The organism is Streptomyces sp. NPDC000410 (genome assembly GCF_040300305.1).
GTDB lineage: Bacteria > Actinomycetota > Actinomycetes > Streptomycetales > Streptomycetaceae > Streptomyces.
In genome coordinates, this window is record NZ_JBEPDM010000009.1 from 57,672 (window position 1) to 113,706 (window position 56,035).

Annotated in this window: 51 protein-coding genes and 1 pseudogene (2 of these 52 only partly in view); 28 read left to right on the forward strand and 24 right to left on the reverse strand. The window is 72.6% G+C overall.

Features of this window, described 5'->3' with window-relative positions:
• From ABT342_RS13585 to ABT342_RS13605, 5 genes are all read left to right on the forward strand, one after another.
• Window positions 1–209: the 3' portion of an energy-coupling factor ABC transporter substrate-binding protein gene (locus tag ABT342_RS13585; protein WP_351571739.1), read on the forward strand. 157 nt of this gene lie to the left of the window's left edge; the window shows 209 of its 366 coding nt (coding positions 158–366); its start codon lies off the left edge, out of view; the stop codon is at window positions 207–209.
• Window positions 210–214: 5 nt separating this feature from the next.
• Window positions 215–964: a cobalt ECF transporter T component CbiQ gene (cbiQ, locus tag ABT342_RS13590; RefSeq protein ID WP_351571742.1), complete on the forward strand. Its 750-nt coding sequence runs from the start codon at window positions 215–217 to the stop codon at window positions 962–964.
• Window positions 961–1,800, forward strand: coding sequence for an energy-coupling factor ABC transporter ATP-binding protein (locus tag ABT342_RS13595; RefSeq protein ID WP_351571744.1), 840 nt, complete (start codon window positions 961–963; stop codon window positions 1,798–1,800). The genes cbiQ and ABT342_RS13595 overlap by 4 nt, the downstream gene beginning before the upstream one ends.
• A 108-nt stretch (window positions 1,801–1,908) precedes the next feature.
• Window positions 1,909–3,927, forward strand: a complete 2,019-nt coding sequence (locus tag ABT342_RS13600) for an oxidoreductase (RefSeq protein ID WP_351571747.1) — start codon at window positions 1,909–1,911, stop codon at window positions 3,925–3,927.
• A 33-nt stretch (window positions 3,928–3,960) separates the two neighbouring features.
• Window positions 3,961–4,506, forward strand: coding sequence for a PadR family transcriptional regulator (locus ABT342_RS13605; RefSeq protein ID WP_351571750.1), 546 nt, complete (start codon window positions 3,961–3,963; stop codon window positions 4,504–4,506).
• A gap of 25 nt (window positions 4,507–4,531) precedes the next feature.
• Here the strand turns inward: ABT342_RS13605 and ABT342_RS13610 are convergent, their stop codons facing one another.
• Window positions 4,532–5,221 (reverse strand): FadR/GntR family transcriptional regulator, encoded by a 690-nt coding sequence (locus ABT342_RS13610; protein WP_351571753.1) that lies wholly within the window; start codon window positions 5,219–5,221, stop codon window positions 4,532–4,534.
• 198 nt (window positions 5,222–5,419) lie between these two features.
• On the opposite strand from ABT342_RS13610, the gene ABT342_RS13615 reads away from it, so the two are divergent.
• Window positions 5,420–7,159 carry a 2-isopropylmalate synthase gene (locus ABT342_RS13615; RefSeq protein WP_351571756.1) on the forward strand — a complete coding sequence of 580 codons (1,740 nt, stop codon included), beginning with the start codon at window positions 5,420–5,422 and terminating at the stop codon, window positions 7,157–7,159.
• 374 nt (window positions 7,160–7,533) lie between these two features.
• Here the strand turns inward: ABT342_RS13615 and ABT342_RS13620 are convergent, their stop codons facing one another.
• Window positions 7,534–9,552 carry a heavy metal translocating P-type ATPase gene (locus ABT342_RS13620; RefSeq protein WP_351571759.1) on the reverse strand — a complete coding sequence of 673 codons (2,019 nt, stop codon included), beginning with the start codon at window positions 9,550–9,552 and terminating at the stop codon, window positions 7,534–7,536.
• Window positions 9,553–9,669: 117 nt separating this feature from the next.
• Here ABT342_RS13620 and ABT342_RS13625 point away from each other — a divergent pair, with 117 nt between their 5' ends.
• From ABT342_RS13625 to ABT342_RS13635, 3 genes are read left to right on the forward strand one after another with little or no spacing between them, the layout of a single operon-like run.
• The gene (locus ABT342_RS13625; RefSeq protein ID WP_351571762.1) at window positions 9,670–10,047 is read left to right on the forward strand and encodes an ArsR/SmtB family transcription factor; all 378 of its coding nucleotides are present in this window, start codon (window positions 9,670–9,672) and stop codon (window positions 10,045–10,047) included.
• Between the two features lie 31 nt (window positions 10,048–10,078).
• Window positions 10,079–11,509 carry an FAD-dependent oxidoreductase gene (locus tag ABT342_RS13630; protein ID WP_351571765.1) on the forward strand — a complete coding sequence of 477 codons (1,431 nt, stop codon included), beginning with the start codon at window positions 10,079–10,081 and terminating at the stop codon, window positions 11,507–11,509.
• A gap of 26 nt (window positions 11,510–11,535) precedes the next feature.
• The gene (locus ABT342_RS13635) at window positions 11,536–11,853 is read left to right on the forward strand and encodes a hypothetical protein (protein WP_351571768.1); all 318 of its coding nucleotides are present in this window, start codon (window positions 11,536–11,538) and stop codon (window positions 11,851–11,853) included.
• A gap of 102 nt (window positions 11,854–11,955) precedes the next feature.
• Here ABT342_RS13635 and ABT342_RS13640 read toward each other — a convergent pair whose 3' ends face one another.
• From ABT342_RS13640 to ABT342_RS13655, 4 genes are all read right to left on the reverse strand, one after another.
• On the reverse strand, window positions 11,956–12,222 hold the full coding sequence (locus ABT342_RS13640; protein WP_351571771.1) for a hypothetical protein: 267 nt from the start codon (window positions 12,220–12,222) through the stop codon (window positions 11,956–11,958).
• Window positions 12,223–12,418: 196 nt separating this feature from the next.
• Window positions 12,419–13,306: a substrate-binding domain-containing protein gene (locus ABT342_RS13645; protein WP_351571774.1), complete on the reverse strand. Its 888-nt coding sequence runs from the start codon at window positions 13,304–13,306 to the stop codon at window positions 12,419–12,421.
• Window positions 13,307–13,435: 129 nt separating this feature from the next.
• Window positions 13,436–14,959, reverse strand: coding sequence for an amino acid permease (locus tag ABT342_RS13650; protein WP_351571777.1), 1,524 nt, complete (start codon window positions 14,957–14,959; stop codon window positions 13,436–13,438).
• 91 nt (window positions 14,960–15,050) lie between these two features.
• Window positions 15,051–16,046: a hypothetical protein gene (locus tag ABT342_RS13655; protein WP_351571780.1), complete on the reverse strand. Its 996-nt coding sequence runs from the start codon at window positions 16,044–16,046 to the stop codon at window positions 15,051–15,053.
• Between the two features lie 348 nt (window positions 16,047–16,394).
• Between ABT342_RS13655 and ABT342_RS13660 the strand changes: the two genes are divergently transcribed.
• From ABT342_RS13660 to ABT342_RS13675, 4 genes are read left to right on the forward strand one after another with little or no spacing between them, the layout of a single operon-like run.
• Window positions 16,395–17,864, forward strand: coding sequence for an FGGY family carbohydrate kinase (locus tag ABT342_RS13660; RefSeq protein WP_351571783.1), 1,470 nt, complete (start codon window positions 16,395–16,397; stop codon window positions 17,862–17,864).
• Entirely contained in the window at window positions 17,861–19,258 is a 1,398-nt protein-coding gene (locus tag ABT342_RS13665) for an FAD-dependent oxidoreductase (protein WP_351571786.1), read from the forward strand. Before ABT342_RS13660 ends, ABT342_RS13665 begins: the two co-directional genes overlap by 4 nt.
• Window positions 19,255–20,526, forward strand: coding sequence for an NAD(P)/FAD-dependent oxidoreductase (locus ABT342_RS13670; protein WP_351571789.1), 1,272 nt, complete (start codon window positions 19,255–19,257; stop codon window positions 20,524–20,526). The genes ABT342_RS13665 and ABT342_RS13670 overlap by 4 nt, the downstream gene beginning before the upstream one ends.
• A gap of 9 nt (window positions 20,527–20,535) precedes the next feature.
• On the forward strand, window positions 20,536–21,138 hold the full coding sequence (locus ABT342_RS13675) for a DUF7691 family protein (protein ID WP_351571792.1): 603 nt from the start codon (window positions 20,536–20,538) through the stop codon (window positions 21,136–21,138).
• Between the two features lie 54 nt (window positions 21,139–21,192).
• On the opposite strand, the gene ABT342_RS13680 is transcribed toward ABT342_RS13675, so the two are convergent.
• The 3 genes from ABT342_RS13680 to ABT342_RS13690 are packed head-to-tail and all read right to left on the reverse strand — an operon-like array spanning window position 21,193 to window position 24,436.
• Window positions 21,193–22,815 (reverse strand): DUF4189 domain-containing protein, encoded by a 1,623-nt coding sequence (locus ABT342_RS13680; RefSeq protein ID WP_351571793.1) that lies wholly within the window; start codon window positions 22,813–22,815, stop codon window positions 21,193–21,195.
• Window positions 22,812–23,756, reverse strand: a complete 945-nt coding sequence (locus tag ABT342_RS13685; RefSeq protein ID WP_351571796.1) for a protein phosphatase 2C domain-containing protein — start codon at window positions 23,754–23,756, stop codon at window positions 22,812–22,814. The genes ABT342_RS13680 and ABT342_RS13685 overlap by 4 nt, the downstream gene beginning before the upstream one ends.
• Window positions 23,753–24,436, reverse strand: a complete 684-nt coding sequence (locus ABT342_RS13690) for a vWA domain-containing protein (RefSeq protein WP_351571799.1) — start codon at window positions 24,434–24,436, stop codon at window positions 23,753–23,755. Before ABT342_RS13690 ends, ABT342_RS13685 begins: the two co-directional genes overlap by 4 nt.
• A gap of 492 nt (window positions 24,437–24,928) precedes the next feature.
• Between ABT342_RS13690 and ABT342_RS13695 the strand changes: the two genes are divergently transcribed.
• The gene (locus tag ABT342_RS13695; protein ID WP_351571802.1) at window positions 24,929–26,245 is read left to right on the forward strand and encodes a hypothetical protein; all 1,317 of its coding nucleotides are present in this window, start codon (window positions 24,929–24,931) and stop codon (window positions 26,243–26,245) included.
• Here the strand turns inward: ABT342_RS13695 and ABT342_RS13700 are convergent.
• The gene (locus tag ABT342_RS13700) at window positions 26,173–27,564 is read right to left on the reverse strand and encodes an NADP-dependent succinic semialdehyde dehydrogenase (RefSeq protein ID WP_351571805.1); all 1,392 of its coding nucleotides are present in this window, start codon (window positions 27,562–27,564) and stop codon (window positions 26,173–26,175) included. The two genes, ABT342_RS13695 and ABT342_RS13700, sit on opposite strands and share 73 nt — an antisense overlap.
• Before the next feature lie 205 nt (window positions 27,565–27,769).
• Between ABT342_RS13700 and ABT342_RS13705 the strand changes: the two are divergent.
• The 7 genes and pseudogenes from ABT342_RS13705 to ABT342_RS13735 form a co-directional block, all read left to right on the forward strand.
• Window positions 27,770–28,048, forward strand: a pseudogene (locus ABT342_RS13705) (chaplin); the annotation flags it as partial.
• A gap of 271 nt (window positions 28,049–28,319) precedes the next feature.
• Entirely contained in the window at window positions 28,320–29,078 is a 759-nt protein-coding gene (locus tag ABT342_RS13710) for a hypothetical protein (RefSeq protein WP_351571807.1), read from the forward strand.
• Window positions 29,079–29,127: 49 nt separating this feature from the next.
• Window positions 29,128–29,601: an NUDIX hydrolase gene (locus tag ABT342_RS13715; RefSeq protein WP_351571810.1), complete on the forward strand. Its 474-nt coding sequence runs from the start codon at window positions 29,128–29,130 to the stop codon at window positions 29,599–29,601.
• Window positions 29,602–29,635: 34 nt separating this feature from the next.
• Complete coding sequence (locus tag ABT342_RS13720; RefSeq protein WP_351571813.1) at window positions 29,636–30,343, forward strand: glycoside hydrolase family 75 protein; 708 nt, start codon at window positions 29,636–29,638, stop codon at window positions 30,341–30,343.
• 59 nt (window positions 30,344–30,402) lie between these two features.
• Complete coding sequence (locus tag ABT342_RS13725) at window positions 30,403–30,774, forward strand: VOC family protein (RefSeq protein WP_351571815.1); 372 nt, start codon at window positions 30,403–30,405, stop codon at window positions 30,772–30,774.
• Between the two features lie 45 nt (window positions 30,775–30,819).
• Window positions 30,820–31,878 carry a PHP domain-containing protein gene (locus ABT342_RS13730; RefSeq protein WP_351571817.1) on the forward strand — a complete coding sequence of 353 codons (1,059 nt, stop codon included), beginning with the start codon at window positions 30,820–30,822 and terminating at the stop codon, window positions 31,876–31,878.
• Window positions 31,879–31,939: 61 nt separating this feature from the next.
• Window positions 31,940–32,320 carry a hypothetical protein gene (locus tag ABT342_RS13735; RefSeq protein ID WP_351571820.1) on the forward strand — a complete coding sequence of 127 codons (381 nt, stop codon included), beginning with the start codon at window positions 31,940–31,942 and terminating at the stop codon, window positions 32,318–32,320.
• A gap of 306 nt (window positions 32,321–32,626) precedes the next feature.
• On the opposite strand, the gene ABT342_RS13740 is transcribed toward ABT342_RS13735, so the two are convergent.
• The 3 genes from ABT342_RS13740 to ABT342_RS13750 all read right to left on the reverse strand — a co-directional run bounded on the left by ABT342_RS13740 (window position 32,627) and on the right by ABT342_RS13750 (window position 35,984).
• Complete coding sequence (locus tag ABT342_RS13740; protein ID WP_351571823.1) at window positions 32,627–33,859, reverse strand: cytochrome P450 family protein; 1,233 nt, start codon at window positions 33,857–33,859, stop codon at window positions 32,627–32,629.
• Between the two features lie 166 nt (window positions 33,860–34,025).
• Entirely contained in the window at window positions 34,026–34,901 is an 876-nt protein-coding gene (locus ABT342_RS13745) for a class II fructose-bisphosphate aldolase (RefSeq protein ID WP_351571825.1), read from the reverse strand.
• 198 nt (window positions 34,902–35,099) lie between these two features.
• The gene (locus ABT342_RS13750; RefSeq protein WP_351571828.1) at window positions 35,100–35,984 is read right to left on the reverse strand and encodes an SIS domain-containing protein; all 885 of its coding nucleotides are present in this window, start codon (window positions 35,982–35,984) and stop codon (window positions 35,100–35,102) included.
• Between the two features lie 157 nt (window positions 35,985–36,141).
• On the opposite strand from ABT342_RS13750, the gene ABT342_RS13755 reads away from it, so the two are divergent.
• Together ABT342_RS13755 and ABT342_RS13760 are read left to right on the forward strand one after the other, a co-directional pair.
• The gene (locus ABT342_RS13755; RefSeq protein WP_351571831.1) at window positions 36,142–36,921 is read left to right on the forward strand and encodes a DeoR/GlpR family DNA-binding transcription regulator; all 780 of its coding nucleotides are present in this window, start codon (window positions 36,142–36,144) and stop codon (window positions 36,919–36,921) included.
• 28 nt (window positions 36,922–36,949) lie between these two features.
• Window positions 36,950–37,312, forward strand: a complete 363-nt coding sequence (locus tag ABT342_RS13760) for a DUF952 domain-containing protein (RefSeq protein WP_351571834.1) — start codon at window positions 36,950–36,952, stop codon at window positions 37,310–37,312.
• Window positions 37,313–37,349: 37 nt separating this feature from the next.
• Here the strand turns inward: ABT342_RS13760 and ABT342_RS13765 are convergent, their stop codons facing one another.
• The 3 genes from ABT342_RS13765 to ABT342_RS13775 form a co-directional block, all read right to left on the reverse strand.
• Window positions 37,350–38,351, reverse strand: coding sequence for an MASE1 domain-containing protein (locus ABT342_RS13765; protein WP_351571837.1), 1,002 nt, complete (start codon window positions 38,349–38,351; stop codon window positions 37,350–37,352).
• 62 nt (window positions 38,352–38,413) lie between these two features.
• The gene (locus ABT342_RS13770) at window positions 38,414–39,256 is read right to left on the reverse strand and encodes a PP2C family protein-serine/threonine phosphatase (RefSeq protein ID WP_351571840.1); all 843 of its coding nucleotides are present in this window, start codon (window positions 39,254–39,256) and stop codon (window positions 38,414–38,416) included.
• Window positions 39,257–39,429: 173 nt separating this feature from the next.
• The gene (locus ABT342_RS13775; RefSeq protein ID WP_351571843.1) at window positions 39,430–40,308 is read right to left on the reverse strand and encodes a YhjD/YihY/BrkB family envelope integrity protein; all 879 of its coding nucleotides are present in this window, start codon (window positions 40,306–40,308) and stop codon (window positions 39,430–39,432) included.
• 92 nt (window positions 40,309–40,400) lie between these two features.
• Between ABT342_RS13775 and ABT342_RS13780 the strand changes: the two genes are divergently transcribed.
• On the forward strand, window positions 40,401–41,444 hold the full coding sequence (locus ABT342_RS13780; protein ID WP_351571846.1) for a LacI family DNA-binding transcriptional regulator: 1,044 nt from the start codon (window positions 40,401–40,403) through the stop codon (window positions 41,442–41,444).
• Between the two features lie 211 nt (window positions 41,445–41,655).
• Here the strand turns inward: ABT342_RS13780 and ABT342_RS13785 are convergent, their stop codons facing one another.
• From ABT342_RS13785 to ABT342_RS13795, 3 genes are read right to left on the reverse strand one after another with little or no spacing between them, the layout of a single operon-like run.
• Window positions 41,656–42,366, reverse strand: a complete 711-nt coding sequence (locus ABT342_RS13785; RefSeq protein WP_351571849.1) for a sulfite exporter TauE/SafE family protein — start codon at window positions 42,364–42,366, stop codon at window positions 41,656–41,658.
• Window positions 42,363–43,763 (reverse strand): amidohydrolase family protein, encoded by a 1,401-nt coding sequence (locus tag ABT342_RS13790; RefSeq protein ID WP_351572030.1) that lies wholly within the window; start codon window positions 43,761–43,763, stop codon window positions 42,363–42,365. Before ABT342_RS13790 ends, ABT342_RS13785 begins: the two co-directional genes overlap by 4 nt.
• A 5-nt stretch (window positions 43,764–43,768) precedes the next feature.
• Window positions 43,769–45,157: a uracil-xanthine permease family protein gene (locus ABT342_RS13795; RefSeq protein ID WP_351571852.1), complete on the reverse strand. Its 1,389-nt coding sequence runs from the start codon at window positions 45,155–45,157 to the stop codon at window positions 43,769–43,771.
• A 296-nt stretch (window positions 45,158–45,453) separates the two neighbouring features.
• Between ABT342_RS13795 and ABT342_RS13800 the strand changes: the two genes are divergently transcribed.
• Window positions 45,454–48,237: a SpoIIE family protein phosphatase gene (locus ABT342_RS13800; RefSeq protein WP_351571855.1), complete on the forward strand. Its 2,784-nt coding sequence runs from the start codon at window positions 45,454–45,456 to the stop codon at window positions 48,235–48,237.
• Window positions 48,238–48,285: 48 nt separating this feature from the next.
• On the opposite strand, the gene ABT342_RS13805 is transcribed toward ABT342_RS13800, so the two are convergent.
• The 4 genes from ABT342_RS13805 to ABT342_RS13820 form a co-directional block, all read right to left on the reverse strand.
• On the reverse strand, window positions 48,286–49,383 hold the full coding sequence (locus ABT342_RS13805) for a baeRF3 domain-containing protein (protein WP_351571858.1): 1,098 nt from the start codon (window positions 49,381–49,383) through the stop codon (window positions 48,286–48,288).
• Between the two features lie 74 nt (window positions 49,384–49,457).
• On the reverse strand, window positions 49,458–49,949 hold the full coding sequence (locus tag ABT342_RS13810; protein WP_351571860.1) for a DUF1269 domain-containing protein: 492 nt from the start codon (window positions 49,947–49,949) through the stop codon (window positions 49,458–49,460).
• Between the two features lie 80 nt (window positions 49,950–50,029).
• Window positions 50,030–50,272 carry a DUF6296 family protein gene (locus ABT342_RS13815; protein ID WP_351571862.1) on the reverse strand — a complete coding sequence of 81 codons (243 nt, stop codon included), beginning with the start codon at window positions 50,270–50,272 and terminating at the stop codon, window positions 50,030–50,032.
• 80 nt (window positions 50,273–50,352) lie between these two features.
• Window positions 50,353–51,642 carry an ATP-binding protein gene (locus tag ABT342_RS13820; protein ID WP_351571865.1) on the reverse strand — a complete coding sequence of 430 codons (1,290 nt, stop codon included), beginning with the start codon at window positions 51,640–51,642 and terminating at the stop codon, window positions 50,353–50,355.
• 452 nt (window positions 51,643–52,094) lie between these two features.
• Here ABT342_RS13820 and ABT342_RS13825 point away from each other — a divergent pair, with 452 nt between their 5' ends.
• Window positions 52,095–53,534, forward strand: coding sequence for a nucleobase:cation symporter-2 family protein (locus tag ABT342_RS13825; protein ID WP_351571868.1), 1,440 nt, complete (start codon window positions 52,095–52,097; stop codon window positions 53,532–53,534).
• Between the two features lie 72 nt (window positions 53,535–53,606).
• Here ABT342_RS13825 and ABT342_RS13830 read toward each other — a convergent pair whose 3' ends face one another.
• The gene (locus tag ABT342_RS13830; RefSeq protein ID WP_351571871.1) at window positions 53,607–54,278 is read right to left on the reverse strand and encodes a transcriptional regulator; all 672 of its coding nucleotides are present in this window, start codon (window positions 54,276–54,278) and stop codon (window positions 53,607–53,609) included.
• A gap of 380 nt (window positions 54,279–54,658) precedes the next feature.
• On the opposite strand from ABT342_RS13830, the gene ABT342_RS13835 reads away from it, so the two are divergent.
• Together ABT342_RS13835 and ABT342_RS13840 are read left to right on the forward strand one after the other, a co-directional pair.
• A complete protein-coding gene (locus tag ABT342_RS13835; RefSeq protein ID WP_351571874.1) occupies window positions 54,659–55,144 on the forward strand; it encodes a CBS domain-containing protein in 486 nt (161 codons plus the stop codon).
• A 110-nt stretch (window positions 55,145–55,254) separates the two neighbouring features.
• Window positions 55,255–56,035 carry the 5' end (the start) of a potassium channel family protein gene (locus ABT342_RS13840; RefSeq protein WP_351572033.1) on the forward strand. It continues 1,127 nt past the right edge of the window, so the window shows 781 of its 1,908 coding nt (coding positions 1–781); the start codon lies at window positions 55,255–55,257; its stop codon lies off the right edge, out of view.

Sequence of the window (56,035 nt, forward strand, 5' to 3'; positions counted from 1 at the left end):
ACGAGCCCTGGTTCGCGCCGCTGTACGAGCCCCCGTCCGGGGAGATCGAGTCGGCGCTGTTCGCCCTGCAGGCGGCCATCGGCGCCGGGGTCCTGGCGTACTACTTCGGTCTGCGCAAGGGCCGCAGGCAGGGCGAGGCCCGTGCCGCCCAGGCCGCCGGCGCCCAGGAGGCGGACGCCGGATCCGCCTCGGACCGTACGACGGCCTAGCCGCCGTGCTGCCGATCGACGCGGCGGCGCACAGCAGTCGCTGGCGCCGCCGCCATCCATGTGAGAAGGCGGTTCTGGGGCTCGGACTCACGGTCTGCGCCATCTCGCTGCCGCCGTGGCCGGGCGCCGTGCTGGTCGCGGCGGCGACGCTCGCGGTGCTGCTCGGCCCGGCCGGGGTGGCTCCCCGTCAGCTGTGGCGGGCGTGGCGGATTCCGCTCGGGTTCTGTGTGACGGGGGCGGTGCCGCTGCTGTTCGCGGTGGGCGGTCCGGACGGCTTCGTCGCGCTCGCGCCCGACGGTCCGCTGCACGCGCTGCGGCTGCTGCTGCGGACGTCGGCGGCCTCACTCGGGGTGCTGCTGTTCGCGTTCACCACCCCGGTGTCCGACGTGCTGCCCCGGCTGGTGCGCGCGGGCGTGCCGGCGCCGGTGGTCGATGTCGCCCTCGTCATGTACCGGATCAGTTTTCTGCTGCTGGATTCGGTGAACCAGATCCGTCAGGCGCAGGCCGCGCGCCTCGGGCACACCACCCGGGCCGCGACCTGGCGTTCGCTGGCGGGTCTCGGGGCGACCGCGTTCGTGCGCGCCTTCGACCGGGCCCAGCGGCTCCAGACGGGGCTCGCGGGGCGCGGTTACGACGGGACGCTGCGGGTGCTGGTGCCCCAGGCATCGGTTTCCCGGCCGTTCCTCGCGGCGACCGCCGGGCTGCTGGCGGGCCTGGTCGCCCTCACTCTCGTACTCGAAAGGTCCGTGCTATGACCGACTCTCCGGGCGTCGTGGAACTCGTCGGAGCGGGATTCGCGTACGAGGACGGCCCCCCGGTCCTCGACGGCGTGGACTTCGCCGTGCCGCAGGGCCGCTCGCTCGCGCTGCTCGGCCGCAACGGCAGCGGCAAGACGACGCTGCTGCGGCTGCTGAGCGGGGGGCTGCGCTGCGGCAAGGGGCAGCTGCTGCTGGCCGGCGAGCCCGTGTCGTACGACCGCGCGGGGCTGACCCGGCTGCGGACGACCGTCCAGCTGGTGGTGCAGGACCCGGACGACCAGCTGTTCGCCGCCTCGGTCGGCCAGGACGTGTCGTTCGGGCCGATGAATCTGGGGCTGCCGGAGGAGGAGGTCCGTGCGCGGGTGGCCGAGGCCCTGGAGGCGCTGGACATCACGGCCCTCGCGGACCGGCCGACGCATCTGCTCTCCTACGGCCAGCGCAAGCGGTCCGCGATCGCGGGCGCGGTGGCGATGCGGCCGCGTGTGCTGATCCTGGACGAGCCGACGGCGGGGCTCGATCCGCACGGCCAGGAGCGGTTGCTGGCGGCGCTGGACCGGCTGCGGGACGGCGGCACGACCGTGGTGATGGCCACGCACGACGTCGATCTCGCGCTGCGCTGGGCGGACGACGCGGCCGTGCTGTCCCCTGCGGGGCTGCGGACGGGGCCGATCGCCGAGCTGCTCGCCGACCAGGAGCTGCTGGACGCGGCACGGCTGCGCAGGCCGTGGGCGATGGCGGCGGCGGAGGTACTGCGCGCGCACGGGCTGCTGGGCGCGGACGCGCCGGGGCCGAGGACACCGGAGGATCTGGACCGCTGGGCGGCCATGGCGTAGCCGGGGAGGTAGCGCATCTCACGCGAGGGTCGTTGTGCAACTTGTTGCACAACGACCCTCGCGGCGTCTACAAAGGGGTCGACGCACCGTGCCCGAGGAGGACCTCCCATGACCACCCCGTACCCGCATCTGCTGAGCCCGCTCGACCTCGGGTTCACGACGCTGCCCAACCGGGTGCTGATGGGCTCGATGCACATCGGCCTGGAGGAGGCCGAGAACGGCTTCGAGCGGATGGCCGCGTTCTACGCGGCCCGCGCGCGGGGCGGCGTCGGCCTGATCGTGACCGGCGGTATCGCCCCCAACGACCAGGGACGCCCCTACGACGGCGGAGCCAAGCTCACCACCGAGGCGGAGGCCGCGCAGCACCGCACCGTGACCGACGCGGTGCACGCGGCGGGCGGCCGGATCGCGATGCAGATCCTCCACTTCGGCCGGTACGCCTACCATCCGCAGCTCGTCGCGCCGAGCGCGCTCCAGGCCCCGATCAGCCCGTTCGTTCCGCACGCCCTCACGGACGAGGAGGTCGAGCAGACGATCGAGGATTACGTACGGGCGGCGGAGCTCGCCAAGTCCGCCGGGTACGACGGTGTCGAGATCATGGGCTCCGAGGGGTACCTGATCAACGAGTTCATCGCGGGCGCGACGAACCGGCGCGAGGACCGGTGGGGCGGCAGCTACGAGAACCGCGTGCGCTTCCCGCTGGAGATCGTGCGCCGTACGCGTGAGCGCGTCGGCCCGGACTTCATCCTGATCTACCGGCTCTCCATGCTCGACCTGGTGCCCGGCGGCTCCTCGCTGGAGGAGGTCGTCACGCTCGCCAAGGAGATCGAGGCGGCCGGCGCGACGATCATCAACACCGGGATCGGCTGGCACGAGGCCCGTATCCCGACGATCGCGACCTCGGTGCCGCGCGGCGCGTACACGTGGGTCACGCAGCGGCTCATGGGTTCGGTCTCGGTGCCGCTCGTGACCAGCAACCGCATCAACACGCCCGAGGTGGCGGAGCGGCTGCTCGCCGAGGGGCGCGCCGACATGGTCTCGATGGCGCGGCCGTTCCTCGCCGACCCGGACTTCGTGACGAAGGCGCGCGAGGACCGCGCCGAGACGATCAACACCTGCATCGGCTGCAACCAGGCCTGCCTGGACCACACCTTCAGCGGGAAGATCACCTCCTGCCTGGTCAATCCGCGCGCCTGCCACGAGACCGAGCTTGTCCTCTCCCCCACCCGGCTGCGCAAGCGGCTCGCCGTCGTCGGGGCCGGCCCGGCGGGACTGGCCTTCTCCGTCTCGGCGGCCGAACGCGGCCACGAGGTGACCCTCTTCGACGCGGCCGACGAGATCGGCGGCCAGCTCAACATCGCCAAGCGGGTGCCGGGCAAGGAGGAGTTCGAGGAGACCCTCCGGTACTTCCGTACGCAGCTCGAACTGCGGGGCGTGCAGGTCCGCCTCGGCACCTTCGTCACCGCCGGTCTGCTCGACGATTACGACGAGGTCGTCGTCGCGACCGGGGTCACTCCGCGCACCCCCGAGATCGAGGGCGTCGACCACCCGAGCGTGGTCAGCTATCTCGACGTGCTGCGCGACGGCGCGGAGGTCGGCGAGCGCGTGGCGATCATCGGCGCGGGCGGTATCGGCTTCGACGTCGCGGAGTTCCTCACGGACGGCGGCGAGGGGGCGAGCCTGGACCCGGAGACGTACTTCCGCCAGTGGGGCGTGGACACCGGCTACGGGGAGCGGGGCGGGCTGCGGGCCCCCGAGCGGCCGAAGCCGCCGCGCACGGTGCACCTGCTCCAGCGCAAGGCGAGCAAGGTCGGCGCGGGCCTCGGCAAGACGACCGGGTGGATCCACCGCACCGAGCTGAAGCACCGGGGCGTCACGATGGTCGCGGGAGCGTCGTACGACCGGATCGACGACGCGGGGCTGCACATCACGGTGGGCGACGCGTCCACGGTCGTCCCGGTCGACACGGTGGTGCTGTGCGCGGGCCAGGAGCCGCGCCGCGACCTGTACGAGGAGCTGCGCGCGACGGGCCGGGCGGTGCACCTCATCGGCGGCGCCGACGTGGCGGCCGAGCTGGACGCCAAGCGGGCGATCGACCAGGGCACACGGCTCGCGGCGGCGATCTGACCCCGCCGTGGCGGGGTCTTTAGGATGCGGGTCATGTCACTCCCGCACGCGATCCTCACCGCCCTGCTCGAAAAGCCGTCGTCGGGGCTGGAGCTGACCCGCCGCTTCGACCGGTCGATCGGCTACTTCTGGTCGGCCACGCATCAGCAGATCTACCGGGAGCTGGGCAAGCTGGAGGAGGCGGGGCACATCCGTGCCCTGCCCTCCGCCGGCCCGACGCGCGGCCAGAAGAAGGAGTACGAGGTACTCCCCGCCGGCCGCGAGGAACTGGCCGTCTGGGTGGCCAGAACCGAGGACCCGAAGCCGATCCGGGACGCCCTGCTCCTGCGCCTGCGGGCGGCGGCGGTGGTCGGCACCGACGGCCTGGAGGCGGAGCTGCGGCGCCACCTCGGCCTGCACGAGCGGCAGTTGGCCGAGTACCTCGACATCGAGAAGCGCCACTTCCCGCCGGGCCCGGACCGGGACGCGGTGGAGGACCGGTTGCGGCACGTCGTCCTGCGGGGCGGGATCGACCTGGAACGGTTCTGGATCGAGTGGCTGACCCATGCGCTGACGGAGCTGTCCGGGCCCGAGCGGTGACGCGGGGCCACTCGCGCACGGCGACTCACGCGCGGCGCAGCAGCGCCAGCGTCATCGCCAGCTCCTCCCGGGAGGCGCGCGCCGCGGCCGCCGCGTCGCCGCGCCGTACGGCGTCGACCAGTTCGGCGTGGCTCTCGTCACCGGGTCCGGGGTCCTCGGTGCGCAGGCCGAGGAGATCGAGGAGGTCGATCAGGCCCTCGCGCAGCGCCGGGGTGAACTCGCCGAAGAGGTCGGTGAGTACGGGATTGTGCGCTGCGGCGACGACGGCGGTGTGCAGGGCGATGTCGGCGTCGACGAAGGCCGCGTCGCCGCCCGAGGAGGCGGCCCGGCGGCCTTCCAGTGCTGCGTCGAGGGCGGCGATGTCGGCCTCGGTGCGGCGTTCGGCGGCCAGCTGCGCGGCCTGTACCTCGATCAGCATGCGGACTTCGTAGATGTCCGACACGGCGGCCCGGCGCAGCCGGGTGGGCCAGTTCTCCTTCGCCTCGGTCGCGATGACGAAGACGCCCGCGCCCTGCCGGGGCTGGACGAGACCGGCGCCGGCGAGGGCGCGCAGGGCCTCGCGGACGGTGGAGCGCCCCACGTTCAGCGTCTTGGCGAGCGTGGTCTCGCCCGGCAGCTTCGTGCCGACCGGCCAGTGCCCTTCGGTGATGTGCGCGCGCAGTTGCTCGGCGGCCTGTTCGACCAAGGGGCTGGGGCGAAGAGCGCCAAGTGGCATGGTGCGATGGACCTTTCACGTCGCCTCCAGTCATCCTCAGGTTGTCTGAGGAGCTGAGTTGTCGTTAGTCTACTGGACATGCTCTTCGGCGACCTCCTTCTTCTCGGCTGCCGCGGCGGGGCCTGAACGGCCGGCACCCCGCCGCGGGGTGCCGTGCTGCCGGTCGACCTCCCGACCGAGCGAAGGAATGTCTGCCCGATGGCCACCACAGCCGGATCCCCTGCCTGGAACCCGCAGCGCCCCAGCGGAATGCCGTCCCACCGGTACCGCTCCGCGTACGACCGCGTCGAACTGCCGCTGACCGGCCGCCGTTGGCCCGACGCCCGGATCGAGCGGGCCCCGCTCTGGGTCCCGGTCGACCTGCGCGACGGCAACCAGGCCCTGGCCGAACCGATGGGCACCCCGCGCAAGCGGCGCATGTTCGACCTGCTGGCCGGCATCGGCTTCAAGGAGATCGAGGTCGCCTATCCGGCCGCGAGCCGGACGGACTTCGACTTCGTACGCCACCTGGCCACGTCCGGCGCCGTGCCGCAGGACGTGACCGTCGTCGTCTTCACCCCGGCCCGTCGCGACCTGATCGACCGCACCTTCGAGGCCATCGAGGGCCTGCCCCGTACGGTGGTGCATCTCTACACACCGACCGCGCCGGTCTGGCGCGACGTCGTGCTCGGGCGCGATCGCGACGCGGTGAACGGCCTGGTGCGGGAGGCCGCCGCGCACATGGCGCGGCTGGCCGACGCACGGCCGGGCCAGGACATCCGTTTCGAGTTCTCGCCCGAGGTCTTCGTGCTCACCGAGCCCGACTTCGTGCTGGAGGTCTGCAACGGCCTGACCGACCTGTGGGACGCGTCGCCCGACCGGCCGGTGATCCACAACCTGCCCGCCACCGTCGAGATCGCCACCCCCAACGTCTACGCCGACCAGATCGAGTACGCCCACCGCCATCTGGCACGGCGCGACTCCGTCATCCTCTCCGTGCACCCGCACAACGACCGGGGCACCGCCGTCGCCTGCGCCGAACTCGCCGTCCTGGCGGGGGCCCAGCGGGTGGAGGGCTGCCTCTTCGGCAACGGTGAGCGGACCGGGAACGTCGACCTCGTCACCCTGGCGCTCAATCTGCACGCCCAGGGAGTGGACCCGATGATCGACTTCTCGGACCTCGACGCCGTGCGCGCCACCGTGGAGGACTGCAACCGGCTGCCCGTCCACCCCCGCCACCCCTACGCCGGCGACCTCGTCCACACCGCCTTCTCCGGCACCCACCAGGACGCCATCAGCAAGGGCCTCGCCCACCACGCCCGACGCGCCGGAGAACTGGGGGTGCCCGAGGCGCAGGCTCCGTGGGAAGTGCCGTATCTGCCCATCGACCCGGCCGACGTGGGACGTTCGTACGAAGCGATCATCCGCGTCAACAGCCAGTCCGGCAAGGGCGGCATCGCCCATCTGCTCCAGGCCCACTACGGCCTGGACCTGCCGCGGGAGCTGCGCGCCGACTTCTCCCGCACCGTGCAGTCCGCCACGGACGACAGCGAGCGGGAAGCCACCCCGAAGGAGCTGTGGGAGCTCTTCCGCGCGACCTATCTGGAGCCGGGACGGGACGGCACCCTCACGGTGACCTCCTGGAGCACGGAGCCGACCGCTGTCGGCGAGCACCGCTTCACCTGCTGGCTGGAGGGCGGTGACGTGCGCCCCGGATGGTACGAGGGCACGGGCAACGGACCGCTGTCGGCCTTCGCGAGGGCCCTGGAGGGGGCCGGGCTGCCCGTCGACATCCTCGACTTCACCCGGCACACCGCCACGGCCGGACCCGACGGCCCTGCCGTGGCGTACGCGCGGTGCCGTACGGGCTCCACCGTCAGCTGGGGCGCGGGCCGCGACACGTCCGTGCTGGCCGCCTCGGTGCACGCGGTTCTGGCCGCCGTCAACCGGGGGCTGTGATGCGCACTCGCCCAGGGGCCGTCGCGTCCGTCCTCACCAGTGACCTGTTGAGCACGTGCTTCGACCACCCGGTACGACTCAGCAGGACCGAGGGGCGCCGGACCATACGGACCAGACGCTGAAGCGTGGCGCGGGGGCTGTCGGTGGGCGGCAGGCTCCGAGCCCTAGGGCGTGTCTGACAAATACCGCCGTCCGCACGCAGGGCGGGGCGCGCGGCGACCGGTGCGCGCAATCGCAAGGCGGAGGATCATCCTCGTACTGGACGTACTTGGATGACTCCGACAACGCAGCGTGGGGGCACCTCCCGTGCCCGAAGGGCTACGGGGGAGCACGTGCCGGTCGCCGCGCGCCAGGCGGGATTTGTCAGACACGGCCTAGGGGGTGTCCGAGGCCCGCCGCCACGCGGACTCGCGCAGCAGCCGGAGCCCGTTGAGGCCCACGAGCACCGTCGAGCCCTCGTGGCCCGCGACCCCGAGGGGCAGCGGCAGGTGACCGGCGAGGTCCCAGATCACCAGGGAGCCGATGCAGACGCCCGCGATCGTGAGGTTCTGCACGACCAGTCGGCGGGCGCGGCGGGAGAGGGCCACCACGGCGGGCACGGTGGTCAGTTCGTCGCGTACGACGACGGCGTCGGCGGTCTCCAGGGCGAGGTCGGAGCCCGCCCGGCCCATCGCGACCGAGACGTGCGCGGCGGCGAGGGCGGGCGCGTCGTTGACGCCGTCGCCGACGACCAGGACGCGGTCCCCCGACGCCTCCCAGGCGCGTACGGCCGCCGCCTTGCCCTCGGGGAGCAGCCCGGCCCGGACGTCGTCGATCCCGGTCTCGGCCGCGACGCTCCGGGCGGCGCGCTCGTTGTCGCCGGTCAGCAGGACGGGCGCCGTGCCGGCGAGGCGGCCGAGCGCGCGGACGGCGGCGGGCGCTCCGGCGCGCACCCGGTCGGCGACGGCGATGACCCCGGCCGGGACCCTGTCGACCGCGACGACCACGGCGGTGCGCCCGGCCTCCTCCGCATCGACCACGGCGGTGAACCCCGCCGCCTCCGCCTCGCGCACCGCGCTGAGCCCCGCCGCCTCCGCCTCGCGCACGTCGGTGCGCCCGGCCTCGCCGAGCAGCGCCGTCGGGCTGCCGACGCGGATCTCACGGCCCTCGACCAGCGCGCGCACCCCGCGCCCCGGTTCCGACGCGAACTCCTCGGCGGAGGAGGGCTCCAGGCCCCGCTCGCGCGCCGCGGCGAGCACGGCCCTGGCCAGCGGATGTTCGCTGGGGCGCTCCGCCGCGGCCGCCAGTGCCAGCACCCCGTCGGCGTCGAGGCCTCCACCCAGCGCCCGTACGGACGTGACGCGCGGCGTGCCCTCCGTCAGCGTGCCGGTCTTGTCGAGCGCCACCCGGTTCACCTCGCCGAGGCGCTCCATGACCACGGCCGACTTGACCAGGACCCCGTGCCGTCCGGCGTTGGCGATCGCGGAGAGCAGCGGCGGCATGGTGGCGAGAACGACGGCGCACGGGGAGGCCACGATCATGAAGGTCATGGCGCGCAGCAGGGTCTCGGTGAAGTCGGCGCCGACGGCGAGCGGCACGGCGAACAGCGCGAGCGTGGCGACCACGACGCCGACCGAGTAGCGCTGTTCGATCTTCTCGATGAAGAGCTGGGTGGGGGCCTTGGTGGCATGGGCCTCCTCGACCATGGCGACGATCCGGGCGATGACGGACCCGGTGGCGTCCGCGTCCACCCGGACGCGCAGCGCGCCCGTGCCGTTCAGCGTGCCCGCGAAGACCCTGTCGCCGGGCGACTTGGCGACGGGGAGCGGCTCGCCGGTGATGGTGGCCTGGTCGACGTCGCTCGCGCCGTGCAGGACGGTGCCGTCGGCGGGCAGCCGTTCCCCCGGGCGTACGAGAACGGTGTCGCCGACCTCCAGCGCGGTGACGTCCACCGGTTCCTCGCCGTCGCCGGCCAGCCGGACCGCGCGGGCCGGGGCGAGGTCGAGCAGGCCGCGTACGGAGTCGGCGGTGCGGCGGGTGGCCAGCGCCTCCAGCGCCCCGGACACGGCGAAGATCACGATGAGCAGTCCGCCGTCGAGGAACTGACCGATGGCCGCCGCGCCGATCGCGGCCACGACCATCAGGAGGTCGACGTCGAGGGACTTCTCCTTGAGGGCCTGGAGCCCCGCCCAGCAGGGCTCCCAGCCTCCGGCGGCGTAACAGAGGGCGTAGAGCGGACCCCACGCCCAGGCGGGCGCGCCGCCGAGGTCGAGCGGGAGCGCGCACAGGAAGGCGGCCGCCGAGAGCGCGGCCCAGCGCACCTCGGGCAGCGCGAACAGCCTGGTGCGGCGCGGTGGCGGCGGGGCGGCCGCGGCGGGGGCCGCTGCCTCGGCGTCGATCACCGGTGAAGCCATCGGGCACACCTTTTCCTCGGGGGGACGTCGGAAGGGACGGGCACACCCCACACCATAGCCGAACACATGAAGAGCTCTTCATCTATGCACATCGATCGCGCGACTACGATGAACGCCATGGGACATGGAGTCGACGGCACGACCACCCCCGCGGCGAACCTGGACGCGGACTCCGCCGCCACCATCGCCGCCACGCTCCAGGCGCTCGCCACGCCCTCCCGGCTGATGATCCTCACCCGGCTGCGCCAGGGCCCCTGCGGAGTGACCGAGCTGGCCGAGGCGGTCGCGATGGAACAGTCCGCCGTCTCCCACCAGCTGCGCCTGCTGCGCGCACTCGGGCTCGTCACCGGCACGCGCCACGGCAGACGGATCGAGTACAGCCTCTACGACAACCACGTCGCCCAGCTCCTCGACGAAGCCGTCTACCACATCGAGCACCTCCGGCTCGGCGCCCGTGATCTCCCGGCCCGCACGGTGGATACTGGCCTCACCTAGATCGACCACGACTGACCACGTAGGGGCGGACATGGTGAACCACGCACAAAGGGCGGGCAGTTGGGGGCCGCGCGCGGGCGGCAGGCAGCGGCACGCCGTCGTGATCGGAGGCAGCCTCGCGGGGCTGCTCACCGCTCACGTACTGGCCGAGCACGCCGACAAGGTGACCGTCATCGAGCGCGACCGCTTCCCCGACGGCCCGGAGCCCCGTGCCGGGGTTCCGCAGGGGCGGCACGCCCATGTGCTGCTGGAGGGCGGGCAGGTGGCCCTGGACTCGCTCCTGCCTGGTTTCATGGCCGAGTTGCGGGCGGCGGGCGCGCCCCAGGTGGGGATGCCCGCGGACATGGTCGCCTGGAGCGGCGGCACCTGGTTCCGTCGCACCGAGCCGACGACGTACATCTACACCGGCAGCCGTGCCCAGCTCGAGCACCTGGTGCGCGAGCGGGTGCTGGCCAATCCCGTGATCACGGCGGTGCAGTCGACGGAGGCCGTCGGACTGGTCGGGGACGCCTCGCGGGTGCGGGGCGTGCTGCTGCGGGACCGCGGGGCGGCCGGCGACAGGGAGACCCGGTCTCTCGAAGCCGACCTCGTGGTGGACGCGGCGGGGCGCGGTTCGCGCACCTCACAGTGGCTGAGCGCGCTCGGTGCCGAGCCCCCGGCGGAGGAGACCATCGACACCGGTCTCGCGTACACCTCGCGCATCTACCGCAACACGAGCGATCACCTGGGCAGCGAAGCCCTCGCGTACTGGTTCTACCCGAACCCGTCCCAGGTGTACGGCGGCGGTGTGCTGCCCCTCGAGGACGGCAGCCATCTGGTCATCTTCTCGGGTCTGCGGGGCCAGGAACCGCCCACGGACGAGGACGGGTTCACGGCGTACGCGGAACGCTTTCCGCATCCCCTCGTCCATGAGTGGCTGCACGGGGCGAAGCCGCAGACGCCGCCGTACGGCTTCCGGTCGACGGCGAACATCCGGCGCCGCTACGACCGTCCGGGCCGCCGCCCGGCCGGGCTCCTCGTCACCGGCGACGCGCTGTGCACGTTCAACCCGATCTACGGGCAGGGCATGACCGTCGCCGCGCTGGCCGCGCTGGCGCTGCGTGACACGCTGGCCGACCCCCGCCGTACGCCGACGACCGCGCGGGCACAGCGGGCGATCTTCCAGGCCTCGCGCCAGGCGTGGGACATCTCGGCGGGCGCCGACCGGAACATGCCGGGCGCCACGGGGAGCGCGGTCGCCACGCGGGCCGTGGACCGGCCTGTGAGCTGGTATTTGGGCCGCCTCCAGGAGCGCTACCCGGCCGACCCCGCCGTCGTGGGCCCCGCCTTCCGCTCCGTACTGACGCTGAGCGCGCCGTTCTCCTCGCTGTTCGCGCCGGAGGTGGTCCGGGCCGTGCTCCTCGGCCCCGTGGGCGAGACGCCCGTCTCGCCCCCGATGCGCCGGGAGCGGACGGGCTCGTAAGGCGGCGGCGCGCGGGAGCCCACCAGGTGCGTGCGGCGGTTGGGGAGGATCTCGCCGAACTCGCGGTCACAGAACGGCTGTCGGGGTGCGCCATTGTGCGGGAGGGGGCGCGTGGGGCACCGCGACCGGGTGTCCACCACAGCTGCCCGCACCGACTCGACCGGTACGTACGGCCCGACGCCCGCGCCTGGCGCCGCGCCCCCGCCCCCTCCGCGATCGCCGCCTCCCCCGCAGGCCTGCCCGGCTGCGAGGACCGCCGTACCGCACTCGCCACCGGCCCGGACACGACACTCGTCCCGCTGTGCACGGAGGGCAGCGCCGCACACCCGGCCCTGGCAGGGTGACAGGGCCGGGGGCACCCGCCCGGCCGGGCGGAAGGCAGCACCACCGACCCGGCCCCGGCCAGGTGGACAGGGCCGGGTGAACCCGCCCGGCAGGGCGTCGGGCTACTGGGGGGCCAGGCGGCACGCCTCGGTCGCGGCGGTGTTCGTCGCGCCCGCCTTGGTCAGCGCTTCGGCGCAGGCGCTCTGGTCGCCCACCAGCCCGACGTAGCACGCCATCCGGACCTCGTCCGTGACCTCGGTACCCTGTCCCTGGACGTGGTTCTGGCAGGCCTCGAGGTCGGCGTGGGCCGCCGGAGCCGCGATCACTGCGCCGCCCAGGGCCAGGGCCAGGGCGGCGAGAAGGCTGGGGATGCGAGCCGATGGACGCATGGGGATTGCACCTGCTCTCTCGGTCGGTCACGCGATCCCGCGGTGCCGGACCGCGCGCGGAGGCGGTACCGAGCGGATGCCGGGTGCGCTTCGCCCGAGGCCCGGTCGGCTCGGCGTCGGTCACCCTCCCTCATCTCGACGCTAGAGCACTCCCCGGTCGCACGCACGTGCGGGTGGACGGATCCGGGCCGCAGCCCTAAACACGTGCCTGCGCCACCGCTTCGGCGACCTGTCCGAAGAAGCGGGCGTGCGCGCTCGCGCTGCATGGGCATTCCGGGTTCCAGGGAACGATGCGGGCCCCCGAGGACGCGGACCGCCAGGCCTCGTCGGCGGCCAGCGCGTCGAGCGGATAGGCGTTGGCGCGTACGTCGACGAGGAGCACCTGGGGCGAGATCTCCGCGACGTCGGACCAGTCCGCGGTGAACCAGCTGGTGCTCGGGCCGCCCTGCGGGTCCACCAGGTCGAGGCCGAACCCGGCGAGTTCCCGCAGGTCCGGCCAGGCGTACGGCTTGGCGAGGTAGGCGCTGTCGGCGGTGGCGGGCGAGAGGGCGAGGACGGTGGGGCGGGTGTCGGGGGAACCGGACGCGGCCTGGTCGCGCAGCCGGGCCTCCGCCCGGGCGAGCGGGCCGTCCACGGTGAGTTCGCCGGGGGCGCCGAGCGCGCGGGCCAGTTCGGCGAAGCGGGCGCGTACGGCCGCGAGCGACTGGCCCTGGCCCACGTCGAGCACGACCAGGGGCACACGTTCCTCGATGTGCTTGGCCGTCTCGGGGTCGAGCCCGTAGACCTGCGCTCCGCCGTAGGTGACGGCGACGACGAGATCGGGCGCCCCGCGCAGCAGCGTCTGCGCGTCGAGCGCGGCTCCGGAGCCCAGGTAGTCGAGGCCGTCGAGCGGCAGCGCGCCCGCCTTGGCCGGGTCCGGTCCCTCGCCGTCGTGGTAGGAGCCGAAGAGCCCGACGGGCCGTATTCCGTGGTCCCAGAGGCTCGCTCCGGCCTGTATGTACGCGACGGCCTTCACCGGCCGCCGGACCGCCGTCGCCAAGTGACCGCGGTCGTCGAGAAACTGCCAGTCCGTGTGCCGATCCATGATGGGTGCTCTCCTGCCCCTCGGCTGTCTGTGGCTGCGTGGGGTCGTCCCGCGCGGTGTTCCTGCCCACGGCCCGGGGAGTACGAACGGCGGGCGTGCCGCTCGTACTCCCCGGGCCGGCAGCGGCTGTCAGACGATGCCCTCCTCGATCTCCGCCTGCTCACGCGCGCTCCCGTACGCCTTCGGCGTGCTGTACGAGCGCCGGGCGACGTACCACCAGACGGTCGCCAGGACGAGCACGACGGCCAGCGCGACGGAGGCGTAGTTCATCGTGTCGGTGTCGACCGGCGAGGACTGCGGAAGGCAGAACAGGACGGTGACGAAGGCGACCCAGACCACCGCGATCCAGCCGATCGGCTTGCTCCAGCGGCCGAGCGTCCACGGCCCCGGCTGGAAGCGGTCGCCGGCGCGCAGCTTCAGGTAGATGGGGATCGCGTAGGCGGGGGTGATGCCGATGACGTTGATGGCGGTGACGGCGGCGTACGCGGTGGGGGAGTACAGCGACGGCAGCGCCAGGACGGCCGCGACCAGGACGGACAGCCACACCGCGGGGACCGGTGTCTGGGTGCGGCTGCTGACCTTCCGCCACACCGCCGAGCCCGGCAGCGCGTTGTCCCGGCTGAAGGCGAACACCATACGGCTGGCCGCGGCGGTCTCCGCGTTGCCGCAGAACAGCTGGGCGACGATCACGACGAGGAGGAGCGCCGACGCGCCGGCCGAGCCGAGCGCGTCGAGCAGGATCTGCGCGGGCGGCACTCCGGTCGCGGTGTCCTGGGTGGCCGCGTAGTCCTGGATGGCGAAGGTCAGCCCGGCGAGCAGGACGAATCCGGCGATCCAGGAGACCCAGATGGAGCGGACGATGCCCCGGGCCGCCGTCACGGAGGCGTTGGCGGTCTCCTCCGACAGATGGGCGGAGGCGTCGTAGCCGGAGAAGGTGTACTGGGCCAGCAGCAGGCCGATCGCCGCCACGTACAGCGGGTTCTCCCAGCCGGTGCCGTTGACGAACTCGGTGAAGACGAAGGACGGCGACTGGTGGTTGTCGGGCACGATCGCGAGGGCACCGACGATGAGGGCGACACCGCCGATGTGCCACCACACGCTGATCGAGTTGAGCACGCTGACCAGCCGTACGCCGAAGAGGTTCAGCAAGGCGTGGAGCAGCAGGATGCCAAGGAAGATCAGAAACGTGGTTTCCGCGGTCGGGACGAAACCGAACCGCAGGTTGAGGAAGGCGCCCGTGAACAGGGCGGCGCCGTAGTCGATTCCGGCGATCGCGCCGAGCAGGCCGAGCAGGTTGAGCCAGCCCGTGTACCAGCCCCAACGGCGTCCGCCGAGCCGGTCGGCCATGTAGTACAGGGCCCCGGAGGTCGGGTACGCACTGGTGACTTCTGCCAGGGCCATGCCAACACAGAGGACGAACAGGCCGACGCCCGCCCAGCCCCAGAGCATCACGGCGGGGCCGCCGGTGTTCAGCCCGAAGCCGTAGAGGGTCATGCACCCGGACAGGATGGAGATCACGGAGAAGCTGATGGCGAAGTTGCCGAAGCCTCCCATCCGGCGGGCGAGGACCGGCTGGTAGCCGAGTTCGCGCAGCCGCTGTTCCTCGTCTCTGGGCGGCGCCTGGTCCTTCGGGGGAAGTGTGGTGCGGGACATGCGTGTGCCTCCGGGGGAAAGGGATGGGGCCCCTCCCCCTACGCCGGCGGGGCGCAGGAGGAGGGCGGGAACGGGGGACGTGCGGGGGACATCACGCGCCGGGATCGTCTTGGGCGGCCGCGAGGCACCTCTCACGGGCGCGCAGGAACAGCTCTTCGGCGAGTGCCTGGTCAAGGGGGTCCGGGGTGCGGTACGCCCAGGGCATGGTGGTGTAGTACGGCCCGAGCGCCCGGAAGACCCGTCCGGCGTCGGCGAACCGCTGGGCTCCCCACAGCGCGTGGGCGAGCTGGCTGAGGTCCAGCAGCGAGGCGGCCTCGGGCTCGGCGTGGTCGAACCAGCCGTGCAGGGTGCGTTCGGCGTCCCGTACGGCGTCCTCGGCGACCCAGTACAGGTCCAGCGCACGGCGGTGGCCCTGCTCCCTGCGGTAGCGCTCGACCCGGACGTAGAGCGGGAGCGCGTGCAGCGGCGAGCCCGGGGCCGCGGCGGAGGCCGCCCACTGGGCGAAGTTGACGGCGTCCGACACGGCGCCGGCCTGACGTACGTACAGGAACTGGAGCATCCGGTGGTACGCCTCGCGGTTGCCGGGGTCGCGTTTGTCCGCCTCGGTGAGCAGGGCCCAGGGGCCGGTCGGCAGCATCGGGCCGGGCGGGGGCATCCGGTGCTCCGACATCTGCTGCTTCTCGTCGAGCTGGGCCAGGGCCAGCAGGCACACCCAGGGCACGGGGTCGTCGGGCCGCGCGCGGGCACTGTCCGCGCACGCGTCCCAGGCCTCGCGCCACAGGTCGCGGGTGTGGCGGTGCCCCTCGCGGCGGGCGCGTACGGCACGCTCGACGGCGACCCGGGCGGACATGACGGCGACGGCGGTGCTGTGCGGTTCCTCCGCGCTCCAGGCCCGCACCACGTCGGAGCCGGCCGCGGCGGCGGCGAGGATCTGGGTCCGCTGGGTCCACAGCGCCCAGTCGGGCGTCTCGGCGAGGAGGTCCCGCATGGACACCCAGCGGCCACTGCGCAGCTCCTGCAGCGCGACGCGCAGGGCGTGGTCGTGGCCGGCTGGATGGTAGACGGGACGGGTGTCGTCCTGGGCCATCAGTGCTCCTCCGCGCACGAGGTGGTGACCGTGGCGAGGCTGCGCAACCGGGGGCGTAACCAGGGTCGGGCGGAGGTCGGCATCGGGTCCTCTGTGAGGGTGCGGGCTGTTCGTCGTACAGGTGATCGACGTTCAGTGTAGAGATGCTCGCGCTCCGTGGTGGGCGTTTGCCGATCTTGCCGGACTGGAGGGTCCGGGCCGGGAATTGATCGCGCGTCAGTGGCTCCCGGGCGGAGGGATCGCGGCCCTTGACGGGCCGACGGGCCTGAGCAAGGCTTGCCGTCGGTGATCATGCCGCCACTCCGCGCCGCCGATCCCCGCCTCCGCCTCCGACCGAAGAAACGGGCCATGCCGACTGCAGCATCCCAAGCAACCGCCCCGGTACTCGCTGTCGACCAGGGCACGTCGGGGACGAAGGCCCTGGTCATCTGCCCCGAGCGGGGTGTGATCGGCTCCGGCTTCGCGCCCGTGCGGCCCCGGTACGGTCCGGGCGGGCGGGTCGAGGCCGACCCGGCGGAGCTGCTCTCCTCGGTGGTGGACGCCGGACGCGCGGCGCTCGCGGACGCCGGGGAGCCGGCCGGGGCGGTCGGCCTGGCCAACCAGGGCGAGACGGTGCTCGCCTGGGACCCGGACACCGGCAAGCCGCTCACCGACGCGATCGTCTGGCAGGACCGGCGGGCGGAGAGCGTCTGCGCGGAACTCGCCGAGAGCGCCGAGGCGTTGCGCGACCTCACCGGACTCCCGCTCGACCCGTACTTCGCCGCGCCGAAGATGGCCTGGATCCGGCGCACGCTCACCCGCGAGGGCGTCGTGACGACGAGCGACGCCTGGCTGACACACCGGCTGACCGGCGCGTACGTCACCGACGCGGCGACGGCGGGCCGCACCCAGCTGCTGGACCTCGACCGGGTCGAGTGGTCACGGCAGGCGCTGGAGATCTTCGGGCTGGACGACGAGCGGCTGCCGCGTGTCGTGGACGCCGCGGGCCCGGTCGGCACGACGAACGCCTTCGGTCCCGAACTCCCGCTCACCGGCCTGCTCGTGGACCAGCAGGCGGCGCTCCTCGCCCAGCGGGTCACCGAGCCGGGCACCGCCAAGTGCACCTACGGTACGGGCGCGTTCCTGCTCGCGCAGACCGGCGAGGTGCCCCGCCGGGGCGGTTCGGGTCTGGTGAGCTGCGTGGCCTGGCGACTGGCCGGACGTACGAACTACTGCCTCGACGGACAGGTCTACACGGCCGCCTCCGCCGTCCGCTGGCTCACCGACCTCGGGGTGATCTCCGGCGCCGCCGACCTCGACCCGGTCGGTTCGTCCGTCCCGGACTCGGGCGGGGTCACGTTCGTGCCCGCGCTGGCGGGCCTTGCCGCGCCGTGGTGGCGCGGTGACCTGCGGGGGTCACTGACCGGCCTCGGCCTGGACACCACCGCCGGGCATCTCGTGCGCGCGCTGTGCGACGGCATCGCCGCGCAGGTCGTCGCCCTTGCCGACGCCGTCGCCGACGACCTCGGCGAGCCGCTGACGGCGCTGCGCGTCGACGGCGGACTGACCCGGTCCGCGCTGCTCATGCAGACTCAGGCGGACCTGCTGCAACGCCCGGTCGAGGTCTCGGCCCTGCCGGACGCCACGGCACTCGGCGTGGGCGCCGTCGCCCGGCTGGGCCTCGATGCGCGCCTGTCCCTGCCCGACACGATCCCGGCCTGGCGACCTGCCGCGGTGTACGAGCCCCGCATCCCCGCCGACCGGGCGGCCGACCGCCTGGGCGAGTTCCGCGCGGCGGTGGCCGCACTGACGGCTTCCGCCTCGCGGACGGCGTCGTGAGCGTCACGACCGCCGGGCCGGTGTCCGGCGACCCGTACGACGTCGTCGTGATCGGCGCGGGCGTCGTCGGTGCGGCGATCGCGCGGGAGCTGGCCCGGTACCCGCTGCGGACCGCCGTCGTGGAGGCGGCCGGGGATGTGGGCGAGGGGACGTCGAAGGCCAACACGGCGATCCTGCACACCGGTTTCGACGCGGTGCCCGGGTCCCTGGAGGCGCGGCTCGTACGGGACGGCAGCCGGCGGCTCACCGCCTATGCGGCGGAGGCCGGGATTCCGGTGGAGCCCCTGGGTGCTCTGCTGGTCGCCTGGGACGAGGAGCAGCTCGCCGCGCTGCCCCGGCTGGCGGAGAAGGCCACCCGCAACGGATACACCGACGCGCGGATCACCGGTCCGGAGGAACTCGCCGCCCGCGAACCGCACGTGGCACCCGGAGCGCTCGGGGCGCTCGACGTTCCGGGCGAGAGCATCATCTGTCCGTGGACGACGACGCTCGCGTACGCCACCCAGGCCGTACGCTCCGGCGTGGACCTGCATCTGAACTGCCGGCTCGAAGGGGTCACGAGCCACGACGCGTTCCACACCCTGACCACCACCCGGGGCACACTGCGCACCCGGCATCTGGTGAACGCGGCGGGGCTGTACGCGGACGAGGTCGACCGGCTGCTCGGCCACGACACCTTCACGGTGACCCCTCGGCGCGGACAGCTCATCGTGTTCGACAAGTTCGCCCGCGGCCTGGTCCGCCACATCCTGCTGCCGGTGCCGACGGCTCTCGGCAAGGGCGTGCTGGTGGCGCCGACCGTGTACGGGAACGTGATGCTCGGACCGACCGCCGAGGACCTGGACGACAAGACCGCCACCGGGTCGACGGCCGAGGGGCTCGCGCTGCTGCGGGAGAAGGGGCGCCGGATCGTGCCGGAGCTGCTCGACGAGGAGGTCACCGCCGTCTACGCCGGGCTGCGGGCCGCGACCGGCCAGGAGGACTTCCGTATCCAGGGCCGTCCGGCCCAGCGGTACGTCACCGTGGGCGGCATCCGCTCGACCGGTCTCACCGCCTCCATGGCCATCGCCGCGCACGTCGTGGACCTGCTGGCCGACGCCGGTCTCGTCCGGGGCGACGCACGGGAGCTCGCCCCGGTGCGGATGCCGAACATCGGCGAGGCGTCTCCCCGCCCGTACCGCGACGCGGACCTGATCGCGGGGGACCCGGAGTACGGCACGGTCGTCTGCCACTGCGAGCGGGTGACCCGCGGGGAGATCCGGGACGCGCTCGCCGGTGACATCCCGCCCGCGTCCCTGGACGGCCTGCGCCGGCGCACGCGCGCACGCGGCGGTCGCTGCCAGGGGTTCTCCTGCGGCGCGGCGGTGCGCGCGCTGTTCGAGGCGGCCCGGTGAGCGGGCAGCCCGCGGTGACCGGTCGGCGCACGGTCGACGTGCTCGTCGTCGGCGCCGGACCGGCCGGACTCGCCGCCGCCACCGAGCTGGCCGCCACCGGGGCGGGCACCGTGGAGGTGGTCGACCGGGAGCAGGAGGCGGGCGGCATACCGCGCCACTGCCATCACGGCGGGTTCGGGCTGCGCGATCTGCGGCGGCCGATGAGCGGGCCCGCGTACGCGCGGCACCGGGTCCGCGAGGCCGCGGCGGCCGGTGCCGTGCTGCGCACGGGCGTGAGCGTCACGGGCTGGGCCGGTCCGCTGACCGTGGAGACGACGAGCCCGGCGGGCCTGGAACGGCTGGAGGCGCGGGCGGTGGTGCTGGCGACGGGCGCCCGTGAACGGCCGCGCAGCGCACGGCTGGTGCCGGGATCCCGGCCGTCCGGGGTCTACACGACGGGCGAGTTGCAGCAGGCCGTGCACCTGTACGGGCAGCGGGTCGGTGAGCGTGCCGTGATCGTGGGCGCGGGTCCGGTGGCCCGTGCGGCGGTCGGCACGCTGCGGCGCGCGGGGGTGCGGGCCGTCGCGCTGGTGACCGAGGAGCCCGGCGTGCCGGTGCTCGGGCGGCGCCCGTCGGCGGGTCGTTCCGGGGCGTGGTTCACCTCCGGGGCACTCGTCCCCGTGCTCACCGGCACGACCGTGACCGAGCTGCTCGGCCGGGGCCTGCTCACGGGTGTGGCGCTGCGTCGACACGACGGCAGGACCACGGTCGTGGCCTGCGACACGGTCGTCTTCAGCGGCGACTGGATCCCGGAGAACGAGCTGGCCAGGAGCGCCGGCGCCGGGCTCGACGCGGGCACACGGGGCCCGGCCGTCGATGCCGCCTTCCGTACGGACCGACCGGGCGTCTTCGCCGTGGGCAACGTCCTGCACGGCGTCGAACCGGCCGCCACCGCCGCGCTGGAGGGCCGCCGCGCGGCCGGTCACGTACGGGACTTCCTCGTCCACGGGCGATGGCCGGTGGCCCGGGTGCCGGTGGTCGCGGGCGCAGCGCTGCGGTGGGCGGCCCCGAACCTGATCGGGCCGGCGGACACGGGAGCGCGGATGCTCCTGCGACCGTCGGAGCGCCTCGTCCGCCCCGTGGTGGACGTGGTCCAGGACGGGCGGCTGCTCCATCGCGGCCGGCTCGTGCGTGCGGCGGGCCCCGAGCGCTCCCTGACGGTGGCGGCGCGGTGGGCGGACCGGGTGGACGGCGCAGGGGGCCCGGTGATTGTCAGTGCCGCCCACTAGTCTTCGATCATGAGTTACGGACTGAGCCTGTACCTGGTGGACCTCGCGACCGTGCGCGGCGCCATAGCGTCCGGCGACGAGAAGCTGCGCCGGATGATGGGGGGCCGCTTCAAGCGGCAACTCGCCCACGACGACGACTACTTCGCGGACCAGATCGAGCAGGGCGCGCCCACCCGGTACGAGGCCCTGCGCGCGGTGATCGACGGCGGCCCGTTCGACGAGCGGTGGGGCTTCCAGTACGGCTACGCGTACAAGATGGTGTGCGAGTTCCACGGCCGCTCCCTGTTCAACAACCACTTCTCGCCGTTCCGCGGATCGTGGCTGGAGGACGTGGACGCGGGAATGGCCGAGCTCGGCATCAAGGCGGTCGCGATCACCGACTTCATGTACGGGTCGGTGCCCGGTCCGCTGCCCTCGCCGCAGGACCTCCCGGGGTACGGCGAGTGGAGCGCGGAGAGCTGCGCGAAGGCGCTCGCCCAGTGGGAGGCGAGCACCCCGGAGCAGCGCGCCCGGCTGGACGGGGAGGTCCTGGAGGCGATCGAGTCGTGTGTCGACTGGCTGCGGCAGGCCAAGGCCCGCGAGGGGTACGGGATCGCGGGCTTCGGCTCCTGAGCCGGTGCGGCCGGGCGGCGGGACACCAGCGGGATCAGCGGGACGATCGCCCCGTCAGTACCGCGTGGTGCACACCCAGGTGATCCAACGCCCGCCGCCCGCTCTGGCTATCGCGTTGTTCTGGGCTTCGGTCTGAGTGGCGCCGCGGCCGCCCCAGTATTGATTGGTGGCGGAGTTGTACGCGACGGCACCGCAGCCGTTGCTGAAGGTCGTGAGGACCTGGCAGTCGGAACGGGCGCATCCATTCAACGCTCCCTGCTCGGCGGCGCTCGCGGACCTGTGGTCCCAGGATCGTCCGAGGCCGCCGTCGCGTCCCACGGCAATGGCGCCGTAGTAGGTCGGAGGTGGGGGCGGTGGAGGCGGTGGGGCCGGCGGGTCGGGTTCCGGGGCCTCGTAGGTCGGCTCCGGATCGTCCTCGGTCTCCGTCGCTTCCGGTTCGGTGGTGTCCTCGTAGGTGGGCTCGTCCTCGGTGGGCTCCTCTTCACTGGAGTAGTCGGGCGCCGGGTCGTCGTCGGGCAGGTAATCGGTGTCGGAAACGGTGGGCCGGGAGCTGGAGACGGAGGCGTCGTCGGACGAGCTGCCACCGTCCGTGAGCATCGCCGCGAGGAGCACGGCCGCGATGACGGCGGCGACGCCGACGCCGGCCTTGACGTTCGACTGCCCGCTCGGGGGCGTTGCCCCAGGGCCCGTTCCCCCGGGCGAGGGCCTGTTCGCGCCGCCCGGACGGCGCGCCGACGGCGCCTGGGGGCGTCCGGGCGCCTGCGGGGTGACCGGCGGTGCGGCGGGAGTGGTGGACGCCGTCACGGCGGCCGCTGTGAGCAGTTCGGCCCACATGGCCGGCGTCGGCCGCCGGGCCGGGTCGGGGTTGAGGCCGGAGCGGGCCAGATCGCCGAGTTCCGGACTCAGCGCGGCCAGAGCGGCGGGGTCGGTGGTGGTCTGGTCGCGGGCCAGGAGGCGAATGGCGAGGAGCGCGAGCTTGTAGACGTCGCTCGCGCGGGTCGCCTTCTCCTCGCCCGCCGGCACCTGCCAGTCGGGGGTCTCGGCCTGGGGCAGCACAGTGGTGCCCTCCAGCCGCATGGCGTCGCAGTCGATGAGGAAGCACTCGTGCTCGGGGGCCGTGGTGAACAGCAGGTTCTTCGGGGAGAGGTCTCCGACCGTGATGCCGACACGGTGGAGCCGGGCGAGCGTGGCACCCAGATCGGCCAGGAGGAGGAGACGATCGCGATCGCTGATCGTCAGACCGATCCCCGCGACGTAGGAGTCGTCGTTGAGCAGATACTCCAGGTTCGCGAGGCGCTTCGTCCCCACGGTCGTGCCGGTCAGGCTCCTGAAGTCGAACCGGAACCGATCGGGTACGGCGCGCATGAGGAACCCGCAGGTGTGTCCCTGGCGTTGCACCACGGCCGCGGGCCATGCGGTCTTCTCGCACAGCCACTGGCCTTCTGCCGCCCCCAGCCTGCCGAGCAGCTCCACCCTCGACGCCAGCGCGGCCGCGTCGAGGCCGGGCACTACGGCGGCGGCGTACTCCTTGTAGACGACGTCCCAACCGCCGTCGGCGGCGGACTCGTTGATCTTCTTGTTGGTTACCTCGTACACCGTGCCCTGGCCGCCTTGGCCGAGTTGGCGTCCCAGGGTGAGCGCGGCGTGTTCGACAGTGTGTGTCCGGTTCGGCGTCATCGCGGCTCTGGTGTGGTGCGGGGCCAGATCGCCAGCAGGGTCCGGTCGTCGTCGAAGGTCTCCCGGGAGAAGTCCACCAGATGCGCGAGCCACAGCGGAGGGGGCGGCGTGGCGAGTTGGCCGGCGAACAGCGACCCGACCTGGCCGTCGCCGTCGCCGAGCGGGTCACCGAAGCCGTCGGTGCCGACCAGCAGCACCTCATGGGGCGCCAGACGCGTGTGGGTCGCCTCCAGCCGGTCGGGGACGTGGGGCAGCGGCGCCACCTCGTTCGAGACCACCAGGACGTCCCCGCCGGTCTTCGTGCCGAACAGCGGCAGGTACCCCTCGCTGGACGCATCCAGTACCCAGGCCCCCGAGTCGCCGATGCGGCACAGCTCGACGCCGAACCCCGCGGGGTCGGGGCGCACGAATCCGGCCACGAGTGTGGTCGCGTGCAGGGCGGCCACCTCCGCCGTCTCGGGCAGTCTCCCGCCCAGACGCCACTCGGCGGCCTGTCGCAGCCGCTCGGCGGCGTGGTGGGCGACGTCCCTGAAGTCCAAGGGTCCCTGGTCCCGCGCCAGCAGGTGGAGGATCCGTTCCAGGGCGGCACGGCAGGCCTCGACGGCACCGAGTTCGGCGTACGTGGCACTGGAGACGCCGTCGGCGACGGCGAACGCGATGCTGCCGGTGGCCTCGTGCACCGCGGCGCGTGCGGCGTCCTGGCGCGGCTGCCGGTAGTAACGGTGTTTGGCGCCGCGTACCGAGGCGAACCGCACAGTGAGCGCGGGAGCCGACCAGCCGTCGCATTCGGTGTCCGGGAAGTCGAAGGCGTACTGGCCCGGTGGCGTCGCCTCGAACTCGGGCCCGGGTACGCCCACCGTGATCGGCTGCCAGGGTTCGGGACCGGACATCTCCTGCGCGAGTGGTGCCGTGGCGGCGCCGTCCCCGCTCTGTCGGCTCACTGGCCGACCTCGTCGATGGCCATGGTGAACTGATCCGGCCGGTTGACCACCAGCTGCGGGCTGGCGGAGTTCAGCGCCTGCCCCGACGCCACCAGGCTCGCGGTGAGCGCGTGGAAGAACTCGGAGATCGCCCGGCCGAGGTCGGTGCCGGGCTTGGCCACGAAGGCGAACTCGGGACGCGTCGCGACCTCGACCATGGTCGCGGGCTGGGCGTCACCGATCCCGCAGGCGATGATGTTCGGCGCGGTCGGCGTCTGGGCCTTGTCGGTCAGTCTGCCGTGGGACCGCCGCCATCCCTCGCCGTCGGTGGGCTGTCCGTCGCTGAGGAAGAACACGACGGGACGGTGCACCTTGTACCCCTCGCCGCGCAGCCACTGCACATCGGCCGGAATCCGGTTGAGCAGGTCGCCGAACACCGCCCCGTAGCTGGTCATCCCGCGGATGGTCACCTGGGGCAGGTTGGTCTCGGTGCGCATGTCGGCCACGGCCAGACGGATCTGCACGTCGTCGGAGAAGCCGAGGACGCCCAGGCGCAGCTTGGCCGCGACCATCGGCTCGGCCCGGAGGCCCTCGCACAACGACACCAGGCCGTTCTGCAGTTCATCCCTGTACGGCCCCATCGAGGCCGACTCATCAGCCAGCACATATGCCGGCAGCAATACACCCTTCGTGTCCGCCATCGGAAAACGTCCCCCGTTCACGCTTCTTCCGCGCCATTTGGCTTGAACATGACAGCACTCGCTCTGGGAGTGCCCCCACAGGTGTCGTATCTTCCCAAAGGGCAGGGACCGACGGAAGCAACTCGGGGGAGTCGGGGGAGAGTTATGGGCGAAGGCCACCGGCACAGCGGATCCGACACACCGAGCCTGCCGATGTGGCGGCAGACGCCCAGAGCCGTGCCGCCACCCCTGGGGCGGCCCTTGCCGCGCCTGAAGCAGACCCCGACGCCACCCACACCCCGGCCACCGGCGTCATCGCCGTCGCCGTCGATACCGCAGCCACCCCCTGGCCCGCCCGGCCCACCGGGAGCGGCGGCATCCGGCGCGAGCACCTGGTCGCCCCCCGCTGCGCGGCGGCCCGCTCCCGTGCCGCCCCCATCCCCGCCCGCTGGACCGCAGCGACCGTCCGGGCCGCGCCGGCACGGACTCCACGGCACGCGGCGCATCGCGACGTTGGCGGTCTTCGGCACGGTCGTCGCCGTCGTCGCGGGACTGCTGGCCGTGCTGGGCGGATCGGACGGCTCCCACGACGGGCCGGCGAAGCCGCCGGGCCATCAGGCGGACCGGCGGAATCAGGGGCCCTTCGAGCAGGCCCTGGCCGATCTGGCGACTGCCCGCGGGCTGCGCTACAGGGACACGACCGTCCACGGCATCACCGAGCGGGACATCACGGTCACCCCGTCCGGCACGCTGTTCGGATCCATGGGCGAGAGCGTGGAGGGGTTCGACCAGGAGGTTCTCAGGATCGGCGGCAAGACGTTCACCCGGCGGCAGGAGGATCCGCACACCCCCGGGACGTGGACCGTGGACGCGGACGAGTCCGAGAGCCTCGACCCTCTTCTCGGCCGGTTCCCGCCGCCGGCCGTGCTGGCACGGGACCTCTCGGCCGCGCTGGACGAACCGAGAACCCGGTCCGACCCGAACGACTCGGACGACCCGGAGGAGCCGAAGGAGCCGAACGAGCCGAAGGAGCCGAAGGAGCCGAAGGAGCCGATCAACCCTGATGCGCCGCCGCTGACCGTGGACGGGGTGCCCGCGTTGCGAGCCGACACCTCGTCAGGAAGCCTCTTCGTCACCAAGGACAGGCCCTACCGCGTCCTGCGCTGGGAACCGCTCCAGGACGACGGCTCCCAGGGAATGGCCCTCCATCCGCTGTCCGGTGACCAGGCCGACGAGATGTACGACACCCTGGAGACGAACGCCCGGCAACTCACCGACGCGGTGGACCGCGGCGTCGAATTCACGCTGGACACCACCGACGACAACGTCAGCTGCGACGTCGGCGGCTGCAGCGTCACCCAGCAGTTCACCGGCGCGCTGACCTCCGGCGCCACGACCCGACTCGTCGACGGGAGGATCACCGTCGTCATGCACGCGGCCGTGACCATCGACGGCCGGGCGGCCGGGCGGTGCACCAGCCCGCGGGTCGCCCTGCCTGCCGCCGGAAGCAGCGTGTCGGGCACCCTGTCCTGCTCGGTTCCCGGCGCGGGCGCGGTCTTCGCCGCCGTCGTCGCGGAGTACAGGGCGCGAGCCGAAGCCGAGTCCAGCGCCTCCGGCCGGTGGCCCGTCCTCTACCGCGTCCCTTGCGTGGCCACCCCCGTGATCGGCGCCGTGGCCCTGTCGGCCCGCGAGGTCGACGGACTCGTCGAGCGGGTGAAACAGGAGCGCCGCGACGGGAAGCGGCGGCCGGCCGGCCGTCAGGCGCCGGTCCAGACGGTCGTGGTGTTGCAGAACTCCTTGATGCCGTGGTGGGACAGCTCACGTCCGTAGCCGGACCGCTTCACGCCGCCGAAAGGCATCGCCGGGTGCGAGGCGGTCATGCCGTTGAAGAAGACACCGCCGGCTTCGAGGTCGCGTACGAACCGCTCCATCTCGGCGTCGTCGCGGGTCCACACGTTGGAACTCAGCCCGAAGGGGGAGTCGTTGGCGACCTCGACCGCCTCGTCCAGGTCGGCGACGCGGTAGACGGTGGCGACCGGCCCGAAGGTCTCCTCCTGGTGGATGCGCATCTCGGGGGTGATGCCGGTGAGGACGGTCGGGAGGTAGAACCAGCCGCGTGGCTGGTCCTGCGGCCGTCCCGCGCCGCACAGCGCCCGCGCGCCGAGCCGTACGGCGTCGTCGACGAGTTCCTCCAGGTCGGTGCGGCCCTGGTCGGTGGCGAGCGGCCCGACCTCGGTGGACTCCTGGAGCGGGTCGCCGACGGTCAGCGCCTCCATCCGCGCGGCGAACCGCTCGGTGAACGCGTCGTACACGTCCTCGTGGACGATGAAGCGCTTGGCCGCGATGCACGACTGCCCGTTGTTCTGCACCCGGGCGGTGACCGCGGTGCGGGCGGCTCGGTCGACGTCCGCCGACGGCATGACCACGTACGGGTCGCTGCCGCCCAGCTCCAGGACGGTCTTCTTGACCTCGTCCCCGGCGATCGCGGCGACCGACCGGCCCGCGGGCTCGCTGCCGGTGAGCGTCGCGGCGGCGACCCGGCGGTCGCGCAGGACACCCTCGACCGCGCCCGAGCCGATCAGCAGGGTCTGGAAGCAGCCCTCGGGGAAGCCCGCCCGATGGAAGAGATCTCCCAGGTAGAGGGCGGTCTGCGGGACGTTCGACGCATGCTTGAGCAGACCTGTGTTGCCCGCCATCAGCGCGGGGGCGGCGAAGCGCACGACCTGCCAGAGCGGGAAGTTCCAGGGCATCACGGCGAGGATCACGCCCAGGGGGCGGTAATGGACCCGGGCCCGCGCGGCGCCCGAGTCCTTCACATCTGCTTCGGGGACGAGCTCGTCCGCCAGGAGCTCCTCGGCGTGGTCGGCGTACCAGCGCATCGCCTTCACGCATTTGGCGGCCTCGGCGCGGGCCGACGCGATGGGTTTGCCCATCTCGACGGTCATGGTGCGCGCGATGTCGTCGTGATCTTCTTCCAGCAGCGCCGCGGCCTTCTTGAGCAGGCGCGCACGCTCGCCGAACGCGGTGGTGCGGTACTGGCGGAAGGCCTCGTGGGCGGCGGCCAGACGGCTCTCGATCGCCTCGGGCCCGAGTGCTTCGAAGGTCTTGACCGTCTCGCCGGTCGCGGGGTTCACCGTGGCGATGGGCATGGCTGTGTCCTCCTTGGACTCGCATGTACGACCCTGCCGCGCCGCGGGCGGCGACGCAACGCGACGGCGCGGGCAGCCGCGCGCGTCCCTCGCCGGAGGCGGATAACCCACATGGCGGTGTGTCGGTGACCCCTGGACGGCCGCGGCGTTGAACGTCACGGTCACAGGCCTGTGACCGGGTTCTCAATTTTGAGGAGTTCTTGAAATGTCTCGCATCGCGAAGGCCGCCGCCGTCCTCGTCGGTACCGGAGCGGCCGTGGTCGCCGGTACGGGTATGGCCACCGCCGACTCCGGCGCCGGCGCTTACGCGGGCGGCAACCCCGGTGTCATCTCGGGCAACGTCGTCCAGATTCCGGTGCACATCCCGGTGATCATCTGCGGCAACACGATCGACGTCATCGGCGTGCTCAACCCCGCCTTCGGCAACGTCTGCGTGAACCACTCGGACGGCCACAAGGGCCACGGGCACAAGGGTCACGGACACGACGGCAAGGACCACGGCCACGGCAAGGACCACCACGGCAAGGACCACGGCAAGGGTTACGGCAAGGGTTACGGACACCGCGGTGACCAGGGCATCGGCGGCTGACACCCGACCGCGGTGAGATCACCGGGCCGGTCGCTTCCGTCGAAGCGACCGGCCCGGCCTCATGATCCGGTGGCGTCGGGCCCGGCGATTCCCCCGAACGGGCGCGGGCCTGCCGGGCGGCGTACGCTCGTCGGGTACGGATCGCACGCCAGGGAGGCGAGGCGACGTGACCGGACATCGCTTCAGAGCCCGGGCGCTGGCCTGTTCGGCAGCCCTGATCACGGCTCTCGCGGCGGCGGGCGGCGCGGTGGGCGCCACAACGGGCGAGGACATCGAGCAGCTCACGGCCCGGCAGATCTCCGAGAAGGCCAAGAAGGCTCTGCTGAGTGCGAAGTCGCTGCACATCACGACGAAGGGCAACCTGGACGACCCGGAGGCGGCGACCGAGCTCGATCTCACCCTGGACCGCGAAGGGAACTGCGCCGGCTCGGTGAGCACGGGCGGCAAGGGGTCCGTCGAGATCATCAAGCGCGGCGAAACGGTGTGGATGAAGCCGGACGAGGCGTTCTGGAAGAGCCAGGTGCCCGGCCGGGGCGAGGCGGCGGCGAAGCTCTTCAAGGACCGCTACCTGCGCGGAACCACGGACGACAGCATGCTCCGGGGCATGGCCGAGGTGTGCGACCTCGACGGGATCCTGAAGTCGGTCACCGGCTCCTCGGACATCGAGCTCGCGCTCACCAAGGGCAGGAAGACGAAGGTCGACGGCGTCGAGGCCATCCCGCTGACCGGAAAGCGCGCGGAGCGGACGATGACGTTGTATGTCGCCACCGAGGGCAAGCCCTATCCGGTGCGGCTGAACGCGACCGTGGCGGGCGAGGCCGAGGCGAGCATCGCGTTCTCGGACTACGACGAGCCCGTCCCGTCCACCACTCCCCCGGCGGACAAGTCGGTCGATCTGTCCACTCTGACGGGCCAGTCGGACTGAGTCCCGGTCCCGATGGCGCGGGCCGGTGGCGGGTCACAGACTCATCGGCATGTCGGGCATACGAAGTGCCGGGCTCCTGCTGTTCCGGGTCACCGACTCGGGTCCCGAGGTGCTGATCGGGCACATGGGCGGTCCCTACTGGGCCGCCCGGGACGAGGGGGCCTGGTCGATTCCCAAGGGCGAATACGGCCCCGAAGAGGAGCCGGAGGCCGCCGCGCGCCGGGAGTTCGAGGAGGAACTCGGACTGCCGGCGCCCGACGGGGAGCGTCTGCCGCTGGGTGAGAGCCGCCAGAAGGGCGGCAAGACCGTCACGGTCTGGGCCGTCGAGGGCGATCTCGACCCGGCCCGTACGAGACCCGGCATGTTCACGATGGAGTGGCCGCCGAGGTCCGGTGTGCTGCGCGAATTCCCCGAGGTGGACCGGGTCGAGTGGTTCTCCCTGGAGCGCGCGGCGGAGCTGCTGGTCCCGGGCCAGCGCGTCTTCCTGGACCGGCTGGGCCCGTACGTACGGCAGGCGCGGTGACCGCGCCCTGCCCCGAACCGGAGGAAACCGGCCTGTGTCACCACGAACCCGAGTGTCCCCGCGTACCAAAGCCATCGCCGTCGGCGGCGTGGTCCTGCTCACCGCCGCGGCCCTGGCCGCCGAGGCACCTCCCAGCGCGGCCGCGCGCGACGCGAGCGAGGGATCGGTGAGCGCATCCGAGCTCCTGGACGAGCTCGAGAGCTGCGAACGAATATCCGACGGCCACTACCGCACCGACGCGGACGAACCGGCCGAAGTGGCCATATGCGAAGGCGACGACGTGGTGTTCTGGACGGCCGACCTGGACATCGACTGCGACGGCCGGAGCAGTGAGGACTGCAACGAGGACACCGACCCGTACTACCAGTCCGAGACCGCGTTCCAGGAACCGGACGGGGATCAGCTCGACCCGGCGACCCTGCCGTTCATCGTCGTACCGGGCCCCAGCGACATCTGGACCTATTCGGAGTACGGAATCAGCGGCGGCAGCGTCGCGGCCGTCATCTACAAGGGCAGGGTGCGGTACGCGGTCGTGGGCGACGTCGGCCCGAGCGGGCTCATCGGCGAGGCCTCGTACGCGCTCGCCGACCAGCTCGGCATCGACCCCGACCCGGAGGACGGCGGTACGGATTCGGGGGTCACGTACATCGTGTTCCGCGATACGAAGGTGTTCCCGATCCAGTACCACAAGAAGGCCGTCACGGTGGGTAACAAGCGGGCCCGGAAGTTCGTCGGTCGCTGATGAGCGGGTCCGGAGGGACGATGAGAGTGACCCGAGGAACGGATCCGGAGGGAAAGGCCATGCTGGGAGAGAGCAAGGCGTTCAGTGGCTTCTCGGTCGACGACATCAAGAAGGCGAAGAACTTCTACGGCGGGACGCTGGGGGTGCGGGTCACCGAGGAGAACGGGATGCTCACCCTGCATCTCGCCGGGGACACGAACGTGCTCGTCTACCCGAAGGACAACCACACGCCCGCGACGTTCACGCTGCTCAACTTCCCGGTGGACGATGTCGACAGAACCGTTGACGAACTCGTCGCGCGCGGGGTGACGTTCGAGCGCTACGAGGGCTTCGAGCAGGACGAGAAGGGCGTCTCGCGCGCCGAGGGCTATCCGGTCATCGCCTGGTTCAAGGACCCGGCGGGCAACGTCCTGTCCGTCATCAAGGTGTAGGACGGTCCGGTCAGTTCGAGACGAGTCGTACGGGACACCGCGGCGATGGAACCGGTGGAGGCGCTGGACCGGATCGCGTTCCTGCTGGAGCGCGCCGGGGCGCCGACGTACCGGGTGCGGGCGTTTCGTACGGCGTCGGCGGCCGTCGGCGCACTCGGCGAGCACGAGGTCGCCGAGCGCGCCGCGGCCGGTTCGCTGGAGGCGGTGCGGGGGCTCGGGCCGAAGACCGCGCTGGTGGTGCGGGAGGCACTGGCCGGGCAGGTGCCCGGCTATCTGCGGCGGCTGGAGGAGGAGTCGGGCGGGGAGCCCGCCCCCGACGACGCCGGGGCGCGGCTGCGCGCGGCGCTGTGCGGTGACTGCCATCTGCACTCCGACTGGTCGGACGGCGGCAGCACGATCGAGGCGATGGGGCGCGCGGCGGCCCAGGTCGGACACGAGTGGGCCGTGCTCACCGACCACTCCCCCAGGCTGACGGTCGCGCGCGGTCTTTCGGCCGAGCGGCTGCGCGAACAGCTGGACGTGGTGGCGGAGTTGAACCGGACGTGGTCGCCGTTCCGGCTGCTCACCGGTATCGAGTGCGACATCCTGCCGGACGGCTCGCTCGACCAGGATCCGGAGCTGCTGGACCGGCTCGATCTGGTGGTCGCGTCCGTGCACTCCAAGCTGCGGATGGAGGCGCGGCCGATGACGCGGCGGATGCTCGCGGCGGTGCGCAATCCGCTGACGGATGTGCTGGGTCACTGCACCGGGCGGCTGCTGACCGGGCGCGACGGGGGCCGGGGCCGTCCCGAGTCGGAGTTCGACGCGGACGCGGTGTTCGCGGCGTGTGCGGAGACGGGGACGGCGGTGGAGATCAACAGCCGCCCGGACCGGCTCGATCCGCCGCGCCGGCTGCTGCGGCGCGCGGTGGCGGCGGGCACGCTCTTCGCCGTCGACTCGGACGCCCACGCGCCGGGCCAGCTGGAGTGGCAGATCCACGGCTGCACCCGGGCGGCCGAGTGCGGTGTTCCGCCGTCGCGGATCGTCAACACATGGCGCGCGGACGAGCTGCTGCGCTGGGCACGTACCCGGGAGGAGCCGGACGGCGTGCCGGGTGGGCGCTGAGGTGCGACCTTGGATGAGGGCACGGACAAGGGCACAGCGCGTAGAGAGGACGGCGATCACGGTGACCGCCACGGACAAGCACGGCGAGGAAGTATCGGTCCAGCTCATCGGGGCACCGGAGGATGCCGACGCGGTGTTCGGCGCACTGCTGGCGGCGTATCCGTGCGACCGGGACGCCGAGGAGCATCCGCACGAGGTGGGCCACGGCCATCCGACGGTCTGGTCGGCGACGTACGACGTCTCGCCCACCGACACCGCCGGACCGGTGCCGGCCACCTCGCTCGGCGGGCCCGTGGCGGCGGAGCTGTCCGGGTCGTATCCGGCGGTGGACCGGCTGGCCAAGGCGCTCGCCTCGGGCTTCGCGGTCGAGGTGGAGCACGCGGTGTCGGGCGACGGCGAGAAGCAGCTGCGGGTACGGCTGGAGACCGCCGGCGGCCGGTGAACCGGGCGGGGCGGGCGACGGGCGGGCGGTGAGCCCGACCGGGCGGGACCACCGCGTGACCCCGCCAGGGTCGGCGGGTCCCGGCCGGCGGCTCGCGGGCGAGCGGTCATCCCGCCGGGGCGGACCGGCGAACGGTGACCCCGCGAGGGCGGGCGGCTGGTGCCCCCGCCAGAGCCGGGCGGGCAATCCGTGACCCGCCAGGGCGGCGGGTCCCGGGCGGGGCCGACGCCCGGCCGTCCGGTGCCGGGGCTCGTGCCCCCACGCCCGGTGGAGCGTGGCCGGAGCGGCCCGACGAGCGGACAAGGCTTACGGCCGCGGCCGCACCGGGAGCACCGCCACGCTGTTGCCCACGAAGCCGGCTTTGGAGGGCAGTTCGTCGTCGGCGGTGGCCAGGTCCAGTGCGGGGAAGCGGGTGAACAGCCGCTCCAGGGCGATGGCCGCCTCCAGCCGGGCCAGGGGCGCGCCGAGGCAGTAGTGCGATCCGTGGCCGAGCGACAGATGGCGGGACGCGGCGTCGCGGGTCACGTCGAAGCGGTCGGCGTCGGGGCCGTGCGCGGCCTTGTCGCGGCCGGCGGCCGAGTAGCCCGCCAGCACGGGGGTCCCCTTCGGGATGACGGTGCCGTCGAGGGTGAGATCGCGCGTCGGATAGCGGAACGGGAAGTAGCTGACCGGGCTGTCCCAGCGCAGGGTCTCCTCCACCACGTCCGTCCAGCTCGCCTTCCCCTCCTGGACCAGGGCGAGTTGGTCCCGGTGGGCGCACAGCGCGCGCACGGCGTTGGTGATCAGGTTGAGGGTGGTCTCGTGCCCGGCGATGACCATCAGCAGCAGGGTGCCGATCAGCTCGGGCGGGCTGAGCCGGTCGCCGTCCTCCTCGCGGGCGGCGATGAGCGCGCTGGTCAGGTCGTCGCCCGGATCGGCCGTCCGGGCGGCGGCGATCGTGCCGAGCAGCTCCACCATGTCCTTGTTGGCGGCCATCACCTCGTCGGAGGCGATGTCGGTGGCGACGATCTGGCTGGTCAGCCGGTGCAGCCGGTCCTGGTGCTCCGCGTCCACGCCGAGGAGTGCACAGATCACGCCCATGGGCAGGGGCAGGGCGAAGTGCCGGCGCAGATCGGCGGTCCCGCCGGGATCGGCGGCGGCGGCCGCGTCGAGGCCGTCCAGCAGCCCGGCGGTCACGGCCTCGATCCCGGGCCGCAGTTCCTCCACGCGCCTTGCGGTGAACGCCCTGCTGACCAGCGCCCGCAGCCGCCGGTGGTCGGCTCCGTCGGCGGTGGTCATGCCCGGGACGGTCGCGAAGGTCGTCAGCGGCCAGCCGTCAGGTATCCGGCCCTCGCGCAGCGCGGTGAAGTGCTCGGCGCTCTTGGCCACATCGGGGTGGGCGAGGAACTCCTTCAGCGCGTCGTGCCCGACGACGGCCATGCCCGCCACCTCACCTGGGAGTACGACCGGGATGACCGAACCCCGGGCGAGCAGCCGGGCGTTGTCCGCGTGCGGGCAGCCGCCCGTCGGCCGGTACGGGGCGGTGGGTGAGGCGTCCAACGCAGATCTCCTGTCTGTGGGGCACCGCGCGGCACGAGAGCTCCGGATCTCCCGGCGGCTCCCGGACGAACAGGAGTCCAGATCCTACGGTCAACCGGGCCCGGCCGAAGGCGGGTTGCGCCGTCGGGCGGCGAATGGCCGGATGGGACCGGGTCGCGCCACCTCGTCAGGACGGGTCCGACGGGTGCCCATCGCCCTTGAGGACGCCGATCAGTTCGGTGACCGTCCGCGCCATCGCCCGGCGGGCGGCCGAGAGGTAGGTGCGGGAGTCCACCGCGTCGGCGTTGTCGCCGAGGTACGCGCGAATGGCGCCGGTCATCGCGAGGTTCAGCGCCGTACCGATGTTGATCTTCGCCATGCCGCCCGACACGGCGGCCGACAGCTCCCCGTCCGGTACGCCCGACGATCCGTGCAGGACGAGCGGCACCGTGAGGGTCCCGGCCAGCCGGGCCAGCAGCTCGTGGTCCAGGGCCGCGGTGCGGGACGTCATCGCGTGCGAGCTGCCGATCGCGACGGCCAGGGCGTCGACTCCGGAGGCGGTGACGAAGGCGTGGGCCTCGTCCGGGTCGGTGCGGGCCCCGGGGGCGTGGGCGTCGAGCGGGGCGGCCCCGTCCTTGCCGCCGACCTCGCCGAGTTCGGCCTCGATCCACAGGCCCTGCGAGTGGGCCCAGGCGGCCGCGGCACGGGTCGCGGCGAGGTTGTCCTCGTACGGGAGGTGCGCGGCGTCGTACATCACGGAGCTGAACCCGGCGTCGGCCGCCTGTCGCAGCAGCTCCTCGCTCCTGACGTGGTCGAGGTGGAGCGCGACGGGTACGGCGGCGGCGGTGGCCGCCTCGACGGCGGCGCGGGCGAGCGGGAGGAGGCGCCCGTAGCGGTACTTCACCGCGTTCTCGCTGATCTGCAGGATGACCGGGGCGCCCGCGGCCTCCGCGCCGGCGACGACGGCCTCGGCGTGCTCCAGCGTGATGATGTTGAACGCGGCGACGGCGCGGCGCTCCGCGGCGGCCGCGGTGACCAGGTCTCCGGTCTCGGCGAGCGGCATCGGTCAGGCTCCTCGGGCTCCTCGGACTTCTCCGGCTCTTCAGGCTTCTCCGTCACCTCGGCGCCCCGGCGCCCCAGTGCCCCGGTGTCCAGCACCCCGGCATCCCGGCACCCCATGCACCCCTGCACCCCTGCACCCCTGTACCCCTGCACCTCAGGTGCTCCCGCACCCCGGCACCCGGACACTCCTGCGCCGCTCTCAGGCCCCCGCGAGGATGACGGACCGGGCGAGGTGGCGCGGCCGGTCCGGGTCCAGGCCGCGCGCCTCGGCGACGGCGACCGCGAGGCGCTGCGCGCGTACGAGCTCGGCCAGCGGGTCGAGGCCTCCCGCCACCCACATCGCGCCGGTGGCGTGCACCTCGTCGGCGAGGCCCGACGGGGCGTCACCGATCATCCAGGTCGCGGTCGAACGCGTGGTGATGCTGATCGGACCGTGCCGGTACTCCATGGCCGGGTACGCCTCGGTCCAGGACTGCGACGCCTCCCGCATCTTCAGCGCCGCCTCGCTGGCCAGCCCGACGGTCCAGCCCCGGCCGAGGAAGGTGAACTGCGAGCAGTCGGCCAGCCAGGCGGGCAGCGGCTCGTCCAGCGCGTCGTGGCAGTCGTCCACGACCGCTTCCGTGTGCAGCCCGAGGTGGGCGCGGAGCAGGGTCACGGCCGAGGTGGCGAACCGCGTCTGGACCACGGATCTCTCGTCGGCGAAGTCGAGGACGACGACCTCGTCGGCGGCCGTCATGACGGGAGTGGCGGGGTCGGCGGTGACGGCGGTGGTACGGGTCCGCCCGCGCAGCCGGGAGAGGAGTTCGAGCACCTCGGTGGTGGTGCCGGAGCGGGTCAGGGCCACGACCCGGTCGTAACGGCGTCCGTCCGGGAACTCGGAGGCGGCGAACGCGTCGCTCTCGCCGTGCCCCGCGCTCTCGCGCAGCGCGGCCACCGCCTGGCTCATGAAGAGGGAGGTGCCGCAGCCGACGAACGCCACACGCTCCCCCGCCGCCGGGAGCGCGCCGCCGTGGCCCGCCGCCAGCCCTGCGGCCCGCTCCCAGCACTCCGGCTGGCTCGCCAGCTCGTTCGCGACATGGCTCATGCCCACTCCTCCACCCGTGGATCGCCTGGACACCGTGGTCGATGCGCGCTGATGCGCGTTCCTGCACGTTATAGCGCTCTTCCAAGCATTTTCAAGCATCCGGAGCCCCGTGATCGTGAGTTAAGGTCACCTCGAACGTTCGAAGAAGGGAGTGCGGATGTCCCGCGACGCCCGCTGGAAGGCGCTGCTGGAACTGCTCGTCGAGCAGGGCCGGCTGGACGTCGAGGAGGCCGCGGCCGCGCTCGACGTCTCAGCCGCGACCATCCGGCGCGATCTCGACCAGCTCGCCGAGCAGCAGATGCTGGTGCGCACCCGCGGCGGCGCGGTCGTCCACGGGGTCTCCTACGAACTCCCGCTGCGCTACAAGACGTCCAGGCGAGCGGCCGAGAAGCAGGCCATCAGCGCCGCCGTCGCCGCGCTCATCTCCCCCGGCGAGGCCGTCGGTTTCACCGGGGGCACCACGACCACCGAGGTCGCCCGCGCCCTCGCGGCACGCCCCGACCTGACCACGGGCTCACCCGCGCTCACGATCGTCACGAACGCCCTCAACATCGCCAATGAGCTGGCCATCAGGCCGCAGTTCAAGATCGTCGTGACCGGCGGGGTCGCCCGCGCCCAGTCGTACGAACTCATCGGTCCGCTCGCCGACGGCGTCCTCGGCCAGATCTCCCTGGACGTCGCGGTCCTGGGTGTGAACGCCTTCGACGTCGTGCACGGCGCGGCCGCCCACGACGAGGACGAGGCGGCCATCAACCGGCTGCTCTGCGAGCGCGCCGGCCGGGTCGTCGTCGCCGCGGACTCCACCAAGCTGGCCGCCCGCGCGTTCGCCCGGATCTGCCCCACGGACCAGGTGGACACCCTGGTCACCGACGCGGCCGCCCCCGACGCGACCGTCGCCGCCTTCGAGGAGGCGGGCGTGACGGTCATCCGGGCCTGACGGCCCCGTCACGGGCTATAACTGGACGATGATCCTCCATGTGGTGCCGCTCGACGACTGGCTCGCCATCCCGGAGCGCCCGTACGCGCCGCAGCCCTTCCCCAAGGAGGGCTTCGTCCACTGCTCCCCCGACGAGCCGACGACGCTCGCCGTCGTCAACGCCTACTACCGCGACACCAGGGGCCCGTTGATGGCCCTGCTCATCGACGAGGACAAGCTCCAGGTCCCGGTCCGGTGGGAGCCCGCCGGATCGGCCCCACCACCGGGCATCGCTCCGGGGACGCTGTTTCCGCATGTGTACGGGCCGATCGACCGTGCGGCGGTCGAGGGGCTGCTGGAGATCCGGCGGGACGCGGACGGCCGGGCCGTGGGGTTCACGCCCTGGGCATGACGTGCGGCTCCCGCCCGGCGGCGGATGCCGCCGGGCGTCACCGGCGGCCCGGATCATCGGGCGGCGGCCATCTGCGCGTCACCGTGCCCGGGGAGAGCCGCTCCACCACCTCGGCAAGTTCGGCGCAGGCATCCTCGACCTTCCGGCGGACGGTGATCTGTTCGGTGACGACGGCCGACAGCAGCAGGCCGGTCAGCGCGGCGGACCCGTTCAGCGCCTGCAGACTGGCCATGATCGTGAACAGGCCGTGCCCCTCGAAGGGCCCCGCCTGGTCGGTCGCCGCCGAGATCGCGAGGACGGAGACGATCAGTACGCACGGGGCCGCGCCGGGCAGCTGGAAGCGCAGCGCCGCCCAGATCAGCAGCGGAAAGACGAGGAAGAGGAGCGCGGCGGCGCTCCTGGTGGTGACCAGGGTGACGACGAAGACGCCGACGACGAGCACCGTGGCCTCGGCCCATCGGGCAGGTCGTACCTCCATGGGCCACCGGACCGTACGGCACACCAGCAGCAGCGGGGTCACGACGAGCACGCCCATGGCGTCCCCCACCCACCACGCCGACCAGACCGACCAGAAGCCGTCGGGGGCCAGCTCGCCCTCCAGCACCAGCACACCCGTCCCGACGGTCGCGCTGATCAGCATCCCGGCCAGCGCCCCCAGGAACACCAGCGACACCCCGTCCTTCAGCCGGTCCATCTCCGTACGGAATCCCGCCCGCCGCAGCATCAGGTAGGCGCAGACCGGGGCGAGGGTGTTCCCGGTGACGATCGCGAGGGCGGACGGCCGGAAGGGGCTGAGCGAGAGGACGACGAGGAGGGTGCCGAGGGCGATCCCCGGCCAGATCCGCGTCCCGAACCAGAGCAGACAGCTCAGGGCGATGCCGGTGGGCGGCCACAGCGGCGTGACCACCGCGCCCTCGACCACCACTTGCAGCGTCAGCCCGATGCGTCCCGCCGCATAGTAGGCGAGGGTGACTGCGAGCATCAGGAGAACCACTGCGGCGAGATGCCGGAAATGCTGGGTGCGGACCACAGCAGCCATCACACAACGTCCCCTCACCCGGCGTCCGTCGTGACACGCGCCGGGGCGTGCTCCCCTTGACGTCACCCCGTGCCGTCGGCCGGTGGACCGCCGTGCCGCAGGACGAGGACAGCGGCGTCGTCCGTGTGGTCGGTGAACTCCGCCGCCTTCATCACCTCACCGGCGAGCTCGTCGGCGCCCGCGCCCGCGAGCGTTCCCGCGCCGACCAGTCGGGTGACCCGTGCGAGCCCCACCTCGATGGGTACGGTCGGCCCCTCGATCAGTCCGTCCGTGAGCAGCACGAAGGACCCGGGCTGCGTGAGGCGCCGCCGGGTCACGGGGTATCCCTCGCCCGGCTGGATGCCGAGCGGCAGCCCGCCCTCGTCCTGCACGGCGCCGCAGCCCCCGTCGGCGGTGGCCCAGACCGAGGGGACGTGGCCGGCCCGCGCGCTCTCCAGGACCCAGGCCGACGGGTCGAAGCGCAGGAACGTGCAGGTCGCGAAGAGCTCCCGGGCCACCGACACGAGCAGGTCGTTGGCCCGGCTCAGCACCTCGCCGGGATCGGTGGACGCCGTGGCCACGGCGCGCAGCCCGATCCGGATCTGCCCCATGAAGGCGGCCGCCTCGACGTCGTGCCCCTGTACGTCCCCGATCGAGAACCCGAGCGATCCGTCCGGCATCCGGAAGCCGTCGTACCAGTCGCCGCCGATGTCCAGGCCGTGGCGGGCGGGCATGTAGCGGGCGCCGGTCTGCAGACCGGGCAGCGCGGGCAGCGTGGCGGGCAGCATGTCCCGCTGGAGGGCCACGGCCAGATCGACCCGGGCCCGCTGGAGCTCTGCCCCCTCACGCGCCTGTGCGGTGAGACGCCCGAGCGTGGCCAGGAGGTCGTCGGCGCTCGACGACCGCGGGGGGCGCCGCCGCGTCATGGACCACTCCGATGTACGTCCGTTCCCGCGCCATGCGGAACCAGAGGTTCATCTTACTTTCGGGCGAGGTGGGCCGCTTGGCGAACGGCGTGATTGCCCGACGACGCGCCGTCAGATCCCGGACGGGCAGCGGTCCGCACGGCCATGCGAAGGCGATGGCACAGTGGGCCCGTTCATGTCACCGGTGGCGGTGTGTCCGCCGGCACCGCGAGCCGCCGCCGCACCAGGTGCTCGTGGAAGAGCCGTCCGACCAGAGCCCCTCCGTAGACCACGAACCCCACGCCGACCAGCCAGGACTGCAGGACCAGGACGGTTCCGAACGGGCCGTACGTCACCGCGTTCGACGCGATCAGCGGCGAGAAGACGTACTGGGAGAAGACCCGCAGACCGAGGAGCCCCAGGGCGGTCACCACGGCCCCGGGCGCGAGCGCCCGCCAGCGGATGCGGCCGCAGAGCAGCAGCTTCTGCGACCACCAGAAGAACAGGAACGCGCCGATCACATCGACCCCGGCGACCAGGACGGTCCCCAGGGCGGACGACTCCGCGGGGGGCGGGGCGGCGACGAACAGCAGCAGGGAGCAGACCAGCACACCCAGCCACACGACGTGGCGCCACATCGTGTGCCAGCGCGCCGTCGGCAGATCCCACACCCGCTCGTATCCGGTCTGTACGGCCGCGCCGAAGGTCACGCCGAACGCGGCCAGCGCGGCGAGACCGAGCGCCGTGGTCCGCTGCAGGGCCTGCCCCGGCTTGCCGAACATCTGCTCGACCTCTTCCTGCGACACCTCCGACACTCCCAGGCCCTGCACCAGCCACTTGGCGAAGCCCTGACCGCTCGCGAGGTCGGCCGCCGCGACGACGACCAGCAGCGGCAGGAGCGTGAGGAAGCTCAGCGCGGCGAAGCCCATGGCCCGGTGCATCAGCTCCATCTCGCGCCCCCGGTTCCAGGCGAGCCCGATCCACGAGGTGAGCACACGCCGGTGGAGCCGCGCGAACCAGTGGCCGTGGTGCGCGGCGTGGTCGTCTTCCGGCGCACCGAATCTGAAGGGCATGTGCCGTCGACTACCCGTCCGCGGGGTGTGACCCGACTCGCTTGCCCCCGAACGGGTGTCCTCCGCCCCCGTCGATGGAGGAAAATGACGAGGTGACCGCCATCGACCCCGTGTCCACCCGGCCTCCGACGATCGCCGATGTCGCCAAGGCCGCGTCCGTGTCCCGTACGACCGTCTCGCACGCCCTGAACGGGCTGGGCAAGGTGGATCCGCGCACCAGGGAGCGGGTGAAGCGGATCGCGGCCGAGATGGGCTACCGGCCCAACCTCCGGGCGCAGCGGCTGCGCAGGGGACAGGCCAGGGCGATCGCGCTCGCGTCGTCGATGCCGTTCGCCGTCGCGGGCGGTCCTTCGAGGCTCGGCTTCTACATGGAGGTGGCCGCGGCGGCGGCCGAGCGGGCGCTCGTGCACGACTTCGCGCTGGTGCTGGTGCCTCCGGTGAAGTCCGGCGCGGGGCTCTCCTCGGTCGACATCGACGGCGCCATCGTGGTCGAACCGGACGTGGACGACGCGGCGGTGACGCAGCTTCGCGAACGCGGCCTGCCCTTTGTCACGCTGGGCCGCCAGGTGTCGCCGGAGGCGCGGGCGCCGTACGTCGATCTGCGCGGGGCGCTGGTCGCCGAGCTGCTGCTGGAGCACCTGCGTGAGCAGGGCGCGCGCCATCCGGCGCTGATCACCGGCACGGGGCGACGGCACTCCGCCGTCGACGCGCGCGCCACGTACGAGCGGCTCGCGGATGCGTACGGGTGGGCCGTGCGCACCGTGACCGCTCCCGAGGACGGCGGCGAGCAGGCCGGTTACGAGGCGTGTGCCGCGCTGCTGGCCGAGCACCCCGAGACGGATGCCGTGTGCGCGCTCGTGGACGCCTTCGCGGTGGGGGCGGTCCGGGCGGTCACCGACAGCGGCCGCACGGTCCCCGGTGACGTCATGGTCGTCACGCGCTACGACGGCCTGCGCGCCAAGACCACCCACCCCCCGCTCACCGCGGTCGACCTCAGCCTGGACCGGGCGGCGTCCGACGCCGTGGAGCTGCTGCTGGGCCGCCTCGCCGGCGGCGGGGCCGGGGGCGACGCCGTGGACGTGGTCCCGGGCCCGGAGCCGCGCCTGGTGCGACGGGAGTCGTCGCTGCGGCGGTGAGGGTGGGGGGCGCCTGCGGCGGGCCTCTTTCCCCTACCCGCCCCTTCCCGAAACTGGGGCTCCGCCCCAGCCCCCGTTTGCGGGGGCTCCGCCCCCGAACCCCCGCGCCTCAATCGCCGGCGGGGCTTCTTGTGGGGGGCTGGGGGCTTGCCCCCAGTTTTCGGGAAGGGGCGGGGCGGGGAAGAGGCCCGCCGCAGGCGCCCCCCACCCCTCACGCCCCCACCATCAGCACCACCCCCGACACCAGCGCGAACCCCAGCACGAACATCCGCATCCGGCGCGCGTCGGCCCGCTCGTGCACCAGGCGGCTGAGCCAGACGCCCAGGGCCAGCGCCGGCAGCATCAGGGCCACCCACTTCAGTTGGGCCGGGTCCGCGCGGCCGGTGGCGAAGAGCAGGGCGAGCGACGCCAGTTCGCCCGTCAGGAAGCACGCCGCGACGGTGGCGCGGAGTTCGGCGGGGGGACGGTGCTGGTAGACGAGGGCGAGCGGGGGGCCGCCGACGCCGGTCGCCGTCTCGGTGAGACCGGTGACGACACCCGCGCCGAGGTAGGCCGCGCGCCCCGGGGTGAAGGCGGGTGCGGCCAGGCTCACCAGAGCCGCCAGGACCGTGGCCAGGCCGACGTACAGGCCGAGGCTGCTCTCGGGGATGAGCCACAGCAGCGCGAGGCCGCCGGGGGTCGCCGCGAGGCGCGCCGCGGTGATCCAGCCCGCTCCCCGCAGATCGAGCGCGGCTCTCTCGCGCCAGGCCACGTGCAGATTGAGCGGGATCATGACGGCGAGCAGGAACACGGGGAGCAGTTCGGGCGCGAGGAGGCCCGCCACGGGCGCGACGATCAGGGCGAAGCCCAGACCGCTCGCGCCCTGGACGAACGCCGCCACGGCCACGACGAGCGCGAGCAGCGCGATCGCGGTGACGCTCACACCGCCCCGCCTCGGGCCCGGGACCGGTTGCGGTGTTCGACGGAGGTCGGGTGGACGCGGGTGACCGTCGACCGCGCCACCACCTCCTCGCCGATCGCGGCGGCCCGGTCGACGAAGGCGGGCCCGTCCCAGTCGGTCGGCCACCCCTCCCACAGTCTCAGCCGGCCCGCGACGAACACGGCCGTGATCTGGTCGCGGTTGGCCCGCCGTACGAGCTCCCAGGGCAGGTCCCACGACGGACGCATCTCGGGCCCCGTGATGTCGACGAGCAGGAAGTCCGCCGCCGCGCCTTCGGCGACGCGTCCCGTACGTTCCCCCAGCCCGACCGCGTCGGCGCCCCCGTGGGTGGCGTGCTCCAGCCACGTCCAGCCCGCGCCGCACGACGAGTCGCCCGCCGCCAGCCCGTACGCGATGCGCTGCGCGAACTCCGCGGCGTCCAGCAGCCGGAACGCGTCGCCGCGCGTGCCGTCGGTGCCGAGCCCGAAGCGGATGCCGCGTTCGGCCATCGCGGCCGCGGGGGCGACGGCGTTGCCCTTCCAGGCGCTGGCGACCGGGTTGTAGCTGATCGCCGTGCCGGTGTCGGCGAGCAGGGTCAGCTCGCCGGGGGTGAGCAACGTGGCGTGTGCGCCGAGGAGTTGGGGGCCCAGCGCGCCGACCGCGGCCAGATGTTCCAGCGGCCGCAGGCCGTGACGTGTCAACGAGCGTTCCACGGCGGCGAGATGCTCGTTGACGTGGATCTGCACGACGGCTCGGGCCTCGGCGGCGAGCAGCGCGGTGTGGCGCAGGGTGTGGTCGGTCGCGGACTCGGTGATGGGGACGGCGAGCGAGGGGTGGATCAGCTCGTCGCCCTGGTAGCGGGCGAGGTGCTTCTCCGCGGCGGCGAGGACCGGGCCGGGGTCGGGGTCGTCCGCGTCGGCGCAGACGAGTCCGAGGACGCAGCGGATTCCGGCGTCGCGTGCAGCCGAGGCCACGGCCTCCACGTCCACGGGCGCCCGGGTGCCCGCGTCGGCGACGGTCGTGAAACCTCCGCGCAGCGATTCGAGGGCCGCCAACTTGGCGGCCACATAGGCGGTTTCCTCGTCCAGCGCGCCCTCGAGCGGCACCCAGACCCGGCGGAAGATCTCCGAGGGTTCTCCGAAGGCCAGCGCGGAGCCGAAGCTCTGGGTGAGGTGGTGGTGGGCGTCGACGAACCCGGGCATCAGGACGTGTCCCGGGAGCGGGACGGGCGTGAGGTGCGGGTGCCGGCGGGCCAGTTGGTCCGCGGGTCCGACCGCCAGGAACGTGCCGTCGGCGACGACGACGGCGTGGTCGCGGACGGGTCCGCCGGGGGTCAGTACGACGTCGGGGGCGAGCAGGAGTGTCTCGTCGCCGAGCAGGTCGGCGGTGAGCCGGTTCATGGAACTCATTTCGCGAGGGAGGCGGAAGCGGGCTGGTGCTGATCGCCGCGGCGGAGCCGGGGGCGTACGTGGTGGAACAGGACGTTGAGCACGGCCGCGGTGCAGGCGCCGACCGCGACACCGCTCTCCAGGAGGATCCGTACGTTCGGCGGGAAGGCGCTGTAGACGCCGGGGATGAGGATCGGCAGCAGGCCCACCGAGAGCGCCGCGGCGCAGATGAAGGTGTTGGCGTGGTCCGTCAGGTCGGCGCGGCCGAGCATCTGGACACCGAGGACGGTGATCACGGCGAAGACGAGCATCGCCGTGCCGCCGACGACGGCCGAGGGGATGACGCTGATCGCGCGTGTGACGGGTGCCAGGAAGCCGATGGCGATGAGTACGACGCCGGCCGCGGCGGTGACGTACCGGCTGCGGACTCCGGTGACCCGGACGATGCCGATGTTCTCGCCGCTCGTGACCATCAGCGGCAGCCCGAAGAAGCCGCCGAAGAAGGAGGTGAGCGCGTCGCCGCGGATCGTCTTGGGGACCTCGGTGCGCCGGTCGATGTCCTTGCCGACGGCTTCGGCGTTGATGACGGTCTGGCCGGTGGCCTCCGCCATCGAGGCGAGGCTGTAGAGCATCAGGGGGAGGGCGGCGAACAGGCTGAACTCGGGCGTGCCGAAGGGCAGCAGCTGGGGTGCGCTCAGCAGTCCGCCGTCGGTGGCGCCGCCGAAGTCGGTCCGGCCGACGGCGAAGGCGAGGGCGGTGCCCGCGAGCAGGCCGAGCATCACGGCGAGCTGCCGCAGCACCCCGCTGAACAGCCAGAAGAAGGCGACGGTGAAGCCGATCGTGGCGAGGCCCAGCATCAGGTTGGTGGGGTTGCCGAAGCCGGGCTCGCCGGGGCGTCCGGTGACCAGGACGGCGCCGACCTTCACCAGGTTGACGCCGACGATGACGATCATCGTGCCGATGACGAGGGCCGGGAAGAACTTCAGCAGCCGTGAGAAGACGGGCAGCACGACGAAGTAGAAGGCGGCGGTCAGGAGCACGGCGCCGGTGGCGGTGCGCAGCCCGTGCTGCTGCGCGATCGCCATGAAGAGGATCAGCGGGGCGCCGCCGGGCAGCATGACGAAGGGCAGCTTCGGCCCGAACTTCCAGGGGCCGAGCGACTGGATCAGCGATCCCACGCCGGAGAGCAGGAAGGCGGCGGAGAGCAGGTCGACGGTGAGCCCGGGGCCCAGGTCGAGCGTGGCGCTCATGAGGAAGATGGCCGAGATCGGCGTCGCGGCCATGACGAGGACGTGCTGGATGCCGAAGAGGAGTATGCGCAGGATAGGACGGCTCTCGTCCACGGGGTGAGGCCGGGCGGGTTCTGTGAGGTCGGGCTGCGGCGTGGTGCTGGTGGGGCTGGACACATCGAGCTCCGTTCCGACGGGGCGGGCAGCCGGGGAGGCTGGGGAAGCCAGAAGTACGGGGAGGCCAAATCGATTTGGCCAAATCGATTTGGCCGCCAGTATCCGGAGCGATCGCGGGGCCGTCAATACCTCCGGCACGGACTTCCGTTTCCCGTGAGGCCCTCGCTCCCGACGCCACCACCTGGATGAGCGGGTCCGACGAACGCCGTCCGGGGCCCGCGGGCGGACGACACCACGTCGGACTCGCTCCTCCAGCGCGGTCGCCCCGAAGGGCGGCGCAGTGTTAGAACTGGGACATGATCGGACGTTCCCGCCGGTCCCGGCTGACGGGGGTGGGGCCGCCCAGTCGCCCGCGGTCACGTGATCAGCGCGAGCGCCCGGCGGGCCTGCGACGACGTCTGCGCGCCCTGTCCGGGGGGACGCAGAGCCTCGCCGGCCAGGTCTTCCTCCTCCAGGCGCTCATGGTGGTCCTGCTCGTGGTGGGCGCGGCGGTGGCTCTGGTCCTGCAGGCGCGCTACGACGACCACGAGGACGCCCACAACCGCTCGCTCGCCACCGCGGAGGCCTTCGCGCACGCCCCCGGGACGGCGCTCGCGATGAAGGCCCCCGACCCGACCGCGATCCTGCAGCCCGCGGCCGACAAGGCCCAGCGCGGCGCGGGCGTCGACTTCATCGCCGTCCTGACCCTGGACGGGGTCCGCCTCACGGACTCGGTACCCTCGCTGATCGGCAAGCGCGCCGAGGGCGACATCGCGCGGGCGCGGTCCGGAGAGGCGTTCACCGAGACCTTCGAGGGCGAGCCGAACGACGCCGTCCGGGCCATCGTGCCGGTCACCGACGCCAGCAGGCGGGTGGTCGGCATGGTCAGCGCCGGTATCGAGGTCGCGAACGTCGGCGAGCTGCTGGACCGTCAGCTGCCCATCCTGATCTCGTCCGCCGCCGGCGCCCTGGTGCTCGCGACCGGGGGCGCGGCACTGGTCAGCACGCGGCTGCGGCGGCAGACGCACGGGCTCGGCCCGGCGGAGATGACCCGGATGTACGAGCACCACGACGCGGTTCTGCACGCGGTGCGCGAGGGCGTGCTGATCGTCGGCGGCGACGGGCGGCTGGTGCTCGCCAACGACGAGGCGCGCCGGCTGCTGGACCTGCCCCCGGACGCGGACCGGCGGCCCGTGAGCGAGCTGGGCCTCGGGCCGGGCATGACCCAGCTGCTGGTGTCGGGCGCGGAGGTGTCCGACGAGGTGTTCCTCTCCGGGGACCGGCTGCTGGCCGTCAACACCCGGCCCACGGCCCCGTACGGCGGCGTGCCGGGCGTCGTCGCGAGCCTGCGCGACACCACCGAGCTGCGGGCGCTGTCCGGCCGCGCGGAGGTGGCCAGGGAGCGGCTGACGCTGCTGTACGAGGCGGGGATGCGGATCGGCACCACGCTGGACGTGCGGCGCACGGCCGTGGAACTCGCGGACGTGGCCGTCCCCCGGTTCGCCGACTTCGCCACGGTGGAGCTGCTCGATCAGGTCCTGCGCGGCGAGGAGCCGACGAGCACGGCGACCGAGATGCGGCGCGCGGCGCTGCACGGCGTACGGAACGATCCGCCGCTCCAGCCCGCGGGGGACGTGGTCCGGTTCGTCATCCCCACCACCCCCATGGCCACGGCCCTGGACAGCGGCCAGGCCGTGCTGGCGAGGGATCTGACCACCCATGACGGCTGGCGGAGGCAGGATCCGGAGGGGGCACGGCTGGCGCTGGAGTACGGGATCCGCTCGTTGATCACGGTGCCGCTCCAGGCGCGGGGCATCGTGCTCGGCATGGCCAACTTCTGGCGGACGGACGGCCAGCCCCGGTTCGACGACGACGACGCGTCGTTCGCGGAGGAGCTGGCGGCCCGCGCGGCCGTGGCGATCGACAACGCCCGGCGCTACACGCGGGAGCACGCGATGGCGGTGACCCTTCAGCGCAGCCTGCTCCCGCGCGATCTGCCGGAGCAGGACGCGCTGGAGGTCGCCTGGCGCTACCTCCCGGCGCAGGCCGGGGTGGGCGGCGACTGGTTCGACGTCATTCCGCTGCCGGGATTCCGGGTCGCCCTCGTCGTGGGTGACGTGGTGGGGCACGGGATGTACGCGGCCGCGACGATGGGCCGGCTGCGTACGGCCGTACTGAACTTCTCGTCCCTCGATCTGCCGCCGGCCGATCTCCTGGCCCAGCTGGACGATCTCGTGCTCCGCATCGACGCGGACCAGACCTACGAGGGCGAACGGGCGCCCGTGAGCGGCGCCACGTGTCTGTACGCCGTCTACGACCCGGTCGGCGGGCGCTGCACGTTCGCCCACGCCGGGCATCTGCCGCCCGCGCTGGTCGATCCGGCCAGGGGGGTGACGTTCCCCGAGCTGCCGGTGTCGCCTCCGCTCGGGATCGGCGGGCATCCGTTCGAGGAGACCGAGCTGGATCTCGTGGAGGGGACCCGGCTCGTCCTGTTCACGGACGGACTGGTCGAGGACCGCCGCCGGGACATCGACGAGGGCCTCGAACTGCTGAGCGCGGCCATCGCCCTGCCCGGGCTCACCCCGGAGGAGACGTGCCTCGCCGTCACGGAGACGATGCTGCCCGGCCCGTCCAGAGACGACATCGCCCTGCTCGTGGCCCGCACACGGCTGCTCGCGCCGGACAAGGTGGCGGTCTGGGACGTTCCGCTCGACGTGTCGGCGGTCTCCCAAGTGCGCTCCGAGGCCGCGCGCAGACTCGCCGACTGGGGGCTCGAGGAGTCCTCGTTCGTCACGGAGCTCGTCCTGAGCGAGCTGCTCACCAACGCCATCCGGTACGGCACCGAGCCCGTACAGGTCCGGCTGCTGTACGGGCGCACGCTGATCTGCGAGGTCTCCGACGGCAGCAACACCTCGCCCCACATGCGCCGCGCCGCCACCACCGACGAGGGCGGGCGCGGGCTGTTCCTGGTCGCCCAGTACTCCCAGCGGTGGGGCACGCGCTATGTGAAGGCAGGCAAGATCATCTGGGCGGAGCTGGCGCTCGGGGGCGAGGTGCCGGAGGAGCCGGTGATGCTCTTCGACGAGGAGCTGGCGTGGTGACGGGCGCCCGGGTCTGCCCCGGGTGATCCCGGGGCAGTGGCGTACGGATCAGTAGCGCAGGGCGCTCGCGATGCCGCCCATCCCGGCGAGTGTGCCGTCGGGTACGAAGCGGACCTCCGCGCCCGTCTCCAGGGACTGTTCGACGATCTCGTCGACGATGTCATTGATGGCGTCCAGGTCGCCGGGTTCCGCCGGAAGGAGGTGGCCTCCGGAGTCCCGTACGGTCTCGCGGTAGTTCTCCTCGACTGCCAGCAGCGCGACCCGGCCCGACGTCACGTTCTGCAGGATCTCGTCGACGCCCGCGGCGAACGCGCGGCGGCCGCGGGCCTTGTCGAGCTCGCCGAGGACACCGGCGACGTCCTTGTCGGCCTGGTCCTCGACGTACGGCCGCACGGCCTGCCACACCGCGCCGGCCGGGCCCGACGCCAGTCCGCCGTGCGTGACGTGGGCGGCGGCGCCCCTGGCCACGGTGCCCACGTCGGCGAGAAGGGCGAGCGCCGCCGCTTCGCCCGCCACGTACAGGGGCCGCGGGTCCGTCTTGAGCACGCCGGTCATCGCGTGGTCCGCCTCCCGCAGGAAGTGGCGGGTCTCCTCGTCGCTGAAGGCGCTGGGCACGTTGCCGATCCGCTCCTCCCGCTCGGCGTCCTGGTTCTCGCGGACGCGCGTCATCGGGAAGGGTCCCGTGTCGTCCTCGGTGACGCGGTCCGGTCCGCCGCTCCACAGGGAGACGCGGTCCGAGGACACGGCCAGCGTCCAGAACGGCCGCTCGGCGGCCTGCGCCGAGACGAGATTGCGGGTCAGGAAGGTGTCCGAGAGCACGACACGCTCGGGCACGCTGCGGCCCAGCATCCACACCTCGTGCTCCCCGGGCGCGGCGAAGACGACCAGCCCGTCCTCGGCGTGCACCAGGTCGATCTCCGTCAAGGCCTGGTCGAGCTGGCCGGTGACGTCGATCCGCGACTGGCGGGTGACGGCCGGATCCGCCTCGAGCTGCTCCTTGGCCTGTGCCATCAGATTGCGCAGCCGGACGGGATCCTGCGCGTTGTCCGGCTCACGGCGGTGGGTGGGCATCAGGACCGACACCGCCGGATAGGGACGCTGCCGGCGCAGCCGGGCGAGAGTGTCAGAGCTGAGAACGGGATGCATCGGGACCCTCCCGGAGCAGGCGGGGAACGCTGATGTGACGGGCGTACGCCCTTGAAGGGAGCCGGCGGGCGGGTCTACGCGGAGCCGGCCAGTTGCTCGGCGAGTTCCTTCTCGTCCTCCTCGGCGAGCGAGGTCCGCAGGACAGTGCCGCCGTGGCGTTGCAGCTCCGTGGTGAACGCGTTGTCGGTGACCCGCGAAGCCATGATCACGACGGCCGCGTGGCCGGGCTCCAGGAGAGACCGGACCTTCCCGCGGAACGTGTCGTCGACGCCCATCTGGCTCAGCTTCCCGTAGAGACCGCCGAGCGCGGCACCGACCACGCCGAGCGCCGGGACGGCGACGAGGAGGCCGAAGACCATGGCCCACAGGGCGCCTGCCGTGGCCGCCATGGGGACCTTCTCGTCCCGGCGGGGTGTGTCGACGTGGGTCTCGCCGTGTTCGTCCACGGAGACGACGGCGAGCCCGGTGAGGTCGATCGCCTTGTCCTTCTCGAGCCGCTGGACCGCTTTGAAGGCTCCGTTCGCAGCCGCGGGGTCCTCGTAGCCGATCACGATGAGCTCGGACATCAGCACCTCCTCGGCCGCCGGACGGCACCTATGAACCATATGCCCGTTTCCCGGCGGACGCGCCCGGATGCCGCCACCCCCTAGCCGAGGGGCCGGGCGGACACCCCCGACGCGGGATGCTGATGGGCGCCACTGGCGATCATCCGCACTTCGCCGCGGTCGCTGATCTCCGCCTGCACGATGCCCGTGTCGTCGGCGTAGATCGGATGGCCACCCGGCCCCTTGCGGTCGGTGCGGTGCACCGGCACCACGTCCTGCGCACCCGTACCGGCGTCCCCGGCATCGGTGAAGACCAGCTCGTACGCATCGTCCCGATCAGCCATCACGCCCTCCGCGTCCGGATATGAGCCAGATAAGACATCAAAGGACCATTATCGTGCCGAACACGAAGGGCGCTCGCTTCTCAGAACCTCGCGTGGGCGGTGATGTCCTCACCGAACTGGTCGATCATCGCGGGCGTCACGGTCGGCCGGCACTGGGAGATCGCGGCCAGATAGTCCTCCGTGCTCGCACCGGGCGCCCACTGGCCCTCACCGGCTCCCCCGACCGCCTGCAGGTCGCGCTCGAACGCGGACTGCGCGGCGATACGGGCCGCGTGCTCGATGTCGGCCGGGGTGAAGAGCTCACTCGACTTCACCAGGACGGAGACGTCCACATCGGGCCGGCCGTCGGTGTACCGGGACCAGATCGCCGCCCGCGCCGCCTCGTCCGGCGTGCCGATCGGGATCAGGTAGTCGAACCGGCCGGGGCGCAGGAACGCCGGGTCGAGGGAGCGGATGGAGTTCGTGGCGCAGACCAGCAGCCGCTCGTCGCCCTCCCGGAAGCCCGGGATCAGCTTGAGCAGCTCATTGGTGACTCCGTGCATGCCTCCCGGCTGGGCGGGCTCGCTGCGCACCGGGGCGATCTCCTCGACCTCGTCGATGAAGACCAGCACCCGCTCCAGCTCGGCGATCCGCGCGAACGCGCTGCGCAGCGCCGCCGCGAGGTTGCCCTCGTCGGCCAGCCGGGAGGGGAGCAGCTCGACGAACGGCCAGCCGAGCCGGGAGGCGATGCCCCGGGCGAACGTGGTCTTCCCGGTCCCGGGCGGGCCGAACAGGGCGATGGCGCGCGGGGGCCGTACGCCGTGCCGGGCGGCCCGCTCCGGCTGCGCGAGCGGCAGGACGACACGCCGCTCTATGAGGTCCTTCTCGGCCTCCATGCCGGCCACCTTGGCCCACAGGTCCTGCGGCAGGAAGCGGCCGCCGAGGTCCTCCAGGAGGCCGGCCGCCGGGCCGTGTGTCGGCTCGGCCTTCTCGAAGTACGCCACGGCGGGCTGCCGCGTGTAGCCGGCGTTGAGCAGCCCCTCGCCGAGCAGGTCCTCCTCGGGCAGGACGTAGGCGATACGGCCGACGCGCGCGGCGACGAGCCGTCGCTCCAGTTCGACCAGGAGGGCGCTCGCCAGGCCCCGGCCGCGCCAGCCCGAGGAGATGGCGATACGCATCACCCAGGCGCGCTCCCCCGCGACGGAGGCGAGCGCCGCCCCGATGGGGACGCCTTGGTGGACGGCGACGACGGCGGGCTGCCGGGAGGTGAGGGCGCTGATGCATTCGGCGAGGGAGAAGACCGACTCCTGGCCGAGTTCGGCCGTCGTGTCGATCAAGTGCACCACTGACGCGAGATCGCTCTCGCGGTAATCACGGATGAGCCAGTTCACCGGTACCGCCCCTCGTTGTTCGACGTTGGCACTGTTCCGGTGAGGCTAGGGGCGGGGCCGCGCCGGGATCTTGCGCCGCGGTGGACAAGCCCCGGCACGGAATCCGACGTTCCGTACGTAGCGGTCCGGACCGGGTCACAGGTCGGCGGCGCCGGGACACCGGCCCCCGGCTCCGCATCCCGCACCCCGTCGGTTACTCGCGAGGAATGACGCGCGTGTTCTAAGGTGAGCGCCCCGATCGGGTCCTCTACGGCACTCATGAACAAACTGGTCTTTGTCATGTCCGATCGAAGGATGTCCTGCCATCCAGGACTCAATCCGCAGTGCAGGGCCACGTGGTGTCGGCAACTCCGCCAGACGTCGGCTCAGTACGGGCCGACGAGCCTCGTTCCGCCATCCGGGACTTGAGGCGCGGCCCTTCTCATTCACCTACCGCGCAAGGCAAGGCAGAGATGGCACGGGTCTCCCGTAAGTCCTCCGATCAGCAAGCTCCGCAGCAGACGCATCCTGTCGACGAGCTGCTCCCTCTCCCCAAACTCACTCTCTACGGCTTCCAGCACATCCTGGCGTTCTACGCCGCGGCGGTCGTCGTCCCGGTCCTCATCGGCAACGCGCTCGGGCTGTCCTCGGAAGAGCTCGTCTACCTGATCAACGCGGACCTGCTGACCTGCGGAATCGCCACGATCATCCAGGCCCTCGGGGTGTGGAAGATCGGCGCGAGGCTGCCCCTGGTCCAGGGCGTCACCTTCACCGCGGTCTCCCCCATGGTCGCCATCGGCATCGGCGCGGGCGGTGGCACGGCCGGGCTTCTGGTCGTCTACGGCGCGGTGATCACGGCGGGTATAGCGACGTTCCTGTTCGCGCCGTTCTTCAGCAAGCTGGTGAAGTACTTCCCGCCGATCGTCATCGGCACGATTCTCACCATCATCGGTCTGTCCCTGATTCCGGTGGGTCTCCAGGACGCGGCCGGCGGCGCGGATCTCATCGGCAAGCCGGAGTACGGATCGGGCAAGAACCTCGCGTACGCGCTGGGCACCCTGCTCCTGATCCTGGCCGTCGTCCGGATGGGCAAGCCCGTCCTCAGCAGCGTCGCCGTCATGATCGGCCTGGTGGCCGGTACCACCGTCGCCTGGCTCCTCGGCGACGTGAACTTCGACGCGGTGCAGGAGGCCGAGTGGTTCGGCGTCAGCACTCCGTTCCACTACGGCATGCCGGAGTTCGAACTGCTGCCCATCATCGCCATGACCGTCGTCATGCTGATCACGATGGTGGAGACCACCGGACACGTCTACGCCATCGGCGAGATCACCCGGAAGAACGTCGACGGCGACACCGTGGCCCGCGCCCTGCGGGGCGACGGCCTCACCAGCGTCATCGGCGGTGTTCTCAACTCGTTCCCCTACGTGTCGTTCGCCGAGAACATCGGTCTGGTCCGGATGTCCCGGGTCATGAGCCGCTTCGTGGTGGTCGCCGCCGGCGTCCTCATGATCGTCCTGGGTGTTCTGCCCAAGGCGGGCAGCCTGGTCGCGGCGATTCCGCATCCTGTCCTCGGCGGTGCGGCGATCTCGATGTTCGGCATGGTCGCCGCGGTCGGCATCCAGATCCTCGGCAAGGTCGATCTGCGCGAGGAGCGCAACGCGCTGATCCTGGCGGTCAGTCTGGGCGCGGGGCTGCTGCCCACGGCGGTCGCCCCGTTCTTCGACCGGATGCCGGACAACGTCCAGGCGGTCCTCGACAGCGGGATCACGCTGGGCAGTCTGACGGCCATCATGCTCAACGTCTTCTTCAACGCCTTCTCCCGGCGCAAGTCGATGGAGATCGACTGGGACGACATCGAGATCGAGCACGACATCGACCCCGGGGGCAACTACCCCGGCGCCGCCGTGCGATGAACAGCGCCCGGGGCACCGGTCAGTCAGGAGACCGGTGCCCCGGGCGTCAGTGCCACCGCGGACGGTACGGGGTCAGCGCCCCACCGCGTTGAACGCCGGCGCTTCGCCGGCCTCGCCGATCAGCTCCCAGAAGTGGTCGACGAGCCGGCGCAGGTACACGGCGCGCTCGGTCGCGATCTCCTTCAGCCGGGAATCGTCGTTCCGGGCCACCAGGTGCCCCATGTAACGCTCGTTGAACTCCGCGAACTCGGCGTTCATCGTGCGCAGCGCGTCGCCGACCGACGTCTCGTTGACCGAGACGATCTCGGCGACGGGTCCGACGTACGCCTTCCAGCGCCCGTCGATGGCGGAGCGCAGGTACGAGGCGAGTTCGTCGACCCTGCCCATGATGCCGACCAGCTTGCGCAGGGACAGGCCCAGCGCCTCCACCAGGGCACGGGTCTGCCGGGCGTCACCGTCCCAGTTCTGCGCCGCCTCGGCGGCGCGGTATTCGGCCGCGTCCATGCCGACCCGTTGCGCCAGGCGCTCCACGCTGAGCTGCTTGGCGAGCCGGTACTCGTGCAGGGTGCGCGGCTCCGCACCCATGAGCACGGTCGGGGAACACCACAGCACGTCGGCCAGGGCGAAGAGCTGCGGCTCCGTGGGCACATGGGAGCCGAGCTCCCACGCGGTGACGAGGTCGGGGTGGACGGGGACCCCGCACGCGGCGAGGGAGTGGGCGACCTGAGCCGTTGTCAGGCCCATCCGGGCTCTGGCGGCTCTGGCTTCTGCGGGGGAAAACGGAGTGCTGTACACGAAAGGGACACCTCGCTGCGCCCGGCTCACGCGGGGCGCCGATGGAGAGGGGGACTGGTGGACGAACATCCAGGAGCGGGCAGATTAACAGATGGTTCATTTGTACAAACAGCCAAGTTACCTTCGATCCAAAGGTGAAATGAGCTTTCGTCACCGGATCGGAATATTGCGGGAGATCGGCGGCGCGCGAGCGCTCCGAGCGCCCGCCATCGGCGCCGCTCGTCCCAAGCAGTACGCCACGACGTCTGTTTCGCGTCAATGTTCTGGCCGAAAGCTGACTGCGGGAGAAAGCTGGACGGAGGATATTCCGATCGGGACGAGGGACCGCCGTGCACGCGAGAGACCTGGCAGTCGAGTACGAATCGGTGAGCGTCGACACCGACGCGCTGGAGGCCGCGCGGCTGATGGCCGAGCACCGGCTCCAAGGGCTGCTGGTGCTCGACGCACACGGCGAGCCGAAGGCGATCCTGCCCGCCTCACAGATGGTCAAAGTGCTGGTGCCCGAGTACGTGATCGAGGACCCGGCCCTGGCGTCGGTGGTCGACGAGCGGCACGCCGACCGGCTGTGCCAGGCGCTGGCCGGCCGGCGGGTCGGGGACTGTCTGCCCACCACGATCGCCCCACCGCCCCTCGCGGACCCCGACGACACCGCGCTGGAGGTGGCGGCGCTCATGGCACGGGTCCGCAGCCCCCTCGTGGCGGTGTCGGAGAAGGCCGGGGACGGCACACGCCTGCTGGGCGTGATCACCGCGGCCCATCTGCTGCACGAGCTGCTCGGGGCGATCGACACGCCAGGCGGTCCGGCGCGGGCCTGATATTTCGCGCCCCTGGATGCAACTGGCCGCCCTTGCACGGGAGTCTTGGGTACGTGGCTTCCCTTCCTCCCCAGCCCCGGCAGTCCCGGCCGCACGCGGCCGCCGGGCACATGATCGTCTGCGGCGACGACGCACTGGCGACCCGTCTCGCCTCCGAACTGCACGAGGTGTACGGCGAGCGGGTGCTGCTCGTCGCCCCCTCCGCCCGGACGCCGGGCAGCCGGCCGCCGAGTGTCACGCCGAGCCGCATCCGCGCGGCCACGCTCCTCGAACGGATGTCAGCCGCGCGCAACCGGGGCACGGCGGCCGCGGCGGACGACCCGGTCCCGGTCGGCTCCAGCGGCGAGGTCCTGCTGCCGGTCGCCGAGATGGAGGCGGACGAGCCCTCGGAGGAAGCCCTGCGCCTGGCCGGTGCGGAGCGGGCCGCCGCGCTCGCCCTCGTGTACGACGACGACGAGACGAACATCCGGGCCGCGCTGGCCGCCCGGCGCCTCAACCCGCGGCTGAGGCTGGTGATCCGGCTCTACAACCGCAAGCTGGGCCAGCATCTGGAGGCGCTGCTCGACCAGGCGGCCGCGGTGGCCGTGCCCGGCCTGGACCCCGCCGCACGCGAGGCGTCCACCACCGTGCTGTCCGACGCCGACACGGCGGCCCCCGCACTGGCGGCGACCGCCGTCGCCGGTACCAGCAAGGTGATCCAGGCCGACGGGCTGCTGCTGCGGGCCGTGGAGCGCGCGGCGCCGACCCGGGGTGAGGCACCCCGCCCGGGGCTGTGCACGCTGGCCCTGCTGTCCGCCACGGCGGCCGACCCGGCGGGCACACCGCAGCGGCCGCTCCTGCTGCCCGATGACAGCGCGGTGGCCTCGGCCACCGGGCGCGGCACCGTGGTGC

Excerpts from the sequence above, each read along its gene's own strand:
- ABT342_RS13595 (WP_351571744.1), top strand. The coding sequence starts at position 961 with ATGACCGACTCTCCGGGCGTCGTGGAACTCGTCGGAGCGGGATTCGCG.
- ABT342_RS13600 (WP_351571747.1), top strand. The coding sequence starts at position 1,909 with ATGACCACCCCGTACCCGCATCTGCTGAGCCCGCTCGACCTCGGGTTC.
- ABT342_RS13605 (WP_351571750.1), top strand. The coding sequence starts at position 3,961 with ATGTCACTCCCGCACGCGATCCTCACCGCCCTGCTCGAAAAGCCGTCG.
- ABT342_RS13610 (WP_351571753.1), bottom strand. The coding sequence starts at position 5,221 with ATGCCACTTGGCGCTCTTCGCCCCAGCCCCTTGGTCGAACAGGCCGCC.
- ABT342_RS13615 (WP_351571756.1), top strand. The coding sequence starts at position 5,420 with ATGGCCACCACAGCCGGATCCCCTGCCTGGAACCCGCAGCGCCCCAGC.
- ABT342_RS13620 (WP_351571759.1), bottom strand. The coding sequence starts at position 9,552 with ATGGCTTCACCGGTGATCGACGCCGAGGCAGCGGCCCCCGCCGCGGCC.
- ABT342_RS13625 (WP_351571762.1), top strand. The coding sequence starts at position 9,670 with ATGGGACATGGAGTCGACGGCACGACCACCCCCGCGGCGAACCTGGAC.
- ABT342_RS13630 (WP_351571765.1), top strand. The coding sequence starts at position 10,079 with ATGGTGAACCACGCACAAAGGGCGGGCAGTTGGGGGCCGCGCGCGGGC.
- ABT342_RS13640 (WP_351571771.1), bottom strand. The coding sequence starts at position 12,222 with ATGCGTCCATCGGCTCGCATCCCCAGCCTTCTCGCCGCCCTGGCCCTG.
- ABT342_RS13645 (WP_351571774.1), bottom strand. The coding sequence starts at position 13,306 with ATGGATCGGCACACGGACTGGCAGTTTCTCGACGACCGCGGTCACTTG.
- ABT342_RS13650 (WP_351571777.1), bottom strand. The coding sequence starts at position 14,959 with ATGTCCCGCACCACACTTCCCCCGAAGGACCAGGCGCCGCCCAGAGAC.
- ABT342_RS13655 (WP_351571780.1), bottom strand. The coding sequence starts at position 16,046 with ATGGCCCAGGACGACACCCGTCCCGTCTACCATCCAGCCGGCCACGAC.
- ABT342_RS13660 (WP_351571783.1), top strand. The coding sequence starts at position 16,395 with ATGCCGACTGCAGCATCCCAAGCAACCGCCCCGGTACTCGCTGTCGAC.
- ABT342_RS13675 (WP_351571792.1), top strand. The coding sequence starts at position 20,536 with ATGAGTTACGGACTGAGCCTGTACCTGGTGGACCTCGCGACCGTGCGC.
- ABT342_RS13680 (WP_351571793.1), bottom strand. The coding sequence starts at position 22,815 with ATGACGCCGAACCGGACACACACTGTCGAACACGCCGCGCTCACCCTG.
- ABT342_RS13690 (WP_351571799.1), bottom strand. The coding sequence starts at position 24,436 with ATGGCGGACACGAAGGGTGTATTGCTGCCGGCATATGTGCTGGCTGAT.
- ABT342_RS13700 (WP_351571805.1), bottom strand. The coding sequence starts at position 27,564 with ATGCCCATCGCCACGGTGAACCCCGCGACCGGCGAGACGGTCAAGACC.
- ABT342_RS13715 (WP_351571810.1), top strand. The coding sequence starts at position 29,128 with ATGTCGGGCATACGAAGTGCCGGGCTCCTGCTGTTCCGGGTCACCGAC.
- ABT342_RS13725 (WP_351571815.1), top strand. The coding sequence starts at position 30,403 with ATGCTGGGAGAGAGCAAGGCGTTCAGTGGCTTCTCGGTCGACGACATC.
- ABT342_RS13730 (WP_351571817.1), top strand. The coding sequence starts at position 30,820 with ATGGAACCGGTGGAGGCGCTGGACCGGATCGCGTTCCTGCTGGAGCGC.
- ABT342_RS13745 (WP_351571825.1), bottom strand. The coding sequence starts at position 34,901 with ATGCCGCTCGCCGAGACCGGAGACCTGGTCACCGCGGCCGCCGCGGAG.
- ABT342_RS13750 (WP_351571828.1), bottom strand. The coding sequence starts at position 35,984 with ATGAGCCATGTCGCGAACGAGCTGGCGAGCCAGCCGGAGTGCTGGGAG.
- ABT342_RS13755 (WP_351571831.1), top strand. The coding sequence starts at position 36,142 with ATGTCCCGCGACGCCCGCTGGAAGGCGCTGCTGGAACTGCTCGTCGAG.
- ABT342_RS13760 (WP_351571834.1), top strand. The coding sequence starts at position 36,950 with ATGATCCTCCATGTGGTGCCGCTCGACGACTGGCTCGCCATCCCGGAG.
- ABT342_RS13765 (WP_351571837.1), bottom strand. The coding sequence starts at position 38,351 with ATGGCTGCTGTGGTCCGCACCCAGCATTTCCGGCATCTCGCCGCAGTG.
- ABT342_RS13770 (WP_351571840.1), bottom strand. The coding sequence starts at position 39,256 with ATGACGCGGCGGCGCCCCCCGCGGTCGTCGAGCGCCGACGACCTCCTG.
- ABT342_RS13775 (WP_351571843.1), bottom strand. The coding sequence starts at position 40,308 with ATGCCCTTCAGATTCGGTGCGCCGGAAGACGACCACGCCGCGCACCAC.
- ABT342_RS13790 (WP_351572030.1), bottom strand. The coding sequence starts at position 43,763 with ATGAACCGGCTCACCGCCGACCTGCTCGGCGACGAGACACTCCTGCTC.
- ABT342_RS13800 (WP_351571855.1), top strand. The coding sequence starts at position 45,454 with ATGATCGGACGTTCCCGCCGGTCCCGGCTGACGGGGGTGGGGCCGCCC.
- ABT342_RS13805 (WP_351571858.1), bottom strand. The coding sequence starts at position 49,383 with ATGCATCCCGTTCTCAGCTCTGACACTCTCGCCCGGCTGCGCCGGCAG.
- ABT342_RS13810 (WP_351571860.1), bottom strand. The coding sequence starts at position 49,949 with ATGTCCGAGCTCATCGTGATCGGCTACGAGGACCCCGCGGCTGCGAAC.
- ABT342_RS13815 (WP_351571862.1), bottom strand. The coding sequence starts at position 50,272 with ATGGCTGATCGGGACGATGCGTACGAGCTGGTCTTCACCGATGCCGGG.
- ABT342_RS13825 (WP_351571868.1), top strand. The coding sequence starts at position 52,095 with ATGGCACGGGTCTCCCGTAAGTCCTCCGATCAGCAAGCTCCGCAGCAG.
- ABT342_RS13830 (WP_351571871.1), bottom strand. The coding sequence starts at position 54,278 with ATGGGCCTGACAACGGCTCAGGTCGCCCACTCCCTCGCCGCGTGCGGG.